The sequence below is a fragment of the Streptomyces violaceusniger Tu 4113 genome, assembly GCF_000147815.2.
Classification (GTDB): domain Bacteria; phylum Actinomycetota; class Actinomycetes; order Streptomycetales; family Streptomycetaceae; genus Streptomyces; species Streptomyces violaceusniger_A.
The window spans coordinates 6125899-6183569 of sequence record NC_015957.1 but is presented as its reverse complement, the minus strand read 5'-3'; the positions used below and the strand labels follow the sequence as shown (position 1 = coordinate 6183569).

At 69.7% G+C, this 57671-nt stretch carries 2 protein-coding genes and 1 pseudogene (2 of these 3 only partly in view); all 3 read left to right on the top strand.

Features of this window, described 5'->3' with window-relative positions; translation table 11 throughout:
* On the top strand, positions 1-9454 hold the 3' portion of the coding sequence (locus STRVI_RS55635; protein WP_014058439.1) for a type I polyketide synthase. Its footprint begins 7577 nt before the window's first position; 9454 of the gene's 17031 nt are visible here — the last part of the coding sequence; its start codon lies beyond the left edge, outside the window; the stop codon is at positions 9452-9454.
* 57 nt (positions 9455-9511) lie between these two features.
* Positions 9512-30823, top strand: coding sequence for a type I polyketide synthase (locus STRVI_RS54775; protein ID WP_014058438.1), 21312 nt, complete (start codon positions 9512-9514; stop codon positions 30821-30823).
* 44 nt (positions 30824-30867) lie between these two features.
* Positions 30868-57671 (top strand): annotated as a pseudogene (locus tag STRVI_RS54770) (type I polyketide synthase); its annotated part runs 4483 nt beyond the window's last position; the annotation flags it as partial.

Below are 57671 nucleotides of genomic sequence, written 5' to 3'. Positions count from 1 at the left end.
CGCGGACGCGCTGTACGACCCGGATCCGGACCGGTCCGGCACCAGCTATGCGCGTACCGGCGGATTCCTCTACGACGCCGCGGAGTTCGACCCGGAGCTCTTCGGTATCTCGCCGCGTGAGGCGCTGGCGATGGACCCTCAGCAGCGACTGCTGCTGGAGTCGGCGTGGCAGGTCCTCGAGCGCGCCAGGATGGCGCCGACCTCCCTGCGATCCAGCAGGACCGGTGTGTTCATCGGCGGCTGGGCGCAGGGCTATCCATCGGCATCGGACGAGGGGTATGCCCTGACCGGTGCCGCGACCAGCGTGATGTCCGGTCGTATCGCCTACGCGCTGGGTCTGGAGGGCCCCGCTCTGACAGTGGACACGGCGTGTTCATCCTCGCTGGTGGCATTGCATCTGGCGAGTGAGGCGCTGCGGCGGGGCGAGTGTTCGCTGGCGCTCGCGGGTGGCGTGACGGTGATGGCGACGCCCAGCACTTTTGTGGAGTTCTCGCGCCAGCGTGGGCTGGCGCCGGACGGGCGGTGCAAGGCGTTCGCCGGGGCGGCGGACGGCACGGGGTGGGGCGAGGGCGTGGGCATGCTGCTGATGGAGCGGCTGTCTGATGCTGAGCGCAATGGGCATCGGGTGTTGGCGGTGGTGCGGGGTTCGGCGGTGAATCAGGATGGTGCGTCGAATGGGTTGACGGCGCCGAATGGTCCGTCGCAGCAGCGGGTGATTCGGCAGGCGTTGGCGAATGCTCGTTTGTCGGCGGTGGATGTGGATGCGGTGGAGGCGCACGGTACGGGAACGACGCTGGGTGATCCGATCGAGGCGCAGGCGTTGCTGGCCGCCTACGGTCAGGATCGGGATCCGGGTCGGCCGTTGTGGTTGGGTTCGGTGAAGTCGAATATCGGTCATACGCAGGCGGCTGCTGGTGTGGCCGGTGTGATCAAGATGGTGATGGCGCTGCGGCACGGGGTGCTGCCGCGGACGTTGCATGTGGATGAGCCGACCCCGCATGTGGATTGGTCCACCGGCGCGGTGGAGTTGCTCACGGAGTCGGCCGAGTGGCCGTGGGAAGACCGACCGCGTCGCGCCGGGGTGTCGGCGTTCGGAGTGAGCGGCACCAACGCCCACGTCATCCTGGAGCAGGCACCGGAGGCGCCTGCCGAGAGCGGCCAGGATCGCGTGGCGCCGGTGGCGGTGCCCTGGGTGCTCTCGGGCGCGAGCGAGGCGGGTCTGCGGGCGCAGATCGAACAATTGCGGACCTTCGTCGACGACAATCCCGCCCTCGACTTGGCCGACGTGGGCTGGTCGCTGGCGTCTACGCGTGCGCTGCTGCCATATCGCACCGTCGTCGTGGGCACGGACCTCGCCGCACTGCGACGTGGGTTGGACGCGGTGGAGGTCACGGGCGCGGTCGGGGCCGACCGTGGCGTGGTGTTCGTCTTCCCGGGTCAGGGGTCGCAGTGGGTCGGGATGGCGTTGGAGTTGGCTGAGTCTTCGGCGGTGTTCGCGGGGCGGTTGGGTGAGTGCGCCGATGTGCTGGCTCCGTTGGTGGAGTGGTCGCTGTGGGATGTGCTGAGCGATGAGGCGGCGCTGGGTCGGGTGGATGTGGTGCAGCCGGTGTTGTGGGCGGTGATGGTGTCGTTGGCGGAGTTGTGGCGGTCGTTTGGTGTGGTGCCGTCGGCGGTGGTGGGTCATTCGCAGGGTGAGATTGCGGCGGCGTGTGTGGCGGGTGGTCTGTCGCTGGAGGATGGGGCGCGGGTGGTGGTGCTGCGGAGTAAGGCGCTGCTCGCCTTGTCGGGCCGGGGTGGGATGGTGTCGGTTCCGGTGTCGGCTGATCGGTTGCGGGATCGTCCGGGGTTGTCGGTGGCGGCGGTGAATGGTCCGGCGTCCACAGTGGTGTCCGGTGCGGTCGACGTGCTGGACGCGGTGCTGGCGGAGTTTCCGGATGCCAAGCGGATTCCGGTGGATTACGCCTCGCATTCGGTGCAGGTGGAGGAGATCCGGGAAGAGCTGGCCGAGGCTCTGGCGGGTGTGGAGCCGTGTAGTGGGCGGGTGCCGTTCTATTCGGCGGTGACCGGGCGGCTGATGGACACCACGGAGTTGGATGCCAGGTATTGGTACCGGAATCTGCGCGAGACCGTGGAGTTCCAGTCCACGGTCGAGGGGCTGCTGGAGCTTGGGCACACGGTGTTCGTCGAGGCCAGTCCGCATCCGGTGCTGACCATCGGCATCCAGGACACCGCCGACGCCGTCGACACCGACATCGTGTTGACCGGATCGCTGCGCCGCGACGACGGCGGCCTGGTCTCCTTCCTCACCGCGCTGGCCCGGTTGCATGTCAGGGGCGTCGCGGTGGAGTGGCGGGCGGCGTTCGCCGGGCTGGACGCGCACGCCATCGACCTGCCGACCTACGCCTTCCAGCGTCGGCGCTTCTGGGCCGCTCCCCTCCGGTCGACACCCGGTTCGGCCGAGGTCGACCACCCGCTCGTGGGTGCGGTGGTTCCGTTGCCCGATTCCGGAGGTGCTCTGCTCACCGGCGTGCTCTCGCTGGCCGGTCAGCCGTGGCTGGCCGAACACTCGGTATCCGGTGTGGTCCTGTTCCCGGGGACGGGGTTTGTGGAGTTGGTGTTGCAGGCGGGGTTGGGTCTGGGGTGTGGGGTGGTTGAGGAGTTGACGTTGGAGGGGCCGTTGGTGCTTCCGGAGCGGGGTGAGGTCGAGGTTCAGGTTTCGGTGGGCGGTGCCGGTGAGGGTGGTCGTCGGTCGGTGTCGGTGTTTTCGTGTCGGGAGGGTGAGTGGGTCCGGCATGCGGTGGGTGTGTTGGGGGTGGCGGATGGTGAGGTGTCGGGTGTGGAGGTGTGGCCGCCGGTGGGTGCGGAGCGGGTTGGGGTGGAGGGGGTTTATGCGGCGTTGGCGGAGCGGGGGTATGCGTATGGGCCGGTGTTCCGGGGGCTGCGGGATGCCTGGCGCCGGGGAGACGAGGTCTTCGTCGAGGCGGTGGTACCGGAGGAGGCGAGAGGTGATGCGGCTCGCTGCGCGATACATCCGGCTCTGCTCGACGCCGGGCTGCACGGCGTCGGACTGGGCGGCCTGATCACCGACGACGGCGGGGCGTATCTCCCGTTCTCCTGGAGCGGAGTCAGGCTGCACGCGGTCGGCGCGTCCGCCGTCCGGATGGCGCTGGCGCCCGTCGGGCCGGACGCGGTGTCGCTGAGGGTGACCGATGAGGCGGGTGAGGCGGTCCTGTCGGTGGACTCCCTGGTACTCCGACCCGTTCCGGAGGCACAGCTCGCTGACGCCGGGGTCGGCAGCCGCGATGCGTTGTATCGGGTGGAGTGGGTGGATGTGGGTGTGTGTGGGGTGGGGTCGTTTGTGGAGTGGGGTGAGGTTGCTTTGGGTGGGGTGGTGCCGGGGTGTGTGGTGTTGTCGGGGGTTGATGTGGTGGGTGTGTTGGAGGTTTTGCGGTTGTGGGTGGGGGATGAGCGGTTTGGGGGTTCGCGGTTGGTGGTGGTGACGCGGGGTGCGGTGTCTGTGGGTGGGGAGGGTGTGGTGGATGTGGGTGGTGGTGCGGTGTGGGGGTTGGTGCGGTCGGCGCAGTCGGAGCATCCGGGTCGGTTTGTGCTGGTGGATGTGGGTGAGGGTGTGGGTGTTGGTGGGGTTGGGGGTGTGGTTCCGGATGTGGTGGGGCTGGGGGAGTCGGAGGTTGCGGTGCGTGGGGGTCGGGTGTGGGTGCCGCGTTTGGTGGGTGTGGGTGGTGGTGTTGTGGGCGGTGGCGCTGTGTTGGGTGGTGTGGCGTTGGTGACGGGTGGGACGGGGTTGTTGGGTGGTTTGGTGGCGCGTCATTTGGTGTCGGTGTATGGGGTGGGTGAGGTGGTGTTGGTGGGTCGTCGGGGGTGGGGTGCGCCGGGTGTTGGGGGTTTGGTTGGGGAGTTGGAGGGGTTGGGTGCGCGGGTTCGGGTGGTGGCGTGTGATGTGGGGGATCGGGGTGCGGTGGCGGAGTTGGTGGGGTCGGTTGAGGGGTTGAGTGTGGTGGTGCATGCGGCGGGTGTGGTGGATGACGGGGTGGTTGGTTCTTTGGATGGGGGGCGGTTGGTTGGGGTGTTGGGGCCGAAGGCGTTGGGGGCTTGGTATTTGCATGAGTTGACGTGTGGGTTGGATCTGTCGGCGTTTGTGTTGTTCTCGTCGGCGGCGGGTGTGTTGGGGAATGCGGGTCAGGGGAGTTATGCGGCGGCGAATGGGTTCCTGGATGCGTTGGCTGCTCATCGGCGGGCACAGGGGTTGCCGGGGGTGTCGATCGCGTGGGGGTTCTGGGAAGAACGCAGCGAACTGACCATCGATCTGGCCGAGGTGCAACTGTCGAGGATCTCCCGGTCCGTGGGGACGAGCATCAGCAGCGAACAAGGACTGGCCCTGTTCGACGCGGCGCTCGTCGCCGATGAGGCGATGGTGCTGGCCACGCCTCTGAACATGCCGGCGTTGCGGGAACAGGCTGCCGCGGGCACATTGCCGTCGATCCTGAGCGGCCTGGTCACCGCCCCCGTCCGTAGGGCAGCCGGGACCGGAGGTACCCCGGCCGGACTGCGGCACCAACTCGCCGGAGCAACGGAGGCCGAAAGGGAACACCGGGTCGTCGGCCTGGTGCAGGAACACGTGGCCGGTGTCCTCGGCCACGTCTCCGCGGAATCCATCGACACCTCGAGGACCTTCCAGGAAATCGGCTTCGACTCGCTCACCGCGGTGGAATTGCGCAACCGGATCAGCGCGGCCACCGGCGTACGGCTGCCGGCCACCGCCGTCTTCGATCACCCCACCCCCCGGCTGCTGGCCGAGCGTGTGCTGGCGGAGGTATGGGGCTCTCTGCCCGCCGTCGCCCCGACCGCGCCGCTGCCGGTCGTCGACGACGACGATCCGATTGTGATCGTGGGTATGAGCTGCCGCTTCCCCGGGGGTGTCGAGTCTCCTGAGGATCTGTGGCGCCTGGTCGACTCGGCCACTGACGCGGTCTCCGCGCTGCCCACGGACCGGGGTTGGGATCTGGCGACCTTGGCCGCCGGAGCCAAGGACGGCGCCGGTGCCTCGTACGCCCGAGACGGCGGATTTCTCTATGACGCCGCTGAGTTCGACGCCGGGTTCTTCGGTATCTCGCCGCGTGAGGCGCTGGCGATGGATCCCCAGCAGCGGCTGCTGCTGGAGGCGGCCTGGGAGGTGTTCGAGCGGGCCGGAATCGCCCCCGACACGCTCAAAGGCAGCCGGACCGGGGTCTTCACGGGCGTGATGTACCACGACTACGGCTCGTGGCTCGCCGATGTCCCGGAGGACATCGAGGGCTATCGGGGCACGGGCATCGCGGGCAGCGTGGCGTCGGGGCGGCTGGCCTACACGTTCGGTCTGGAGGGGCCTGCCCTGACGGTGGACACGGCGTGTTCGTCGTCGCTGGTGGCGCTGCATCTGGCAAGCGAGTCGCTACGGCGCGGGGAGTGCTCGCTGGCGCTCGCGGGCGGAGTCACCGTACTGGCGACTCCGCAGGTTTTTGTGGAGTTCTCGCGCCAGGGCGGGCTGGCTGCCGATGGCCGGTGCAAGTCCTTCGCTGCTGGTGCGGATGGGACGGGTTGGTCCGAGGGTGTGGGGCTGTTGTTGGTGGAGCGGTTGTCTGATGCTGAGCGCAATGGGCATCGGGTGTTGGCTGTGGTGCGGGGTTCGGCGGTGAATCAGGATGGTGCGTCGAATGGGTTGACGGCGCCGAATGGTCCGTCGCAGCAGCGGGTGATCCGGCAGGCGTTGGCGAATGCCCGTTTGTCGGCGGTGGATGTGGATGCGGTGGAGGCGCACGGTACGGGGACGACGCTGGGTGATCCGATTGAGGCGCAGGCTCTGTTGGCCACGTACGGTCAGGATCGGGATCCGGGTCGGCCGTTGTGGTTGGGTTCGGTGAAGTCGAACATTGGTCATACGCAGGCGGCGGCGGGTGTGGCCGGTGTGATCAAGATGGTGATGGCGATGCGCCACGGTGTGCTGCCGCAGAGCCTCCACATCGATGAGCCCACTCCCCATGTGGACTGGTCCATCGGCGCGGTCCGGCTCCTGGGCGAGCAGACGGCGTGGCCGGAGGCCGGACGGCCCCGCCGCGCCGGAGTCTCATCCTTTGGGGCGAGCGGTACCAACGCCCATGTGATTTTGGAGCAGGCCTCCGACCCGACGGGCGAACCTGAGCCAGGGCCGGAGCGGATCGAACTCCCGGCGATTCCTTGGGTGTTGTCGGCCCGGGACGAGGCGGGTGTGCAGGCGCAGGCCGTACGGCTATGGGCCTTCGCGGAGCGGAATCCCGATCTGGATCCGGTGGATGTGGGGTGGTCATTGGCCTCTGCTCGTTCTGCGTTGTCGCATCGTGCGGTGGTGGTGGGTGCGGATCGTGCGGGGTTGCTCGGGGCTTTGGAGGGTTCGGTGGTTGTGGGGGTTCCGGTTGGTGGTGGGTTGGGTGTGGTGTTTGCGGGTCAGGGGTCGCAGCGGTTGGGGATGGGGCGTGGGTTGTATGAGGCGTATCCGGTGTTCGCGGGGGTGTGGGATGAGGTGTGTGGGGAGCTGGACCGGTATTTGGAGCGGCCTTTGGGTGAGGTGGTGTGGGGTGATGACGCGGGGTTGATCGGGGAGACGGCGTATACGCAGGCGGGTTTGTTTGCGCTTGAGGTGTCGTTGTTCGCGTTGGTGTCGTCCTGGGGTGTGAAGCCGGATTACCTGTTGGGTCATTCGATTGGTGAGTTGGCTGCGGCGTGTGTGGCGGGTGTGTGGTCGTTGGAGGATGCGGCGCGGGTGGTGGCTGCTCGGGGTCGTTTGATGCAGGCGTTGCCGTCGGGTGGGGCGATGGTTTCGGTGGCGGCTTCGGAGGGTGAGGTGCGGCCGCTGTTGACCGGGGGTGTGGCTGTTGCGGCGGTGAATGGTCCTGAGTCGGTGGTGATCTCGGGGGATAAGGATGAGGTCGCTGAGATCGCGGGTGTGTTGGCTGGCCGGGGGGTGCGGACGCGGTGGTTGCGGGTGAGTCATGCGTTTCATTCGTCGTGTATGGACGGGATGCTGGCGGAGTTCGGCGAGGTGCTTGGGTCGGTGGAGTTCCGGACCCCGAACTTGCCGGTGGTGTCGAACGTATCCGGTGTGGTGGCGGGCGAGGAGCTGTGCTCCCCGGAGTACTGGGTGCGTCATGTGCGGGAGACCGTCCGGTTCGCTGACGGGCTCGACACACTCCGTGCGCTGGGCGTCGGTTCCTTCCTGGAGCTGGGGCCCGATGGCACGCTGACCGCACTGGCCGATGGCGACGGACTGCCCGTACTCCGTCCGGATCGTCCGGAGCCCCTTACCGCGATGGCCGCTTTGGGTGGGCTGTATGTCCGGGGCGTCCAGATCGATTGGGCGGCGGTGTTTCCGGGTGCTCGGCGTGTTGATTTGCCGACGTATGCGTTCCAGCGTGAGCGGTTCTGGCTGGAGCCGTCCTCGGCTGAGCCTGCGACGAGCGCGGTGGACGCGGCGTTCTGGGATGCCGTCGAGCGCGGGGATCTCGGTTCGTTCGGTATCGACGCCGGGCAGCCGCTCAGCGCGGCTCTGCCCGCTCTGGCGGCATGGCGAAGGGTGCGGCAGGAGCAATCGGTCATCGACGGCTGGCGGTATCGGCTCGGGTGGGCGCCGATTCCGGGGGTCTCCGAGGAGTCCGTCCTCACCGGCACATGGCTGCTGGTGGTCGAGCCGGGCGGCGGCGCCGATGACCTGATGGGTGCGATGCGCGCGGCGGGGGCCGAGGCACGGATGGTGACGGTGGCAGAGGCCGCGGAACTCGCAGAGGTCGCGGCGCCGGACACCGTCCCGGCCGCGGCGGGTGTGGTGTCGCTGCTGCCTGTCGAGGAGACCGTCCTCTTGTTGCAGACGCTGCGTACGACTGCGCCGCTGTGGTGTGTCACTCGGGGTGCGGTCTCGGTGGTCGACGGGGATGTGGTCGATTCGGATCAGGCGGGCGTGTGGGGGCTTGGTCGGGTGATCGGCTTGGAGCATCCGGATCGTTGGGGTGGGTTGATCGATCTGCCGCCGGTCGTGGATGAGGGTGTCGGGTCCTGGTTGTGTCGGGTCCTGAGTGGAGGGACAGGGGAGGACCAGGTGGCGGTCCGTGCCGCTGGGGCGTGGGGTGCCCGGCTGACCCGGCTGGCACCGGCGGCGGACACGTCCGCCGAGTGGCGTGGTCGTGGGGCTGCTTTGGTCACCGGGGGCACGGGTGCGCTGGGCGGTCATGTGGCGCGTTGGCTGGCGGGAGCTGGCGTGCAGCGGATTGTGTTGGCGAGTCGTCGGGGGGCCGAGGCGCCCGGCGTCGCGGAGTTGGTGGCGGGGTTGGAGGAGCTGGGTGCGGTGGTGTCGGTGGTGGGGTGTGATGTGGCTGATCGGGGCGAGGTCGCGGCGTTGGTGGCGGGGATTGCGGATTTGCGTGTGGTGGTTCATACGGCGGGTGTGCTGGACGACGGCGTGTTGGAGTCGTTGACGTCTGAGCGGATCCGGGAGGTGATGCGGGTCAAGGTCGCGGGGGCGCGGTATCTGGATGAGCTGACGCGGGGTCGGGACCTGGATGCCTTTGTGTTGTTCTCGTCGGCTGCGGGGACGATGGGTAACGCGGGCCAGGGGAGCTATGCGGCGGCCAACGCCGTTCTGGACGGACTGGCCCAGCGGCGCCGGGCTGAGGGGCTGGTGGCCACGTCTCTGGCCTGGGGAGCCTGGGCCGACAGCGGCATGGGGGCGGCTCAGCGACAGCTCCCCGGAATGCCCCCGGATCTGGCGATCGCCGCGCTGCAGCAGTCACTGGTCGCGGACGAGACCACGATGATGATCGCGGATGTGGAGTGGTCGAGCTTTGGCTCCCGGTTCACCGCCGTACGGCCGAGCCCGCTGCTGAGCGAACTGCTGACGATCGCCACTCCTCCCATGGAACCGGTCGAGGAATTCGCCACCCGGCTGCGGGGCATGTCGCGGATCGAGCGCGATCGGGCGGTGCTGGAACTGGTCCGTACCCACGTGGCGGTTGTGCTGGGACATGCGAAGCCCGCCTCTGTCGACCCCTCGCGGACCTTCCAGGAGGTGGGCTTCGACTCGCTCACCGCGGTGGAGCTGCGGAACCGGCTGGCCACCGCCACCGGCGTCCCGTTCCCGGCGTCGGTCATCTTCGACTATCCGACCACCGCGGCGCTCGCCGGCCATGTCCGGGCCCAACTCGTCCAGGGCGAGACCGAGGACGACACGACGCCCGCGCTCGACGAGCTGAACAGGCTCGAAGCGGTGTTGTCCGACCTGTCCCCGAGCGACGTGGCCGGCGCCGAGGTCGCCGCGAAGATCAAGAGCCTGCTGGCCCACTGGGGCGCGGCCACCGACCGTGACATTGAACTGGATTCCGCGACGGACGAGGAGATGTTCGATCTCCTCGGCAAGGAATTCGGTATCTCGTGAACCTGCCGTCGAGTTCGACTCCGAGTGAGTCCAGCACCGCGTTGAGAGGGCTGTCCTGTGGAGAATGAAGAGAAACTTCGTCATTACCTCAAAGAGGTCACGAAGGATCTGCGGCAGACCCGCCAGCGCCTGCAGGACATCGAGGCGAAGAGCCACGAACCCATTGCGATCATCGGCATGAGCTGCCGTTTCCCCGGTGGCATCGCAACGCCGGAAGCGTTGTGGGACCTGGTGCGCGACGGTGGCGACGCGGTGTCGGAATTCCCGGTCGACCGTGGCTGGGACACGGAAGGTCTCTACGACCCCGAGGGCGGGGCCGGGAAGTCGGTCACCCGCTACGGCGGATTCCTCCACGGCATCGCCGATTTCGACGCGGCGCTCTTCGGGATATCCCCCCGGGAGGCCATCGCGATGGACCCGCAGCAGCGGTTGATGCTGGAGACTTCCTGGGAAGCGTTCGAAGGGGCCGGCGTCAACCGCGACGCCGTGCGGGGCAGCCTGACCGGAGTGTTCATCGGCACCAACGGCCAGGACTACGCGACGCTGCTCAGCGCGGCGCGGGACGATGTGCAAGGGCACCTCGGCACCGGCAGCGCGGCGAGCGTCCTCTCGGGACGGGTGGCCTACGCCTTCGGTCTCGAAGGACCGACGGTCACCGTGGACACCGCCTGCTCGTCCTCTCTGATCGCCCTGCATCTGGCCGTCCGGGCGCTGCGCAACGGGGAGTGCGAGCTCGCGCTGGCGGGCGGCGTCACGGTGATGACGACGACGAACACCTTCGTCGAGCTGTCCAAGCAGGGCGGGCTGGCGCCGGACGGCCGGTCCAAGGCGTTCGCCGCTGGCGCGGACGGCACCGGCTGGGGTGAGGGCGCCGGGATGCTGCTGGTGGAGCGGCTGTCCGACGCTGAACGGCACGGCCACCCGGTGCTGGCGGTGGTACGTGGTACCGCCGCCAACCAGGACGGCGCGTCGAACGGGCTGACCGCTCCCAACGGGCCCTCCCAGCGCCGGGTCATCCGCGCGGCACTGTCCGACGCCCAGTTGTCCACGGGCGATGTCGACGTGGTGGAGGCGCACGGCACCGGCACCAGGCTCGGGGACCCCATCGAGGCACAGGCCCTGCTGGACACCTACGGTCAGGATCGGGACCTGCCGTTGTGGCTCGGATCGGTCAAGTCGAACCTGGGCCACACCCAGGCCGCCGCGGGCGTCGCCGGGGTCATCAAGATGGTGCTCGCCATGCGCCACGGTGTGCTGCCGCGCACCCTGCACGTGGACGAGCCGACCCCGCATGTGGACTGGTCCGCCGGAGCGGTGCGCCTGCTCACGGAGCGCACTCCCTGGCCGGAGAACGACCGGCCGCGCAGGGCGGGAGTCTCCGCCTTCGGCGTGAGCGGCACCAACGCCCACGCGATCCTGGAGCAGGCGCCGGAAGCCGAGCTCACTGATCCGCCCCGGACCGAACCGGTGGCGGTGCCCTGGGTGCTCTCGGGCCAGGGCGAGGCCGGTCTGCGCGCGTTCGCGGCCCGGCTCGCCACCGTGGCCACGGAAGCGGACCCCACCGACCTCGGGTGGACCCTTGCCACCACCCGCTCGGCGCTGTCACACCGCGCGGTGGTGATCGGATCCACCCCGCGGGAACTGCTCAACGGTCTTGCCGCGGTGGCCGCCGGAGAGCCGGCCCCGAACGTGGTGGAGGGAGCGGCCGGTCCCGACACCGGCGTGGTGTTCGTCTTTCCGGGACAGGGCTCGCAGTGGGCCGGTATGGCCGTGGAACTGCTGGACTCCTCCCCGGCCTTCGCCCGCCCGTTCGCCCAGTGCGCCCGTGCACTGGAGACGCATCTCGACTGGTCCATCGAGGACGTGGTGCGATCCGCGCCCGGTGCGCCCTCGCTCGACCTCATCGAGGTCGTCCAGCCGGTTCTGTTCACCGTGATGGTGTCCCTCGCCGAGCTGTGGTCCTCCTACGGGGTCACCCCCTCCGCCGTGGTCGGCCACTCCCAGGGCGAGATCGCGGCCGCCTGCGTGGCCGGGGCGCTGTCGCTGGAGGACGCGGCCAAGGTGGTGGTGTTGCGCAGCCGCCTTTTCGCCGAAACGCTGGTGGGCAACGGCGCGATCGCCTCGGTCGCCCTGCCGGCGGAACAACTGGCCACCCGGATCGAGCCGTGGGGCGAACGCCTCGCGGTGGCCGGGGTGAACGGGCCCGCGGCGGCCACGGTGGCGGGCGACCCGCAAAGTCTCCAGGAGTTCGTGGCCGCATGCGAGACGGACGGCGTACGCGCCCGTATCGTGCCGGCCACCGTGGCGTCGCACGGCCCTCAGGTGGAACCGCTGCGCGAACGACTGCTCGACCTGCTGGCCGACGTGGCGCCCCGCCAGTCCACCGTGCCGTTCTACTCCACGGTGACCGGCGGACTCTTGGACACCACCGAACTCGACGCGGATTACTGGTTCTGGAACGCCCGCAAGCCCATCGACTTCCTGGGCGCGCTCCAGGCGCTGTTCTCCGACGGCCACCGCGTCTTCGTGGAATCGAGCACCCACCCCGCCCTGACCATGGGCATCCAGGACACGGCGGACGCCTCCGGCGAGTCCGTGGTGGTCACCGGCTCGCTGCGCCGTGGCCAGGGCGGGCTCGCCCAGTTCTTCTCGGCCATGGCGCGGCTGCAGGTGCACGGCATACGGGTGGACTGGCCCGCGGCCTTCGGCGAGGCGCGACGGGTGGAACTGCCGACCTACCCGTTCCAGCGGGAGCGTTACTGGCTGACGCCCAGGCCCGGCCACGGTGACGCCTCCGCGCTGGGACTGGGCGCGCTCGACCACCCCCTCCTCGGGGCCACGGTCGCGCTGCCCGAGTCCGGCGGCTGCCTGCTCACCGGTCGGCTGTCCCTGGCCACCCACTCCTGGCTGGCTGATCACGCCCTCTCCGGTGTGGTGTTGCTGCCGGGGACGGGGTTTGTGGAGTTGGTGTTGCAGGCGGGGTTGGGTCTGGGGTGTGGGGTGGTTGAGGAGTTGACGTTGGAGGGGCCGTTGGTGCTTCCGGAGCGGGGTGAGGTCGAGGTTCAGGTTTCGGTGGGCGGTGCCGGTGAGGGTGGTCGTCGGTCGGTGTCGGTGTTTTCGTGTCGGGAGGGTGAGTGGGTCCGGCATGCGGTGGGTGTGTTGGGGGTGGCGGATGGTGAGGTGTCGGGTGTGGAGGTGTGGCCGCCGGTGGGTGCGGAGCGGGTTGGGGTGGAGGGGGTTTATGCGGCGTTGGCGGAGCGGGGGTATGCGTATGGGCCGGTGTTCCGGGGGTTGCGGGATGCCTGGCGGCGGGGAGACGAGGTCTTCGTCGAGGCGGTGGTACCGGAGGAGGCGAGAGGTGATGCGGCTCGCTGCGCGATACATCCGGCACTGCTCGATGCCGCGCTCCACGGGGTGCGATTCGGCGACTTCGTCACCGACGACGGCCAGGCTTATGTGCCGTTCTCCTGGAGTGGCGTCACGTTGCACGCGGTCGGTGCGACGGTCCTGCGCGTCACCCTGACCCCGGCCGGCCGCGACGCGATCGCCCTCCGGGCCACGGACGTCACCGGTGCGCCCGTCCTGTCGGCACGCTCACTGGCTCTGCGGCCGGTCTCCGCCCAGCAGTTGAACGACGGGCGGGGGAACAGGACCGATGCGTTGTATCGGGTGGAGTGGGTGGATGTGGGTGTGTGTGGGGTGGGGTCGTTTGTGGAGTGGGGTGAGGTTGCTTTGGGTGGGGTGGTGCCGGGGTGTGTGGTGTTGTCGGGGGTTGATGTGGTGGGTGTGTTGGAGGTTTTGCGGTTGTGGGTGGGGGATGAGCGGTTTGGGGGTTCGCGGTTGGTGGTGGTGACGCGGGGTGCGGTGTCTGTGGGTGGGGAGGGTGTGGTGGATGTGGGTGGTGGTGCGGTGTGGGGGTTGGTGCGGTCGGCGCAGTCGGAGCATCCGGGTCGGTTTGTGCTGGTGGATGTGGGTGAGGGCGAGGGTGAGGGTGAGGGTGTGGGTGTTGGTGGGGTTGGGGGTGTGGGTGTGGTTCCGGATGTGGTGGGGCTGGGGGAGTCGGAGGTTGCGGTGCGTGGGGGTCGGGTGTGGGTGCCGCGTTTGGTGGGTGTGGGTGGTGGGGTTGTGAGCGGTGGCGCTGTGTTGGGTGGTGTGGCGTTGGTGACGGGTGGGACGGGGTTGTTGGGTGGTTTGGTGGCGCGTCATTTGGTGTCGGTGTATGGGGTGGGTGAGGTGGTGTTGGTGGGTCGTCGGGGGCGGGGTGCGCCGGGTGTTGGGGGTTTGGTTGGGGAGTTGGAGGGGTTGGGTGCGCGGGTTCGGGTGGTGGCGTGTGATGTGGGGGATCGGGGTGCGGTGGCGGAGTTGGTGGGGTCGGTTGAGGGGTTGAGTGTGGTGGTGCATGCGGCGGGTGTGGTGGATGACGGGGTGGTTGGTTCTTTGGATGGGGGGCGGTTGGTTGGGGTGTTGGGGCCGAAGGCGTTGGGGGCTTGGTATTTGCATGAGTTGACGTGTGGGTTGGATCTGTCGGCGTTTGTGTTGTTCTCGTCGGCGGCGGGTGTGTTGGGGAATGCGGGTCAGGGGAGTTATGCGGCGGCGAATGGGTTCCTGGATGCGTTGGCTGCTCATCGGCGGGCACAGGGGTTGCCGGGGGTGTCGATCGCGTGGGGGTTCTGGGAAGAACGCAGCGAGCAGACCGAGCACCTGTCGGTCGACGATCTGGCGCGTTCCCACGCGGTGCCGATGCCCACCTCTCAGGCACTGGAACTGTTCGACGCGGCGCTCGTCGCCGATGAGGCGATGGTGCTGGCCGCACCGCTGGACCCCCAGGCATGGGCGGGCACCGACAACCTGCCCGCCGTCCTGCGCGACCTGGTCCGCCCGCGGATCCGGCGCGCTGCCCAGGCAGTCGACGCCCCTGACTCGGCCTCCGCGCTCGGACACCGGCTGGCCGCCATGGACCGCGCCGAGTGGGATCAGGCCGTACTCGACCTCGTGCGCAATCACATAGCGGCCGTACTGCGCCACGCGTCCACGGAATCGGTCGACACCGCGCGGACCTTCCAGGAAATCGGCTTCGACTCGCTGACCGCGGTGGAACTGCGCAACCGGATCAGTGCGGCCACCGGCGTACGGCTGCCCGCCACCGCCGTGTTCGACTATCCGACACCGCGTGCGCTCGCCGAGCATCTGCTGGCCGAAGTCCTCGGCACGGACAGCGGCACCGCCGTCACACCGGCCGGGGGCTCGCTCGTCGCCGACGATCCGATCGTGATCGTCGGAATGAGCTGCCGCTACCCCGGCGGGATCGCTTCACCGGAAGCGCTGTGGGACCTGGTGCGCTCGGGCGGCGACGCGATATCGGTCCTGCCGACCGACCGCGGCTGGGACCTGGACGGTCTCTACGATCCGGACCCGGATCGCCCCGGTACGTCGTACGCCCGCAGTGGTGGATTCGTCTACGACGCGGCCGAGTTCGACGCCGGGTTCTTCGGGATCTCGCCGCGCGAGGCCGCGGCCATGGACCCGCAGCAGCGGCTGCTCCTGGAGACATCATGGGAGGTATTCGAGCGCGCGGGTATCCCCGCCACCTCCGTCAAGGGTGAGCGGATCGGCGTGTTCACCGGCGTGATGCACCACGACTACCTCACCCGCCTGTCGACCACTCCGGATGGCGTCGAGGGATATCTGGGCACGGGTGCGGCGGCCGGTGTCGCCTCGGGTCGCGTGGCCTACACCTTCGGGCTCGAGGGCCCGGCGGTCACCGTGGACACCGCCTGCTCGTCGTCGCTGGTGGCACTGCACCTCGCCATACAGGCGCTGCGCCTCGGTGAATGCTCGCTCGCGCTGGCCGGTGGCGTGACGGTGATGTCCACCCCCACCGTCTTCGTGGAATTCTCCCGTCAGCGCGGCCTCGCACCGGACGGCACCTGCAAGGCGTTCGCGGGAGCGGCGGACGGCACCGGCTTCGCAGAAGGCATCGGCATGCTGCTGGTGGAACGGCTGTCGGACGCGCGGCGCAACGGGCACCCCATCCTGGCGGTGGTGCGGGGGTCGGCGGTGAATCAGGACGGCGCGTCGAATGGGTTGACTGCGCCGAATGGTCCGTCGCAGCAGCGGGTGATCCGGCAGGCGTTGGCGAATGCCCGTTTGTCGGCGGTGGATGTTGATGCGGTGGAGGCGCACGGTACGGGGACGACGCTGGGTGATCCGATTGAGGCGCAGGCGCTGTTGGCCACGTACGGTCAGGATCGGGATCCGGAGCGGCCGTTGTGGTTGGGTTCGGTGAAGTCGAACATTGGTCATACGCAGGCGGCGGCGGGTGTGGCCGGTGTGATCAAGATGGTGATGGCGATGCGCCACGGTGTGCTGCCGCAGAGCCTCCACATCGATGAGCCCACTCCCCATGTGGACTGGTCCATCGGCGCGGTCCGGCTCCTGGGCGAGCAGACGGCGTGGCCCGAGGCCGGACGGCCCCGCCGCGCCGGAGTGTCCTCGTTCGGCATCAGCGGAACGAACGCACACCTGATTATCGAACAGGCGCCGATGCCGACGCCCGTGGAGCGGCCCGACGACGCCGAACCAGGCGCGGCGGTCCCGTGGATCATCTCGGGCCGGGACCGGCGCGCCATTCGGGCACAGGCGGAACGACTGCGCGCACACCTGATGAGCCACCCCGACGGGAGCGTGGCGGACATCGGCTTCTCGCTGTTCACCAGCCGCGCGATGCTGGAACATCGGGCGGTGGTGCTCGGCGGCGATCACACCGCACTGCTGGCCGGGCTGACGGCCCTGGCACAGGACGAACCGGCACCGGGCGTGGTGGAGGCAGCGGATGCGGCCGAGCCGGGACGCTCGGTGGTGTTCGTCTTCCCGGGGCAGGGGTCGCAGTGGGCCGGGATGGCGTTGGAGCTGATGGAGTCCTCTCCGGTGTTCGCGCGGCGGATGGGCGAGTGCGCCGATGCGTTGGCTCCGTTGGTGGAGTGGTCGCTGTCGGATGTCTTGGCGGATGAGCGGGCGCTGGCTCGTGTCGACGTGGTGCAGCCGGTGTTGTGGGCGGTGATGGTGTCGTTGGCCGAGTTGTGGCGTTCGTTTGGTGTGGTGCCGTCGGCGGTGGTGGGTCATTCGCAGGGTGAGATCGCGGCGGCGTGTGTGGCGGGTGGTCTGTCGCTGGCGGATGGGGCGCGGGTGGTGGTGCTGCGCAGCAAGGCGCTGCTCGCCTTGTCGGGCTGCGGCGGAATGGTGTCCGTCCCGATGCCCGCCGACCAGTTGCGGGACCGCCCGGGGTTGTCGGTGGCAGCGGTGAACGGCCCGGCGACGACGGTGGTGTCCGGCGCGGATGAGGTGCTGGACGCGGTGCTCGCGGAGTTCCCGGAGGCCAAGCGGATCCCGGTGGACTACGCCTCCCACTCGCCCCAGATCGACGGGATCCGTGATGAACTGCTGAAGGCGCTGGCGTCCATCGAGCCGCGCACCGGAACGACCCCCTTCCACTCCACGGTGACCGGGCGGCCCATCGACACCGCGCAATTGGACGCGGACTACTGGTATCGCAATCTGCGCGAAACCGTGGAGCTCGAGCAGGTCACCCGTGCGGCGCTGGAGGGTGGCCAGCACACGTTCATCGAGATCAGCCCCCACCCGGTCCTGGCGACGGGCCTGCGCGAAACGCTCGACGACGCGGGCGCGAGCAGCGGACTCGTACTGGCCTCACTGCGCCGGGACGACGGTGGCCTCGTCCGCTTCCTCAGCGCGTTGGCCGAGGCGTACGCACATGGCGTCGAGGTCGACTGGCGGCCGCTGTTCCCCGGCGCCCGCCGGGTGGACCTGCCGACGTACGCCTTCCAGCGGGCGCGCTACTGGCTGGACGCCACGCCGCCCGAGCCCTCCACCGGCACGGTCGACACCGACTTCTGGGACACCGTCGAGCGTGAGGACCTCGAGTCGCTCGCCGGGGCGCTGCGCGTCGACGGGCAGTCGCTGCGCGAAGTGGTGCCCGCCCTGTCCCAGTGGCGGCGCGAACGCCGTGACGTCTCCACGATCGACTCATGGCGGTACAAGATCCGCTGGAAGCCGCTCACCGCGCCCGCCACGTCGCCGACCGGCACCTGGCTCGTGGTGGTCTCCCATGCGGAGGCCGAGCACGAGTGGGTCGCCGGGGTGACCGGTGCGCTGATCCGGCACGGTGCCGAGCCCCTCATGGTCGTTCTCGGCGAGCCCGAACTGGACCGTGCCACGCTGGCCGACCGGCTGGCCGCCGTCCTGGCCGACAGCCCCCGGATCAGCGGTGTGGTGTCGCTGACCGCGTTGGACGAAAGCCCGCACTCCGCGTACCCCTCGGTCCCCCAGGGATACGCGATGACGCTGTTGCTTACGCAGGCGCTCGGAGACGCCGGTCTGGAGGCGCCGATGTGGTGCCTCACCCAGCGTGGCGTCTCGCTCGGCCACGGCGACGGCTACGGCGTCGGTGGCGATGCCAATACCGGTGGCGAAGGAGACCTGACCGTCCGCCGAAAGCAGGCCCTGACGTGGGGTCTCGGCAAGGTGATCGCCCTGGAACAGCCGCTCCGCTGGGGCGGTTTGATCGACCTGCCGGAGGGCGTGGACCCGCGTACTCAGGACTACCTGGCCGGTGTGCTGACCGGCACCTCGGGCGAGGATCAGGTGGCGATCCGCCCGAGTGGGCTCTTCGGCCGGAGGCTGGCGCATGCGCCGGCCCGCGAACGCGGCGGGGCCTGGAAACCTCGCGGCACCGTACTGGTCACCGGCGGCACCGGAGCGTTGGGTGGCCATGTCGCCCGGTGGCTGGCCGGCCGGGGTGCCGAACATGTGGTGCTGACCAGTCGCCGGGGCATGGCCGCGCCGGGCGCCGAGCGGCTGGCCGGAGAACTGGAGGCGCTCGGCGCCCGGGTGACGGTGGCGGCGTGTGACGTCGGGGACCGGGAAGCCCTGGCCGCGTTGCTGGCCGACGTCGGACCGCTGACCGCGGTGGTGCACACCGCGGCGGTGCTCGATGACGGCACCCTGAACTCGCTCACCACCGAGCAACTGCAACGAGTGCTGCGCGTCAAGACCGACGGCGCGGTGCATCTGCACGAACTGACCCGCGACATGGACCTGTCCGCCTTCGTCCTCTTCTCCTCGCTTTCGGGCACGCTGGGCGCACCCGGACAGGGCAACTACGCACCCGGCCACGTCTTCGTCGACACGCTGGCCGAGCAGCGCCGGGCCGAGGGCCTGGTCGCCACCTCCATCGCCTGGGGTCTGTGGGCCGGTGACGGCATGGGCGAGGGCGGGGTCGGCGAGGTGGCCCGCCGCCACGGCGTACCGGAGATGGCGCCGGAGATGGCGGTCGCGGCCATGGCACGCGCCGTCGAGCAGGACGACACCGTCGTCACGGTCGCCGAGATCGACTGGGACCGGCACTATGTCGCCTTCACCGCGACCCGCCCCAGCCCGCTGCTGTCCGAACTCCCCGAGGCGCGGGCGCTGATCGACGCCGGCGTCGGTCAGGAGAGCGCCGAGCCGGGCCACGAGCGCTCGGAATTCGCGGAGCGGATCGCCGGGATGGCCGACGCCGACCGGGGTCGCGCGGTGCTGGATCTCGTACGGCGTCATGTCGCGGTCGTACTCGGGCACACCGGCCCGGACGCGATCGACCCCGGCCGGGCCTTCCAGGAGAGCGGCTTCGACTCGGTCACCGCGGTCGAACTGCGCAACCGGCTCAACCGGGCCACCGGCCTCCGGCTGCCGGCCACCCTGACGTATGACCAGCCCACCCCGCTGGCGATGGCGGAGTACCTCCGCGGCGAACTGCTGGACGGTGGCCAGGACCGCTCGGCCCCGGCCGTCCCGGTCCAGGCGGTCGGCGCGGTGGACGACGAGCCCATCGCGATCGTGGGGATGAGCTGCCGCTTCCCGGGGGACGTCATGTCTCCCGAGGATCTGTGGCGCCTGCTCGCCGACGGCTCCGACGCCATCGGCCCGTTCCCCGAGAACCGGGGCTGGGACACCGCGAACCTGTTCCATCCGGACCCCGACCACCGGGGCACCTCCTCCACCCGAGCGGCCGCGTTCGTCGCCGGAGCCGGTGAGTTCGATGCCGGATTCTTCGGGATCTCCCCGCGTGAAGCGGTGGCGATGGACCCGCAACAGCGGCTGCTGCTCGAGGTGTCGTGGGAGGCGCTGGAGCGGGCAGGCATCGACCCCACGGCGCTGCGGGGCAGCGAGACCGGCGTGTTCACGGGAACGAACGGCCAGGACTACGCGGCCCTGCTGAAGGCGGACGAGACGGGCGACTTCGAGGGCCGGGTGGGCACGGGCAACTCGGCATCGGTCATGTCCGGCCGGGTCTCCTACGTCCTCGGTCTCGAAGGCCCCGCGCTGACCGTGGATACGGCGTGTTCGTCGGCGCTGGTGGCCTTGCACCTGGCGGTACGGGCCCTGCGGTCCGGAGAGTGCTCGCTGGCCCTGGCGGGTGGCGCGAGCGTCATGACGACCGCCGGTATCTTCGTGGAATTCTCCCGCCAGCGTGCGCTGGCGGCCGATGGACGCTGCAAGGCGTTCGCGGCGGCGGCGGACGGCACCGGCTGGGGTGAGGGTGCCGGAATGCTGGTGGTGGAGCGGCTGTCCGATGCCGAACGCCATGGGCATCCCATCCTTGCGGTGGTGCGGGGTTCGGCGGTGAATCAGGACGGTGCGTCGAATGGGTTGACGGCGCCGAATGGTCCGTCGCAGCAGCGGGTGATCCGGCAGGCGTTGGCGAACGCCGGTTTGTCCACGGTGGATGTGGACGCGGTGGAGGCTCACGGTACGGGGACGACGCTGGGCGATCCGATCGAGGCGCAGGCCCTGTTGGCCACCTACGGTCAGGGCCGGGATCCGGAGCGGCCGGTGCTCCTGGGGTCGATCAAGTCGAACATCGGTCATACGCAGGCGGCGGCCGGTGTGGCCGGTGTGATCAAGATGGTGATGGCGATGCGCCACGGCGTGCTGCCGCAGAGCCTCCATATCGATGAGCCGACGCCCCATGTGGACTGGTCCACCGGCGCGGTGGAACTCCTGAGCGCGCGGACGGCATGGCCGGAGACCGCACGGCCCCGCCGCGCCGGAGTGTCCGCCTTCGGAGTGAGCGGCACGAACGCGCATGTGATTCTGGAGCAGGCCCCCGAGCCGGTCGCCGAGCCGGTCGCCGAGCCGGTCGCCGAGCCCGAGCTCTCGCCGGAACGCGACGACTCTGGGGTCGTGCCGTGGGTAGTGTCGGGTGCCGGCGAGTCCGGTGTCCGCGCACAAGCAGAGCGCCTCATGGCCTTTGTCGGCGACCGGCCGGACCTGAGTCCGGTGGATGTCGGCTGGTCGCTGACGTCGACCCGCGCCGCCCTGCCACACCGTGCCGTGGTCGTCGGCGCTGACCGCGATGACCTCCTCCGTGAGCTGGCGGCCGTGGCCAATGGCAGCTCCGCGATCGGCGAGGCCCGAACGCACTCCGGAGTGGTGTTCGTCTTCCCGGGGCAGGGGTCGCAGTGGGCCGGGATGGCGTTGGAGCTGATGGAGTCCTCGCCGGTGTTCGCGCGGCGGATGGGCGAATGCGCCGATGCGTTGGCTCCGTTGGTGGAGTGGTCGCTTTCGGATGTGTTGGCGGATGAGCGGGCGCTGGCTCGTGTCGATGTGGTGCAGCCGGTGTTGTGGGCGGTGATGGTGTCGTTGGCGGAGTTGTGGCGTTCGTTTGGTGTGGTGCCGTCGGCGGTGGTGGGTCATTCGCAGGGTGAGATCGCGGCGGCGTGTGTGGCGGGTGGTCTGTCGCTGGTGGATGGGGCGCGGGTGGTGGTGCTGCGGAGCAAGGCGTTGCTGGTCTTGTCGGGTCGGGGTGGGATGGTGTCGGTCCCGGTGCCTGCCGACCGGCTGCGGGACCGTCCGGGGTTGTCGGTGGCGGCGGTGAATGGTCCGGCGTCCACAGTGGTGTCCGGTGCTGTCGAGGTGCTGGACGCGGTGCTCGCGGAGTTTCCAGAGGCCAAGCGGATTCCGGTGGATTACGCGTCGCATTCGGTGCAGGTGGAGGAGATCCGGGAAGAGCTGGCGGAGGCTCTGGCGGGTGTGGAGCCGCGGGGCGGGCAGGTTCCGTTCTATTCGACGGTGACCGGGCGGCTCATGGACACCGCGGAGCTGGACGCCGGGTACTGGTACCGGAACCTGCGCGAGACCGTGGAGTTCCAGTCCACGATCGAGGGACTGCTGGAGCTCGGACATACGGCGTTCGTGGAGGCCAGCCCGCATCCGGTGCTGACCGTCGGCATCCACGACACCGCCGACGCCACCGACACCCCCATCATCACCACCGGATCGCTGCGCCGCGACGACGGTGGCCTGGTCTCCTTCCTCAGCACCGTCGGTCGGCTGTTCACCGAGGGTGTGCCGGTGGACTGGCAGCCGCTGTTCGCCGAGGCCGGGGCGCGGAGGGTCGATCTGCCGACCTATGCATTCCAGCATGAGTGGTTCTGGCTGGATCCGGTGCGCGGCGCGAGCGATGTCGGAGGCGCGGGCCTCGTCGGTCTCGATCACCCCTTGCTGAGCGCGGTGTTGCCACTTCCCGAATCCGGCGGCTGTGTGCTGACCGGCTCGCTCTCCACGGCCACCCACCCCTGGCTGCGCGATCACGCCGTGCTGGGCAAGGTGTTGCTGCCGGGCACCGGATTCGTTGAACTGGCCGTGCAAGCGGGGCTGCACGTGGACTGTCGCACGCTGGACGAGCTGACCCTGCAGGCGCCGCTCGTGCTGCCCGCACACGGAGACGTACAGACCCAGGTGGCGGTCGGCGGACCGGACGAGAGCGGTCGCCGGTCGGTCGCGGTGTACTCCAGGCCGGGCCGGGACCGGGCCTGGATACGGCACGCCACCGGCAGCGTCAGCCCCGGTGGCGACACGGCCACCGTGGACCGGACGGTGTGGCCGCCGGAGGGCGCCACACGGGTCGACCTCACCGATGTCTACGCCGAGATGAGCGCCCGCGGTTACGCGTACGGGCCCGTCTTCCAGGGGCTGCATACCGCATGGCGGCGCGGCGACGAGGTGTTCGCCGAGGTGGCCTTGGACGAGATGGCCGCGCGCGACGCGGGCCGCTTCGGTGTTCATCCCGCCCTGCTGGACGCCGCCCTGCACGGCGCCGGACTGGGCGCGTTCGTGACCGAACCAGGCCGACCGCACCTTCCGTTCGCCTGGACCGGCGTCACCCTGCACGCTGTCGGTGCCACCACCTTGCGGGTCGCACTGTCACCGGCCGGCCCGGACGCCATCTCGCTCCTGGCCATGGACGGCACGGGGGCACCGGTGCTGTCGGCCGAGTCTCTGGTCCTGCGCCCGGTATCCGAGGGCGGGCTCGGCGATGCCCACCACGATTCGCTGTTCCGGGTCGACTGGACCGAACTCACCCTGCCCGGCTCGCCCGACGCCTCGGCTGAAGAGGACTTCCCCGTCATCGAGTCCGCGGCCCAACTGGCCGAACCGGCGGCGGTCCAGCCGGAAGCCGGGGCGGTGGTGTTCAGGCTTTCTCCCGCCGAGGAGAGCCCGGAGGGCGTGTACGCGCTCAGCAGCCGCGTCCTCGAGGTCGCGCAGGCGTGGCTGGCGGACGACCGGTTCGGGGACGCCCGCCTCGTCGTGATGACGCGGGGCGCGGTCGCGACCATGGCCGGTGAGAATCCGGAGAGCCTCGCCGCTGCCGCGGTCTGGGGCCTCATACGTACCGCGCAGACCGAGAACCCCGGCCGTTTCGTGCTCGTGGACACGGCGGACGAGGATCCGTCCACATGGTCCGCGCTCCCGGCATTGCTCACCACCGACGAACCGCAGGTGGCCATCCGGGCCGGGAAGGCGCTGGTGCCCAGGCTGGTACGGGCCACCTCGCCGGCGTTGCCGATCCCGGCGGAAACGGACACCTGGCGGCTGGCGGCCGCCGGCGAGGGCACATTGGAGCAGCTTGTCCTCGCGCCCTGCGCGGAGGTGTCCAGGCCACTGGGAGCGGGCGAGGTCCGGGTGGCCGTGCACGCGGCCGGGGTCAACTTCCGTGACGTCCTCCTGGCCTTGGGGATGTACCCGGACAAGGCCGGTCTGCTGGGCAGCGAAGGCGCCGGAACGGTGCTGGAGATCGGCTCCGGAGTAGCCGGAATGGCACCCGGAGACCGGGTGATGGGTCTGTTCTCCGGAGCCTTCGGACCGGTGGCGATCACCGATCACCGGCTGGTGGCCCCGATCCCGGCCGGCTGGTCCTTCCCGCAGGCCGCCGCCACCCCGATCGCCTTCCTCACCGCGATGTACGCGTTGGTCGACCTGGCCGATGTGCGCAGCGGCGAGTCGGTGCTGGTGCACGCGGCGGCCGGTGGCGTCGGGATGGCGGCAGTGCAGGTGGCCCAGTGGCTGGGCGCCGAGGTGTTCGCCACCGCGAGCCCGGCCAAATGGGATGCGGTGCGCGAATGCGGTGTCGCCCCGCAGCGGATCGCGTCCTCCCGCTCGACGGAGTTCGCGGAACGCTTCCGCGCGGGCGCACCGGACGGGTTGGATGTCGTACTCAATTCGCTGACCGGCGAACTCCTCGACTGCTCACTCGGACTGCTGCGCCCCGGCGGGCGGCTGATCGAGATGGGCAGGACCGATCTCCGCGACGCCGAGGAAGTGATGGCGCGCCACGGCGTGTCGTACCGGGCCTTTGAACTCCTCGACGCCGGCCCCGACCGGATCCACCGACTACTCACCGAACTGCTCTCCCTGTTCCACCAGGGCGTGTTCACCCCGCTGCCGCTGCGGATCCAGGACGTACGTCAGGCCGATGACGCCTTCCGCCATCTCTCCCAGGCGCGGCACATCGGCAAGCTGGCCCTCACCATCCCGCGACCGCTCTCCGGCGGCACCGTACTGATCACCGGCGGCACCGGGACTCTGGGCGGGCTGGTGGCTCGCCATCTGGTGCGCGAGCACGGAGTGACGGAGCTGGTGCTGGCCGGCCGTCGGGGGAACACCGCTCCGGACGTGGCGGAGCTGGTCGCCGAGCTGGAGGCCGCCGGGGCGCGCGTACGCGTGGCCGCATGCGATGTGTCGGACCGGGACGCCACCGCCGCGTTGGTCGACTCGCTACCGAATCTGCGGGGCGTGGTGCACACGGCCGGTGTCCTCGACGACGCCGTGATCGGGTCGCTCACCCCGGAGCGGCTGCGGACGGTGCTGCGCCCCAAGGCGGACGCCGCATGGCATCTGCACGAACTGACCCGGGACCGGGACCTGGCCGAGTTCGTGTTGTTCTCGTCCGCGGCCGGGGTGCTCGGTGGCCCCGGACAGGGCAATTACGCGGCGGCCAACGCCTTCCTGGACGCGCTGGCCGCGCGCCGCCGGGCACAGGGACTGCCCGCGACCTCTCTGGCCTGGGGCTTCTGGGAGCAGCGCAGCGGGCTGACCGAACACCTGACCTCCGACCGGCTCGCCCGGTCCGGCGTCCGCCCGCTGTCCACTGATGAGGGGCTGGCCCTCTTCGACGCCGCCCGGGCGACCGGCGACACCCTGCTGGTGCCGATGCGGTACGAACCGTCCTCACCGGCCGCTGAACCGGTGCCCGCCCTGCTGCGCGGCCTCGTACGCGCTCCGCTCGCAGCTTCCCTCGCCCGCGCCCTTCCGGGCCCGGCCGACGCGGTGGACAACGGTGGGTACGACGGTCTCGCGGGGCTGGCGGAGGACGAACGCCTCGGCGCTCTGCTCGACCTGGTCCGCCGACAGTCGGCGGCCGTGCTCGGCCACGGCGGTCCGGAATCGGTGACCCCGCAACGGCCGTTCAAGGAACTCGGCTTCGACTCGCTCTCTGCCGTGGAACTGCGCAACAGGCTGCGCACGGCGACCGGGCGGCGGTTGCAGGCCACCTTGATCTTCGACCATCCCACTCCGGCCGCGCTCGCCCGCCATCTCGACATTGAGCTGTTCGGCTCCACTGATGTGTCGGTGTCCGTACCGGCACCCGTGGTTGCGCACCCGGCGGACGAACCGATCGCCATCGTCGGCATGAGCTGTCGGCTCCCGGGCGGTGTCGACTCCCCGGAGTCGCTGTGGCGGCTGCTGGAGAACGGCGCGGACGCGATATCCGAGCTCCCGACCGACCGCGGCTGGGACCTTGACGCGCTCTACGACCAGGACCGGAGCCGACCCGGCACGACATACGCCAGGACCGGCGGCTTCCTTCAGAACGCGGCGGACTTCGACGCGGGATTCTTCACCATCTCCCCCCGAGAGGCGCTGGCCGCCGATCCCCAGCAACGGCTGTGGCTCGAGGCGTGCTGGGAAGCCTTCGAACGCGCCGGTATCGATCCCCTCGCCCTGAAGGGCACCCGCACCGGGGTGTTCGCGGGCGCCGCTTCGACGACGTACGGCGCGGGCCAGGCCGCCACTCCGGACGGCTCCGAAGGGTACCTGCTCACCGGGAACTCCACCTCCGTGATCTCCGGCCGCGTGGCCTACACCCTCGGACTCGAGGGCCCCGCCGTCACCGTGGACACCGCGTGCTCCTCCTCGCTGGTCAGCGTGCACTGGGCCTGCGAATCCCTGCGCCGGGGCGAAAGCACACTGGCGCTGGCGGGTGGCGTGGCGGTGATGACGACACCGGACCTGCTGGTCGAGTTCTCCCGCCAGCGCGGGCTCGCACCGGACGGGCGGTGCAAGGCATTCGCCGCCGCCGCGGACGGCACCGGGTTCTCCGAAGGCGCCGGGGTGCTCGTCCTGGAGCGGCTGTCCGATGCCGAGCGGAATGGCCACCGGGTGCTGGCGGTGGTGCGGGGATCGGCCGTCAACCAGGACGGTGCCTCCAACGGCCTGACGGCGCCGAACGGCCCGTCGCAGCAGCGTGTGATCCGGCAGGCGTTGGCGAGCGCCGGGCTTGCTGCTCGTGATGTGGATGCGGTCGAGGCGCACGGCACGGGCACCACGCTGGGTGATCCGATCGAGGCGCAGGCCCTGTTGGCCACCTACGGTCAGGATCGTGATCCGGAGCGGCCGCTGCTGCTGGGCTCGGTGAAGTCCAACATCGGACACACCCAGGCGGCCGCGGGTGCCGCCGGACTCATCAAGATGGTTCTGGCCCTGAGCAACGGGGTGCTGCCACGAACCCTGCACGTCGATGAGCCCTCCCCGCACGTCGACTGGAATGCCGGGGCCATCGAGCTGCTGACCGAGCAGACCATGTGGCCTGACCAGGGCCGACCACGCCGCGCCGGGGTGTCCGCGTTCGGAGTGAGCGGCACCAACGCCCATGTGATTCTCGAACAGGTACCGGAGCTGGACGCGAGCGGTGAGCCGGACACCGGCCGGGCGGGGCTGCCCGTGGTGCCATGGGTGCTGTCGGGTGCTGGGGCGGCCGGGCTACGGGCGCAGGCCCAGCGGTTGGCATCGTTCGTGCGGCAGAACCCCGAGCTCCACCCCGTGGATGTGGGATGGTCCCTGGTCGCGACCCGCGCGGCCCTGTCGCACCGGGCCGTCGTCGTGGGCGCGAACCGCGCGGAACTGCTGCGCGAGCTGGACGCCATCGAGACGGGCGGTGCTGCCCAGTCCGGTCGCGAGGTGGTGTTGGTCTTCCCAGGGCAGGGGTCGCAGTGGGTCGGGATGGCGTTGGAGTTGATGGAGTCCTCGTCGGTGTTCGCGGGGCGGATGCGTGAGTGTGCTGATGTGTTGGCTCCGTTCGCTGAGTGGTCGCTGTTCGATGTGCTGGGCGATGAGGCGGCACTGGGCCGGGTGGATGTGGTGCAGCCGGTGTTGTGGGCGGTGATGGTGTCGCTGGCCGAGCTGTGGCGTTCGTACGGTGTCCTGCCGTCGGCGGTGGTGGGTCACTCACAAGGTGAGATTGCGGCGGCGTGTGTGGCGGGTGGTTTGTCGCTGTCGGATGGGGCGCGGGTGGTGGCCTTGCGCAGCAAGGCGCTGCTGGCTCTCTCGGGTCGGGGTGGGATGGTGTCGGTCCCGGTGCCTGCCGACCGGCTGCGGGACCGTCCGGGGTTGTCGGTGGCGGCGGTGAACGGTCCGGCGTCCACGGTGGTGTCCGGTGCGGATGAGGTCCTGGATGCGGTGCTTGTGGAGTTCCCGGAGGCCAAGCGGATCCCGGTGGATTACGCCTCGCATTCGGTGCAGGTGGAGGAGATCCGGGAAGAGCTGGCGGAGGCTCTGGCGGGCGTGGAGCCTCGGGGTGGTCAGGTGCCGTTCTATTCGACGGTGACCGGACGGCTCATGGACACCACGGAGCTGGATGCCGGGTACTGGTATCGGAACCTGCGCGAGACCGTGGAGTTCCAGGGAACCGTTGAGACCCTCATACGCCAGGGTCACACGATGTTCGTCGAGGCCAGCCCGCACCCGGTGCTGACCATCGGCATCCAGGACACCGCAGACGCGATGGGCACTCCCATCGTGGCCGCCGGTTCCCTCCGCCGTGACGAGGGAGGCGTGGAACGGTTCCTGACGTCACTGGCCGAGGTGTCCGTCCACGGTGCCGAGGTCAACTGGCAGACGGTCTTCGCCGGAAGCGGTGCTCGATGCGTCGACTTGCCCACGTATGCCTTCCAGCGTGAGCGGTTCTGGCTGACGCCATCCACGCGCACCGGCGACGCATCCGGATTGGGCCTGGGAGCCGTTGACCATCCGCTGCTGGGCGCGGCGGTGCCGCTCCCGGACGCGGACGGCTGTGTGCTGACCGGAGCGCTGTCGTCGGCCGGGCAGCCGTGGCTGGCCGACCATGCCGTCCTGGGCATGGTGCTTCTTCCGGGCACCGCGTTCGTAGAGCTCGCGCTCCAGGCGGGGGCGCGGCTCGGCTGCGACACACTGGAAGAGCTGACGCTGCACGAACCGCTCGTCGTGCCCGACCAGGAGACCGTGCAGCTCCAGGTGTCGGTCGGAGGCCCGGACCACCTCGGAAACCGCCCCCTGACGGTGTTCTCCCGCCGCGAGGGCGACTGGATACGCCACGCCGGCGGCACGCTGCGCGCGGGCGAGCATGGCGATCCGCCCGCGAACCTGTCGGCCTGGCCACCTGCCGGTGCTCAGCCGGTCGACGTCACCGAGCTGTACTCGGCGATGGCCGAGCGGGGATATCAGTACGGCCCCGCCTTCCACGGTCTGCGGGCGGCATGGATCCATGACAGCGAGGTGTTCCTGGACGTCGCGTTGCCCGAGCAGGTAGCGGGCGACGCCGCCCGATGCGGAGTGCATCCCGCGTTGCTGGACGCGGCCCTGCAGGGCATCGGCCTGGGCGCCTTCGTGAGCGAGCCGGGTCAGGCCCATCTGCCCTTCTCCTGGAGCGGGGTGACCCTGCACGCGGTGGGTGCGACCACCCTCCGGGTGGCGATCAGCCCGGCGGGTCCGGATACGGTGGCCATTCGGATGGCGGACACCACCGGGGCTCCCGTGCTGTCCATCGACACGCTGGCGATGCGTCCGGTGGCGGAGAGCCGGCTGCTCGAAGTGGCCGGTGGCAGCCGGAGCGATGCGCTGTTCCGGCTGGACTGGAAGGAGCTTCCCCTCCCCACGGGGACCGTCGGCTCGCAGCCTCTGTCCTGGGCACTGCTGGGCGGCCACGACGAGCCGCGGCTGACCGCCGCGCTGACCGCGGCCGGTGTCCCGCCACAACGCCATCGGGACCTCGCCTCCGTCGGCCAGGTGCCGGATGTGCTGGTCCTGCCGTGTCTGCCCGAGGCGGATGACGGTCCGGCCCCGGAAGCGATCTCGTCCACCCTGCGCCGAGTGCTGGAGGTGGTGCGGGATTGGCTCGCGGACGCGCGATTCACCGAGACCCGCCTGATGGTGCTCACCCGCCGCGCGGTGGCCACATCCAGCGGAGACGACGTGGAGGATCTGGCGGCAGCCTCCGTACGAGGGCTCCTGCGCACCGCACAGCAGGAGAACCCCGACCGGCTCGTCGTGATCGACCACGACGATTCGGACCTCGGGGTGCTGCCCGCCGTGCTCGCGACAGGGGAACCCGAAGCGGCCATCCGGACGGGGACGCTACTGGTGCCCAGGCTGGTCAAGGCGCCCGTACCGGACGGGAAGGCCCCCGCCTGGGACACCGGCACCGTACTGATCACCGGCGGGACGGGGACCCTCGGCGGTCTGGTCGCACGCCACCTGGTGACCGCCCATGGCGCGACTGACCTGGTGTTGGCGGGCCGCGGCGGTGCCACCGCGGCCGGTGCCGCGGACCTGGCCGCAGAACTGGAGGCCCTCGGCGCCCGAATCCGCATCGCCGCCTGTGATGTGGCCGATCGCGCCCAGCTGACCGCGCTGCTTGCCACCATTCCGGCGTTGCGCGCCGTCATTCACACCGCCGGGGTGCTGGACGACGGTGTCATCGGCTCGATGACCGCCGAACGCGTGGACACCGTCCTACGGCCGAAGGCGAACGCGGCCTGGCACCTGCACGAGCTGACACGTCGGCTGGACCTGGACGCGTTCGTGCTGTTCTCCTCCGCCACCGGAGTGCTGGGCAGCGCCGGACAGGGCAACTACGCCGCGGCCAACGCCTTCCTCGATGCGCTGGCCACTCACCGGCGGGCCCACGGACTCGCCGCGGTGTCGGTGGCGTGGGGCCTGTGGCAGCAGCGCAGCGGCCTGACCGCACACCTGTCGGAGGAGGATGTGGCCCGCATGGCCCGCACGGGCGCCGTTCCCTTGTCCGACGAGCGTGGTCTCGAGCTGTTCGACGCCGCGTGCCGGAGCGGCGAAGCCACGCTCGTGGCCACCCCGCTGCACCTGCGGGCGGTGGTGGCCACCGGAACGGTGCCGCCCGTGCTGAGCGCGCTGGCACCGATCCCGCCGCGCCGGGCCGCCGAGGCCGGTGACGGTGGGGTGGCACTGCGGCAGAGCCTGGCCGAGATGGCGGACGCGGAACGGAGCCAGACCGTAGTGGAGCTGGTACGCGGGCAGGTCGCCGCGGTGCTGCGGCACCCGGACGCGTCGGCGATCGATCCGGCGCGGACCTTCCAGGAGATCGGCTTCGACTCGCTGACCGCGGTGGAGCTGCGCAACCGGCTGGGTGCCACCACCGGAATCGGGCTGGCCGCGACCGCGATCTTCGACTATCCGACCCCGGTGGCGCTGGCGAAGCATGTGCTCGCCGAGATTGCGCCGGAGACCGCCGACCCGGTCGCGGCCCGGCTCAGGGAGCTGGACAAGGTCGCCGCCATGATTTCGGTGATGGCGGAGGACGACACCATGCGCGAGCAGTTGTCCTCGCGGATGGAGACCATCGTTTCGATGTGGGCTGACCTGCACCGTTCGGAGCGGTCGAGCAACGTTGAGGGAGACCTGGAATCGGCCTCGCTCGACGACATGTTCGGAATCATCGACCAGGAACTCGATGGGTCATGAGCAGCGAGAACGTCCGACCGGGGATCGAGGGGACTGGCACGGGGATGTCGAACGACGAAAAGGTACTCGAGTACCTCAAGAAGCTCACCGCCGACCTGCGCCAGACGCGTCAGCGTCTGGCAGATGTCGAGGCCAAGAGCCGTGAGCCGATCGCGATCGTTGGCATGAGCTGTCGTTTTCCGGGTGGAGTCAGCTCGCCGGAAGACTTGTGGCGGCTGACGGAGTCGGCGGTGGACGCGGTCTCCGGTTTCCCCACCGACCGCGGCTGGGATCCGGACGGCCTGTACGATCCGGATCCGGACCGCGCGGGCCGGTCGTACGCCCGAGAGGGTGCGTTTCTCCCCGACGCCGGCCACTTCGACCCCGGCCTGTTCGGTATCTCGCCGCGTGAGGCGCTGGCGATGGATCCCCAGCAGCGGCTGCTGCTGGAGGCATCGTGGGAGGCTCTGGAGCGGGCGGGTATTCCGACCGACTCCCTGAAGGGCAGCCGGACCGGGGTGTTCGCCGGACTGATGTCTTCCGACTATGTATCGCGGCTGTCGGCCGTCCCGGACGAGCTCGAGGGATACGTCGGAATCGGCAGCGCGGCGAGCGTCGCGTCCGGCCGGGTGTCATACACCCTGGGGCTCGAGGGGCCGGCGGTGACGGTGGATACGGCGTGTTCGTCGTCGCTGGTGGCGTTGCATCTGGCGGTACAGGCGCTGCGGAACGGTGAGTGTTCGCTGGCGCTTGCGGGCGGTGTCACGGTGATGGCGACACCCGGCACCTTTGTCCAGTTCTCCCGTCAGCGCGGCCTGGCCGCCGATGGTCGGTGCAAGGCGTTCGCGGCGGCGGCGGACGGCACCGGCTGGGGCGAGGGCGTGGGGATGCTGGTGGTGGAGCGGTTGTCTGATGCTGAGCGTCTTGGGCATCGGGTGTTGGCGGTGGTGCGGGGTTCGGCGGTGAATCAGGATGGTGCGTCGAATGGGTTGACGGCGCCGAATGGTCCGTCGCAGCAGCGGGTGATTCGGCAGGCGTTGGCGAATGCTCGTTTGTCGGCGGTGGATGTGGATGCGGTGGAGGCGCACGGTACGGGAACGACGCTGGGTGATCCGATTGAGGCGCAGGCGTTGTTGGCCACGTATGGCCAGGATCGGGATCCGGGTCGGCCGTTGTGGTTGGGTTCGGTGAAGTCGAATATCGGTCATACGCAGGCGGCGGCGGGTGTGGCCGGTGTGATCAAGATGGTGATGGCGCTGCGGCACGGTGTGTTGCCGCGAACGCTGCATGTGGATGAGCCGTCGCCGCATGTGGATTGGTCGGTTGGTGGGGTGGAGTTGCTGACTGAGCAGGTGGTGTGGCCGGATGTGGATCGGCCGCGTCGGGTGGGTGTGTCGGCGTTCGGGGTGAGCGGGACGAATGCGCACGTGATTGTGGAGCAGGCGTCTCTCGTGGTGGAGGAGGCTGGGGGCGAGCGTGTGGGGCTGCCTGCTGTGCCGTGGGTGGTTTCGGGTGTGGGTGAGGCGGCGGTGCGGGCGCAGGCGGAGCGGTTGCGGGAGTTTGTGGCGGGCGATCCTGGGTTGGATCCGGTGGATGTGGGGTGGTCGTTGGTGGCTGCTCGTTCTGCGTTGTCGCATCGTGCGGTGGTGGTGGGTGCGGGTCGTGATGAGTTGTTGGGTGGGTTGGGTTCGGTGGTTGTGGGGGTTCCGGTTGGTGGTGGGTTGGGTGTGGTGTTTGCGGGTCAGGGGTCGCAGCGGTTGGGGATGGGGCGTGGGTTGTATGAGGCGTATCCGGTGTTCGCGGGGGTGTGGGATGAGGTGTGTGGGGAGCTGGACCGGTATTTGGAGCGGCCTTTGGGTGAGGTGGTGTGGGGTGATGACGCGGGGTTGATCGGGGAGACGGCGTATACGCAGGCGGGTTTGTTCGCGCTTGAGGTGTCGCTGTATCGGCTGATCGTCTCTTGGGGTGTGAAGCCGGATTACCTGTTGGGTCATTCGATTGGTGAGTTGGCTGCGGCGTGTGTGGCGGGTGTGTGGTCGTTGGAGGATGCGGCGCGGGTGGTGGCTGCTCGGGGTCGTTTGATGCAGGCGTTGCCGTCTGGTGGGGCGATGGTTTCGGTGGCGGTGTCGGAGGGTGAGGTGCGGCCGCTGTTGACCGGGGGTGTGGCTGTTGCGGCGGTGAATGGTCCTGAGTCGGTGGTGATCTCGGGGGATAAGGATGAGGTCGCTGAGATCGCGGGTGTGTTGGCTGGCCGGGGGGTGCGGACGCGGTGGTTGCGGGTGAGTCATGCGTTTCATTCGTCGCGTATGGACGGGATGCTGGCGGAGTTCGGTGAGGTGCTTGGGTCGGTGGAGTTCCGGACCCCGAACTTGCCGGTGGTGTCGAACGTATCCGGTGTGGTGGCGGGCGAGGAGCTGTGCTCGCCGGAGTACTGGGTGCGTCATGTGCGGGAGACGGTGCGGTTCGCCGATGGGCTGGAGACGCTTCGTGGGCTGGGTGTCGGTTCCTTCCTGGAGCTGGGGCCCGATGGCACGCTGACCGGACTGGCCGATGGCGACGGTCTGCCCGTACTCCGTCCGGATCGTCCGGAGCCCCTTACCGTGATGGCCGCTTTGGGTGGGCTGTTTGTCCGGGGTGTGGAGGTGGATTGGGCGGCGGTGTTTCCGGGTGCTCGGCGTGTTGATTTGCCGACGTATGCGTTCCAGCGTGAGCGGTTCTGGCTGGAGTCGGCGGCGGTTGAGCCCGCGTCCAGCGCCGTTGACGCGGCGTTCTGGGACGCCGTCGAGCGCGGTGATGCGGAGATTCTGGGGGTCGATGCTGACCAGCCGTTGAGTGCCGCGTTGCCTGCCTTGGCGTCCTGGCGGCGGGCGCGCCGGGAAGAGTCGGTGGTCGACGCCTGGCGGTATCGGGTGACCTGGACCCCCGTTGTGCGTCCCTCTTCGCAACTCTCTGGGCTGTGGTTGGTGGTCATCGAGCCCGACGCAGCGGAGACGGACGTTGTCGCCGCGCTGCGGGCCGCCGGCGCCGAGGTGCGTGTTGTCACGGTCGAGGAGCTGGACGCGGCCCCGGTCGCGGGTGTGGTGTCGCTCCTGTCGGTCGAGGCGACGGTGTCGCTGGTGCAGGCCCTCGGGGTGGCTGGGATCGATGCGCCGTTGTGGTGTGTCACCCGGGGCGCGGTCTCCGTGGCGGACGGGGATGTCGTGGATCCGTACGCGTCGGCGGTCTGGGGGCTGGGGCGTGTCATCGGTCTGGAGCATCCGGAGCGTTGGGGCGGGCTGGTCGACCTGCCCGCCTCATGGGATGAGCGGACCTCCGGTCTGTTGTGCTCGGTGCTTTCAGGCGCCACGCGCGAGGATCACACAGCGATCCGTGGCAGCGACGTCTTCGGCAGTCGCCTGAGCCGTGTGACGGTGTCGGGTCGGGGACAGTCCGCTGTCTGGGAAGCGTCGGGGGCCGCACTGATCACCGGTGGAACGGGGGCCCTGGGGAGCCATGCCGCCCGATGGCTCGCAGGTACCGGCGTCGCGGAGATCGTGCTGACGAGTCGGCGAGGCTCGGACGCTCCCGGAGCCGGGGAACTGGTCGCCGAACTATCGGCCATGGGTGTGTCGGCCCGGATCGTGGCGTGTGATGTGGCCGATCGGGACGCGGTTGCGGAACTGCTCGGGACAATCCCGGACCTTCGCGTGGTCGTCCATGCTGCGGGAGTACCAAGCTGGGGCCCGTTGAGAGCCCTTACCGCCGAGGACCTTGAGGCCGGGATGCGGCCGAAGGTCATGGGAGCCATCCACCTGGATGAGCTGACGCGCCACATGTCCTTGGATGCCTTTGTTCTGTTCTCGTCGGTTGCGGGGGTGTGGGGGAGCGGTCGGCAGGGGGCGTATGCGGCGGCGAATGCGTTTTTGGATGGGTTGGCGTGGCGGCGTCGTGGTGTTGGGTTGGTGGCGACGTCGGTGGCGTGGGGTATGTGGGATGGGGGTGGTATGGCTGTTGGGGGTGAGGAGTTTCTGGTTGAGCGTGGTGTGTCGGGGATGGCGCCGGGGGCGGCGGTGGTGGCGTTGCGGCGGGCGTTGTGTGATGACGAGACGGCCATCGTGGTGGCGGATGTGGACTGGGAGCGGTTCGGGGCGAGGTTCACGGCCCTGCGTCCGAGTCCACTGCTGAGCGAGCTGATAGCCGACACCGTCGAATCAAGGACTGGAGCGGGCGAATTCGCGGCCCGCCTGCACACCATGTCCGAGGGCGAGCGTATGCGCGCGGCCGTCGAGTTGGTGCGGGTCTCTGCCGCGGCGGTGCTGGGGCACCCGGGCCCAGAGGCGATCAACCCCGGCAGGACGTTCCAGGAGATCGGCTTCGACTCGTTGACCGCGGTGGAGCTGCGCGATCGGATTGCCACGGCCACCGGCATCCGACCGCCGGCCACGATGATCTTCGACTATCCGACTCCCGCGGCCCTCGCCGAATATCTGAACGTGGAATTGCTCGGCGCGCCGCAGGAAAGTGTGCCACCGATGCCGGTGGTCGCACCGGATGACCAAGATCCCATCGTCATTGTCGGCATGAGTTGCCGCTTCCCCGGGGATGTGGAGTCTCCGGAGGACCTGTGGCGGCTGGTCGATTCCGACGGCGATGCCATAACGGCCTTCCCGGCGGACCGTGGGTGGGATCTGACCGGCCTCTTCGACGCGGCTGCGGGGGAGTCGGGTACGTCGTATGCGCGTGCCGGTGGGTTCGTTCACGATGCGGGCGAGTTCGATCCGGGCCTCTTCGGTATCTCGCCGCGTGAGGCGCTGGCGATGGACCCCCAGCAGCGGCTGCTGCTGCACGCGGCATGGGAGGCGTTCGAACGGGCAGGTGTCCCGGTCGACTCGGTCCGAGGCAGTCGGACGGGAGTGTTCGTGGGAGCCTCCCCGCAGGGCTATGGCGCCGCCGACGCATCCGGAGGCTACTTCCTCACCGGCAGTTCGGGCAGCGTGATTTCGGGTCGGGTGTCGTACACGCTGGGGCTCGAGGGGCCGGCGGTGACGGTGGATACGGCGTGTTCGTCGTCGCTGGTGGCGTTGCATCTGGCGGTGCAGGCGCTGCGGAACGGTGAGTGTTCGCTGGCGCTTGCGGGCGGTGTCACGGTGATGGCGACCCCCACTGCTTTCGTGGAGTTCTCGCGTCAGCGCGGGCTGGCTGCCGATGGGCGGTGTAAGTCCTTCGCCGCTGGTGCGGATGGGACGGGTTGGTCGGAGGGGGTGGGGCTGCTGTTGGTGGAGCGGCTGTCTGATGCTGAGCGCAATGGGCATCGGGTGTTGGCTGTGGTGCGGGGTTCGGCGGTGAATCAGGATGGTGCGTCGAATGGGTTGACGGCGCCGAATGGTCCGTCGCAGCAGCGGGTGATCCGGCAGGCGCTGGCGAGCGCCGGGCTCGCTGCTCGGGATGTTGATGCGGTGGAGGCGCATGGTACGGGGACGACGCTGGGTGATCCGATCGAGGCGCAGGCCCTGTTGGCCGCCTACGGTCAGGATCGGGATCCGGGTCGGCCGTTGTGGTTGGGTTCGGTGAAGTCGAATATCGGTCATACGCAGGCGGCGGCGGGTGTGGCCGGTGTGATCAAGATGGTGATGGCGATGCGCCACGGCGTGCTGCCCCGGACCCTGCACCTGGACGAGCCGTCTACTCATGTGGATTGGTCGGCCGGTGCGGTGGAGCTGCTGACTGAGCAGGTGGTGTGGCCGGATGTGGATCGGCCGCGTCGGGTGGGTGTGTCGGCGTTCGGGGTGAGCGGGACGAATGCCCATGTGATTGTCGAGCAGGCGCCCAGGGTGGTGGAGGCTGAGGACGAGCGCGTGGGGCTGCCCGCCGTGCCGTGGGTGGTGTCCGGTCAGAGCGAGGCCGCGGTGTACGCGCAGGTGCAGCGGTTGCGCGGGGCTGTGGCGGACAACCTCGAATGGGATCTGGCGGATGTGGGGTGGTCGTTGGTGGCTGCTCGTTCTGCGTTGTCGCATCGTGCGGTGGTGGTGGGTGCGGGTCGTGATGAGTTGTTGGGTGGGTTGGGTTCGGTGGTTGTGGGGGTTCCGGTTGGTGGTGGGTTGGGTGTGGTGTTTGCGGGTCAGGGGTCGCAGCGGTTGGGGATGGGGCGTGGGTTGTATGAGGCGTATCCGGTGTTCGCGGGGGTGTGGGATGAGGTGTGTGGGGAGCTGGACCGGTATTTGGAGCGGCCTTTGGGTGAGGTGGTGTGGGGTGATGACGCGGGGTTGATCGGGGAGACGGCGTATACGCAGGCGGGCTTGTTTGCGCTTGAGGTGTCGCTGTATCGGCTGATCGTCTCTTGGGGTGTGAAGCCGGATTACCTGTTGGGTCATTCGATTGGTGAGTTGGCTGCGGCGTGTGTGGCGGGTGTGTGGTCGTTGGAGGATGCGGCGCGGGTGGTGGCTGCTCGGGGTCGTTTGATGCAGGCGTTGCCGTCGGGTGGGGCGATGGTTTCGGTGGCGGCTTCGGAGGGTGAGGTGCGGCCGCTGTTGACCGGGGGTGTGGCTGTTGCGGCGGTGAATGGTCCTGAGTCGGTGGTGATCTCGGGCGATAAGGATGAGGTCGCTGAGATCGCGGGTGTATTGGCTGGTCGGGAGGTGCGGACCCGGTGGTTGCGGGTGAGTCATGCGTTTCATTCGTCGCGTATGGACGGGATGCTGGCGGAGTTTGGTGAGGTGCTGCGAGGGGTGGAGTTCCGGGCCCCGAGCTTGCCAGTGGTGTCGAACGTGTCGGGTGTGGTGGCGGGTGAGGAGTTGTGCTCGCCGGAGTACTGGGTGCGTCATGTGCGGGAGACCGTGCGCTTTGCTGACGGGCTGGAGACGCTTCGTGGATTGGATGTCGGTTCTTTCCTGGAGCTGGGACCTGACGGCACGCTGACCGCATTGGCCGGTGGCGATGGTGTGTCGGTGCTGCGTCCGGATCGTCTGGAGCCGACCGTAGCCATGGAGGCTCTGGGCGGGCTGTTTGCCCGGGGTGTGGAGGTGGATTGGCGGGCGGTGTTTCCGGGTGCTCGGCCTGTTGATTTGCCGACGTATGCGTTCCAGCGTGAGCGGTTCTGGCTGGAGCCGTCCTCGGCCCAGCCCGCGACCAGCGCCGTTGACGCGGCGTTCTGGGATGCGGTCGAGCGTGGAGATTTCGGTTCGTTCGGTATCGACGCCGGGCAGCCGCTCAGTGCGGCTCTGCCCGCCCTGGCGGCATGGCGCCACCGTCACCAGGAGAGGTCACTCGTCGAATCGTGGCGGTACCGCCTCGACTGGTCCCCGATCGGGGATGTTCCTGAGCAGCCGCGTCTGCGTGGCACGTGGCTGGTGGTGGGCGCTGCTGGAGACGAGGTGGCCGCCGTGCTGCGGGCCGCTGGGGCTGATACGCGGGTCGTGACGGCGGTGGACCTGGGCGAGGTCCCCGTCGCGGGTGTGGTGTCGACGCTGTCGGTCGAGGCGACGGTGTCGCTGCTGCAGGACCTCGTGGCCGCCGGGGTCGACGCGCCGTTGTGGTGCGTCACCCGGGGCGCGGTCTCCGTGGCGGACGGAGACGTGGTGGATCCTGACCAGGCCGGAGTCTGGGGGCTGGGCCGCGTGATCGGCCTGGAGCATCCGGAGCGTTGGGGCGGGCTGATCGATCTGCCGGCGGTCATGGACGATCATGCGGGGGCAGCACTGGTCGGCGTCCTCGCGGGTGACACCGGTGAGGATCAGATCGCGATCCGTGTCACCGGTACGTGGGCTGCCCGTCTGACGCGGGCGGAACCCTCCGGTGTGGCGTCTGCCGCATGGCGCGGTCGTGGTACCGCGCTGGTGACGGGCGGTACGGGAGCGCTGGGCCGTCATGTGGCGCGCTGGTTGGCGGATACCGGCCTGGAGCAAATCGTGCTGACGAGCCGCCGTGGGGCCGAGGCGCCCGGCGTCGCGGAGTTGGTGGCCGAGCTGGGCGACCGGGTGCGCGTGGTGGCGTGCGACGTCGCCGATCGCGAGGCGCTCGCCGCTCTCCTGGGGACGATTCCGGATCTGCGTACCGTGGTGCATGCGGCGGGTGTCCTCGACGACGGTGTGCTCGAATCGCTGACCCCGGAGCGGATCCGCGAGGTGATGCGGGCCAAGGTGGCAGGGGCGCGGTATCTGGATGAGCTGACGCGAGGCCGGGATCTGGATGCCTTTGTGTTGTTCTCGTCGGCCGCGGCGACGGTGGGCAATGCGGGTCAGGGAAGTTATGCGGCGGCCAATGCGGTGTTGGACGGGTTGGCTTGGCGGCGTCGGGCGGAGGGGTTGGTAGCCACGTCCGTGGCCTGGGGTGCCTGGGCCGACAGCGGCATGGGGGCCGGGCACGCACGGGCCATGGCGCCACCACTGGCGCTGGCCGCCCTTCAGGGGGCTTTGGACGACGACGAGACCGCACTGATGGTCGCGGACATCGATTGGGAGCACTTCGCCTCGCGGCTCGTCGGGGCGCGGCCCAACCCGCTGCTTGGTGCGTTGCTGGGTGGCGCCGGTCGCCGCGCGCTTGCGGCGGACGAGTTCGCCGACCGACTGCGGGGCCTCCCCCCGGTCGAGCGGGAACGGGCGGTCCTTGAGCTCGTACGTGGCCAGGTGGCCGCCGTTCTGGGGCATGCCACCCCGGTGGCAATCGACCCTACGGCCACATTCCAGTCAGCCGGTTTCGACTCTCTGACCGCGATTGAACTCCGCAATCGGCTCATGGCGGCCACCGGCGTACAGACACCTGCCTCGGTCGTGTTCGACTACCCGACGCCGGAACTCCTCGCCGGCCACCTGCGGGAGCAGTTGCTGGGGGTGGGATCGGCAGCTCTCTCGGCGACAGTCGCCACCGCTCTGGTGGATGACGACCCGATTGCGATCATCGGCATGAGCTGCCGGTTCCCCGGTGGGGTCGACTCGCCCGAAGGACTGTGGCGGCTCCTGGAATCGGGGACCGACGCCATATCCGCCTTTCCGCTGGATCGGGGCTGGGACCTCGTCGGCGGAACCGATGGTGTCCCGGTCGGGGCGGGCGGTTTCCTCTACACGGCTGCCGACTTCGATCCCGCCTTCTTCGGGATCTCGCCGCGTGAGGCCGTCGCGATGGATCCGCAGCAGCGGCTGTTGCTGGAGGTCTCGTGGGAGGTCTTCGAGCGGGCCGGGATCGCTGTGGACGCGTTGCGGGGGAGCTCCACCGGAGTGTTTGTCGGCACCAACGGTCAGGACTACGCCGCCCTCGTCGGTAACGCGCCACAGCGTACGGACGGCCATCTGGCCACCGGCAGCGCGGCGAGCGTGGCGTCCGGCCGGCTGTCCTACACCTTCGGGCTCGAGGGCCCGGCCGTCACCGTGGACACCGCGTGTTCGTCGTCGTTGGTCGCCATGCACCTGGCCGCGCAGGCGCTGCGCGCGGGCGAATGCGGTATGGCACTCGCGGGCGGCGCGACGGTGATGGCCACGTCCACCGCGTTCGCCGAGTTCTCCCGCCAGGGGGCGTTGGCTTCCGATGGCCGGTGCAAGGCGTTCGCGGCGGCGGCGGACGGCACCGGCTGGGGCGAAGGCGTGGGCATCCTTCTGCTGGAGCGGCTGTCCGACGCCGAGCGGAACGGCCACCGGGTGCTGGCAGTCATGCGTGGTTCCGCCGTCAACCAGGACGGTGCCTCCAACGGGCTGACTGCGCCGAATGGTCCGTCGCAGCAGCGGGTGATCCGGCAGGCGTTGGCGAATGCCCGATTGTCGGCGGTGGATGTTGATGCGGTGGAGGCGCACGGTACGGGGACGACGCTGGGTGATCCGATTGAGGCGCAGGCGCTGTTGGCCACGTACGGTCAGGATCGGGATCCGGAGCGGCCGCTGTTGCTGGGTTCGGTGAAGTCGAACATTGGTCATACGCAGGCGGCGGCGGGTGTGGCCGGTGTGATCAAGATGGTGATGGCGATGCGCCACGGTGTGCTGCCGCAAAGCCTCCACATCGACGAGCCCACTCCCCACGTGGACTGGACGGCCGGACGGATCGCACTGCTCACGGAACCTTCCATCTGGCCTCAGAGGGGAGTGCCGCGACGGGCCGGGGTCTCCTCCTTCGGCGTAAGTGGCACCAACGCGCATGTCATCCTCGAACAGGCATCCGTGGCGGCCGAACCCGAGACGGTGCGAACGACCGAACCGTCAGCCGTTCCGTGGGTGCTGTCGGCGCGGAGCGAGGCCGGGTTGCGGGCCCATGCTGCCAGGCTTCGGTCCTTCGTGAGCGCCGATGGTGCAGTGCATCCGGCCGATGCGGGCTGGTCGCTGGCATCGACCCGAGCGATGCTGTCTCACCGTGCGGTGGTTGTGGGGGCCGACCGCGCTGAGCTGCTGCGTGGTCTGGAGGCGGTGGCGAACGGAACTCCCGACCAAGGAGTGGTGACCGGCGAGGCCGGATCGCCTACCGGAGTGGTGTTCGTCTTCCCGGGTCAGGGGTCGCAGTGGGTCGGGATGGCGTTGGAGTTGTTGGAGTCCTCGTCGGTGTTCGCGGGGCGGATGGCTGAGTGCGCCGATGTGCTGGCTCCGTTGGTGGACTGGTCGCTGTTCGATGTGCTGGCGGATGAGCGGGCGCTGGGCCGTGTCGATGTGGTGCAGCCGGTGTTGTGGGCGGTGATGGTGTCGTTGGCGGAGTTGTGGCGTTCGTTTGGTGTGGTGCCGTCGGCGGTGGTGGGTCATTCGCAGGGTGAGATTGCGGCGGCGTGTGTGGCGGGTGGTTTGTCGCTGGTGGATGGGGCGCGGGTGGTGGTGCTGCGGAGTAAGGCGTTGCTGGTCTTGTCGGGTCGGGGTGGGATGGTGTCGGTCCCGGTGCCTGCCGACCGGCTGCGGGACCGTCCGGGGTTGTCGGTGGCGGCGGTGAACGGTCCGGCGTCGACGGTGGTGTCCGGTGCGGATGAGGTCCTGGATGCGGTGCTTGTGGAGTTCCCGGAGGCCAAGCGGATTCCGGTGGATTACGCCTCGCATTCGGTGCAGGTGGAGGAGATCCGGGAAGAGCTGGCCGAGGCTCTGGCGGGTGTGGAGCCGCGGGGTGGTCAGGTGCCGTTCTATTCGACGGTGACCGGGCGGCTCATGGACACCGCGGAGCTGGACGCCGGGTACTGGTACCGCAATCTGCGCGAGACCGTGGAATTCCAGTCCACGATCGAGGGGCTGTTGGAGCTTGGGCACACGGTGTTCGTCGAGGCCAGCCCGCATCCGGTGCTGACCGTCGGCATCCACGACACCGCCGACGCCACCGACACACCCATCATCACCACCGGATCGCTGCGCCGCGACGACGGCGGACCTGCCCGCTTCCTGACCGCGCTGGCCGAACTGTCCGTACGAGGGGTGACGGCGGACTGGCGGCAGGCGTTCGGAGGGACCGTTGCCCGGCATGTCGACTTGCCGACGTACCCATTCCAGCGGGAGCGGTTCTGGGTCGAGCCCACCGCCCCGGGCGTGGTCCGAGACGGGGACACCATCGCGGACAGCGAGTTCTGGGCAGCCATCGAGCGCGAAGACGCCGCATCGCTGGCGACCGTTCTGCAGGTCGATGACGCGTCGCTGGGTGACCTGCTGCCGGCCTTGTCGGCCTGGCGTCGGCGGCGGCACGAGAGGTCGGCGCTTGAGGCAATTCGGTACCAGGTCAACTGGAAGCCGCTCGCCGGCGACCAGGCCGCGATGTTGTCGGGCTCTTGGCTGGTCGTGGTTTCCCAGGCCGATGCCCAGCATGAGTGGGTCTCCGGCGTCTGCGAGGCACTCGCTCAGCACGGGGCCGCACCAGTGGTGTGTCCGGTGGACGAGCGACACATGGATCGCGCCGTGCTGTCCGCCCACCTGGCGAGCATGACGACTGCGACCAGCACGACCGGCACAAGCAGCACGACGAGTGTCACGGGCGTGGTGTCGCTGGTCGCCTTGGACCAGCGACCGCACCCGGACTTCGCCTCCGTTCCCGTCGGTTTCGCGATGACGGTGCTGTTGACTCAGGCTTTGGGCGACGCGGGTGTGGAGGCCCCGCTGTGGAGCCTGACCCAACGAGCCGTGTCGACTGGACCCGGGGACACCATCGTCGAGCCCGCACCGGCATCGGCGCTGGTGTGGGGCGTCGGCCGAGTGATCGCGCTCGAGCAACCACTGCGCTGGGGTGGTCTGATCGACCTCCCGACCGGGGTGAACGCGAGGGCATGCGCGCAGCTGGCAAGGGTCCTGTCAGGCGATTCGGGCGAGGATCAGGTCGCCATCCGGGCGGTGGGGACCTTCGGGCGCAGGCTCGCCCACGCCCCCGCGTTGCGGACCGACCTGCCGTCCTGGAATCCGAGCGGGACCGTACTGGTCACCGGAGGCACCGGAGCACTGGGCGGCCATATCGCGCGGTGGCTGGCGGAGCAGGGCGCGGAGCACCTCGTGCTGACCAGTCGGCGCGGCATGGCCGCGCCCGGGGCGTCCGAGCTCGTCGCGGACCTGGAGGTGGCCGGAGCGGCGGTGACGGTGGCCGAGTGCGATGTGGCCGAGCGTGCCCAACTGGCCGCGCTGATAGCCGAGGTCGGCCCGCTGACGGCCGTGGTGCACACGGCCGCCCTGCTGGACGACGCGACGGTCGAGTCTCTGACCGCCGAGCAACTGCACCGGGTACTGCGCGTCAAGGCCGACGGTGCGATGCATCTGCACGAGCTGACCCGCGACATGGAGCTGTCCGCGTTCGTGCTCTTCTCCTCCTTGTCCGGGACCGTCGGCACACCGGGGCAGGGCAACTACGCACCGGGCAACGCCTTTCTCGACGCGCTGGCCGAGTGCCGCAGGGCCCAGGGCCTGGTGGCGACCTCCGTGGCCTGGGGCCTGTGGGCCGGTGGCGGTATGGGGGAAACCGAAGCCGGCGAGGTGGCCCGGCGGCATGGTGTTCCGGCACTCTCCCCCGAACTGGCCGTGGCCGCTCTCCGTACGGCCGTCGAGCAGGGCGACACGGTGGTCACCGTCGCCGACATCGAGTGGGAACGCCATTACGCCGCCTTCACCGCGACCAGGCCCAGTCCCCTGCTCGCCGACCTTCCGGAAGTACGGCGACTCGTCGACGCGGGAGCCGCTTCCGTCGTCGAGGAGACGGGCATTGGCCGGTCCGGACTCGGCGAGCGTTTGGCCGGGCTCGACGGGGCCGGGCAGCGGCGACTGCTGCTCGACTTGGTGCGCCGTAACGCCGCGGTGGTGCTCGGGCATACCGACCCGGAGAGCGTGCCGTCCCATCGCGCCTTCAAAGAACTCGGCTTCGACTCCGTGACAGCGGTCGAATTCCGCAACCGGCTGGGTGCCGCGACCGGTCTGCGGCTTCCGGCCACTGCCGTATTCGACTACCCGACCCCACTCGCCCTGGCGGAATACGCGTGCTCCGAAGCGCTGGGGACGGCCGCAAAGCCCCTGCGCACCGAGCCGAGCAGGACCCTCGTGGACGACGATCCGATCGTGATCGTAGGAATGAGCTGCCGCTTCCCCGGCGGGGTGAGCTCGCCGGAGGATCTGTGGCGTCTTCTCACCGAGGGCGGGGACGCGATGTCGGCCTTCCCCGCGGACCGTGGCTGGGACCTGGCCGGACTCTTCCACAGCGACCCTGGCCACCCGGGGACCTCGTACACGCGGACAGGTGGCTTCATACATGACGCGACCACGTTCGACGCCGGGTTCTTCGGTATCTCCCCACGTGAGGCGACCGCGATGGATCCGCAGCAGCGGCTGCTGCTGGAGGCGTCGTGGGAGGCGTTCGAGCGGGCGGGGATCGATCCTCGGTCGCTGCGGGGCAGCACGACGGGAGTGTTCGCCGGTACCAATGGCCAGGACTACGTCAGCCTTTTGGGCGGAGATCAGCCTCAGGAGTTCGAGGGCCACGTCGGAACGGGCAATTCGGCGTCGGTGATGTCCGGCCGGATCGCCTATGTCCTGGGCCTCGAGGGACCAGCACTGACGGTGGATACGGCATGTTCGTCGTCACTGGTGGCATTGCATCTGGCGGTGCAGGCGCTGCGGTCGGGTGAGTGTTCGCTGGCGCTTGCGGGCGGTGTCACGGTGATGGCGACACCGAGTCTGTTCGTGGAGTTCTCCCGTCAGCGCGGCCTCGCCGCGGACGGTCGGTGCAAGGCGTTCGCGGGGGCGGCGGACGGGACCGGTTTCTCCGAGGGTGTGGGGATGCTGGTGGTGGAGCGGTTGTCCGATGCCGAGCGTCTTGGGCATCGGGTGTTGGCGGTGGTGCGGGGTTCGGCGGTGAATCAGGATGGTGCGTCGAATGGGTTGACGGCGCCGAATGGTCCGTCGCAGCAGCGGGTGATCCGGCAGGCGCTGGCGAGCGCCGGGCTTGCTGCTCGGGATGTTGATGCGGTGGAGGCGCATGGTACGGGGACGACGCTGGGTGATCCGATCGAGGCGCAGGCCCTGTTGGCCACCTATGGTCAGGACCGGGACCCGGGGCGGCCGTTGCTGCTGGGCTCGGTGAAGTCCAACATCGGACACACCCAGGCGGCCGCGGGTGTCGCCGGACTCATCAAGATGGTTCTGGCCCTGGGCAACGGTGTGTTGCCGCGAACGCTGCATGTGGATGAGCCGTCGCCGCATGTGGATTGGTCGGTTGGTGGGGTGGAGTTGCTGACTGAGCAGGTGGTGTGGCCGGATGTGGATCGGCCGCGTCGGGTGGGTGTGTCGGCGTTCGGGGTGAGCGGGACGAATGCGCATGTGCTTGTGGAGCAGGCGCCTGTGGTGGTGGGGGAGGAGGCTGGGGGCGAGCGTGTGGGGCTGCCTGCTGTGCCGTGGGTGGTTTCGGGTGTGGGTGAGGCGGCGGTGCGGGCGCAGGCGGAGCGGTTGCGGGAGTTTGTGGCGGGCGATCCTGGGTTGGATCTGGTGGATGTGGGGTGGTCGTTGGTGGCTGCTCGTTCTGCGTTGTCGCATCGTGCGGTGGTGGTGGGTGCGGGTCGTGGTGAGTTGTTGGGTGGGTTGGGTTCGGTGGTTGTGGGGGTTCCGGTTGGTGGTGGGTTGGGTGTGGTGTTTGCGGGTCAGGGGTCGCAGCGGTTGGGGATGGGGCGTGGGTTGTATGAGGCGTATCCGGTGTTCGCGGGGGTGTGGGATGAGGTGTGTGGGGAGCTGGACCGGTATTTGGAGCGGCCTTTGGGTGAGGTGGTGTGGGGTGATGACGCGGGGTTGATCGGGGAGACGGCGTATACGCAGGCGGGTTTGTTTGCGCTTGAGGTGTCGTTGTTCGCGTTGGTGTCGTCCTGGGGTGTGAAGCCGGATTACCTGCTGGGTCATTCGATTGGTGAGTTGGCTGCGGCGTATGTGGCGGGTGTGTGGTCGTTGGAGGATGCGGCGCGGGTGGTGGCTGCTCGGGGTCGTTTGATGCAGGCGTTGCCGTCTGGTGGGGCGATGGTTTCGGTGGCGGTGTCGGAAGATGAGGTACGGCCGTTGCTGACGGGGGGCGTGGCGGTTGCGGCGGTGAATGGTCCCGAGTCGGTGGTGTTGTCCGGTGATGAGGAGGCCGTTCGTGCCGTCGAGGAGGTGTTCCTCGGTCGGGGGGTGCGGACGCGGTGGTTGCGGGTGAGTTATGCGTTTCATTCGTCGCGTATGGACGGGATGCTGGCGGAGTTTGGTGAGGTGCTACGAGGGGTGGAGTTCCGGACCCCGAGTGTGCCGGTGGTGTCGAATGTGTCGGGTGTGGTGGCGGGTGAGGAATTGTGCTCCCCGGAGTACTGGGTGCGCCATGTGCGGGAGACCGTCCGGTTCGCCGATGGGCTGGAGACGCTTCGTGGGCTGGGTGTCGGTTCCTTCCTGGAGCTGGGACCTGACGGCACGTTGACTGCTCTGGTCGATGGTGACGGACTGGCCGTACTGCGTCCGGATCGTCCGGAGCCCCTTACCGTGATGGCCGCTTTGGGTGGGCTGTTTGTCCGGGGTGTGGAGGTGGATTGGGCGGCGGTGTTTCCGGGTGCTCGGCGTGTTGATTTGCCGACGTATGCGTTCCAGCGTGAGCGGTTCTGGCTGGAGCCGTCGGCGGTTGAGCCCGCGTCCAGCGCCGTTGACGCGGCGTTCTGGGACGCCGTCGAGCGCGGTGATGCGGAGATTCTGGGGGTCGATGCTGACCAGCCGTTGAGTGCCGCGTTGCCTGCCTTGGCGTCCTGGCGGCGGGCGCGCCGGGAAGAGTCGGTGGTCGACGGTTGGCGTTACCGGCTCGGCTGGGTGCCGGTCACGGGTGTGCCGTCCGGGGAGGTGCTGACAGGGACCTGGCTGGTCGTGGTGGAGCCGGGTGCTGACGGTGGCGATGTGGCCGTCGCGCTGCGGTCGGCCGGGGCGGTTGTCCGGGTCGTGGCGGCGGTGGAGCCGGGCGATGTGGCGGTCGCGGGTGTGGTGTCGCTGCTGTCGGTCGAGGCGACGGTGTCGCTGCTGCAGGACCTCCTGGCCGCCGGGGTCGACGCACCGTTGTGGTGTGTCACCCGGGGGGCGGTCTCCGTGGCGGACAGGGACGTGCTGGATCCGTACGCGTCGGCGGTCTGGGGGCTGGGCCGCGTGATCGGTTTGGAGCATCCGGATCGTTGGGGCGGGCTGATCGACCTGCCCACGGAGGTGGATGCGCGTACGGGCTCCTTGCTGGCCGGGGTTCTCGCCGGGCACACCGGGGAGGATCAGGTGGCAATCCGTGCCGCTGAGGCGTGGGGTGCCCGGCTGTCCCGGGTGACACCGGCCGCGGACACGTCCGCCGGGTGGCATGGCCGGGGAGCCGCTTTGATCACCGGGGGTACGGGTGCGCTGGGCGGTCATGTGGCGCGTTGGCTGGCCGGGACCGGTGTGGAACGCATCGTGCTGACGAGCCGCCGGGGGATCGAGGCCCCCGGTGCGACCGAGTTGGTGACCGAGCTGGAGGAGCTCGGGGCCCAGGTGGCTGTGGCCGCGTGTGATGTCGCCGATCGGGACGCGGTCGCGGCGCTGCTGGCCGGCATTCCCGATCTCCGGGTCGTCGTGCACGCCGCGGGGGTGCCGAGTTGGGGTGCGCTGGACAGCCTGACATCCGATGAGTTCGAGGAGAGCGTGCGATCGAAGGTTGCCGGAGCGGCGCACCTGGACGCACTACTGACGGACGCCGATCTGGATGCCTTTGTTCTGTTCTCGTCGGTTGCGGGGGTGTGGGGAAGTGGTCGGCAGGGGGCGTATGCGGCGGCGAATGCGTTTTTGGATGGGTTGGCGTGGCGGCGTCGTGGTGTTGGGTTGGTGGCGACTTCGGTGGCGTGGGGTATGTGGGATGGGGGTGGTATGGCTGTTGGGGGTGAGGAGTTTCTGGTTGAGCGTGGTGTGTCGGGGATGGCGCCGGGGGCGGCGGTGGTGGCGTTGCGGCGGGCGTTGTGTGATGACGAGACGGCCATCGTGGTGGCGGATGTGGACTGGGAGCGGTTCGGGGCGAGGTTCACGGCCCTGCGTCCGAGTCCACTGCTGAGCGAGCTGATAGCCGACACGTCCGAGCCGATCGCGTCGACGGCTGGTGAATTCGCCGCCACGCTCAGCGGGTTGTCGCGGCAGGAGCGGCATCGTGCGGTCGCGGAGCTCGTACGGACGCATGCCGCCAAGGTGTTGGGCCACCCGCACCCGACCGCGATCGACCTCGACCGGACGTTCCAGGAGCTGGGCTTCGACTCTCTGACTGCCGTGGAACTGCGGGACCGGCTCAGTACGGCTACCCAACTGCGGTTCCCGGCTTCCGTGATCTTCGACTACCCGACTCCGGGGGCGCTCGCCGAGCATGTGTGCGGCGAGGCGCTCGGGCTGGCCGAAGAGATACAGATACCGCACACGCCGAGTGCCGTGGACGACGATCCGATCGTGATCGTCGGGATGAGCTGCCGCTTCCCGGGTGGTGTGGACTCTCCGGAGGCACTGTGGCGGCTGGTCAGCGCCGGCGAAGACGCCGTATCGCCCTTCCCCTCCGACCGTGGCTGGGATCTGGCCGGTGTGTACGACGCCGATGCCACTCGCTCGGGCCGGTCGTACGTCCGCTCGGGTGGCTTCCTCCATGACGCGGCGGAGTTCGACGCCGGGTTCTTCGGTATCTCCCCGCGTGAGGCGCTGGCGATGGATCCGCAGCAGCGGCTGCTGCTGGAAGCGTCGTGGGAGGCATTCGAACGGGCCGGAATCCCGGCGTCGACACTCAAGGGCAGCCAGACCGGTGTCTTCGTGGGCGCGTCCGCGCAGGGCTATGGCGGCGGAGACGGCCAGGCCCCGGAAGGCTCCGAGGGATATCGGCTGACCGGCAACGCGAGCAGTGTGGTGTCCGGTCGGGTGGCTTACACGTTCGGGTTGGAGGGCCCAGCGGTCACGGTGGACACGGCGTGTTCTTCCTCGCTGGTGGCGTTGCACTGGGCGGTGCGGGCGCTGCGGTCGGGCGAGTGCTCCCTCGCCCTGGCAGGCGGGGTGACGGTGATGGCGACGCCCGCCACCTTTGTGGAATTCTCGCGTCAGCGCGGGCTGGCCGCCGATGGCCGCTGCAAGTCCTTCGCCGCCGGTGCGGATGGGACGGGCTGGTCCGAGGGCGTCGGCATGGTGCTGGTCGAGCGGCTGTCGGACGCCGAGCGGAACGGCCACCCGGTGCTGGCCATGGTGTCCGGTTCCGCGGTGAATCAGGATGGTGCGTCGAATGGGTTGACGGCGCCGAATGGTCCGTCGCAGCAGCGGGTGATCCGGCAGGCGCTGGCGAGCGCCGGGCTTGCTGCTCGGGATGTTGATGCGGTGGAGGCGCATGGTACGGGGACGACGCTGGGTGATCCGATCGAGGCGCAGGCCCTGTTGGCCGCCTACGGTCAGGATCGGGATCCGGGTCGGCCGTTGTGGTTGGGTTCGGTGAAGTCGAATATCGGTCATACGCAGGCGGCGGCGGGTGTGGCCGGTGTGATCAAGATGGTGATGGCGCTGCGGTCTGGGGTGTTGCCGCGGACGTTGCATGTGGATGAGCCGTCGCCGCATGTGGATTGGTCGGTTGGTGGGGTGGAGTTGCTGACTGAGCAGGTGGTGTGGCCGGATGTGGATCGGCCGCGTCGGGTGGGTGTGTCGGCGTTCGGGGTGAGCGGGACGAATGCCCATGTGATTGTCGAGCAGGCGCCCAGGGTGGTGGAGGCTGAGGACGAGCGCGTGGGGCTGCCCGCCGTGCCGTGGGTGGTGTCCGGTCAGAGCGAGGCCGCGGTGTACGCGCAGGTGAAGCGGTTGCGCGGGGCTGTGGCGGACAACCCCGAATGGGATCTGGTGGATGTGGGGTGGTCGTTGGTGGCTGCTCGTTCTGCGTTGTCGCATCGTGCGGTGGTGGTGGGTGCGGGTCGTGATGAGTTGTTGGGTGGGTTGGGTTCGGTGGTTGTGGGGGTTCCGGTTGGTGGTGGGTTGGGTGTGGTGTTTGCGGGTCAGGGGTCGCAGCGGTTGGGGATGGGGCGTGGGTTGTATGAGGCGTATCCGGTGTTCGCGGGGGTGTGGGATGAGGTGTGTGGGGAGCTGGACCGGTATTTGGAGCGGCCTTTGGGTGAGGTGGTGTGGGGTGATGACGCGGGGTTGATCGGGGAGACGGCGTATACGCAGGCGGGTTTGTTTGCGCTTGAGGTGTCGCTGTATCGGCTGATCATCTCGTGGGGTGTGAAGCCGGATTACCTGCTGGGTCATTCGATTGGTGAGTTGGCTGCGGCGTGTGTGGCGGGTGTGTGGTCGTTGGAGGATGCGGCGCGGGTGGTGGCTGCTCGGGGTCGTTTGATGCAGGCGTTGCCGTCGGGTGGGGCGATGGTTTCGGTGGCGGTGTCGGAGGATGAGGTGCGGCCGCTGTTGACCGGGGGTGTGGCTGTTGCGGCGGTGAATGGTCCTGAGTCGGTGGTGATCTCGGGGGATAAGGATGAGGTCGCTGAGATCGCGGGTGTGTTGGCTGGTCGGGGGGTGCGGACGCGGTGGTTGCGGGTGAGTCATGCGTTTCATTCGTCGCGTATGGACGGGATGCTGGCGGAGTTTGGTGAGGTGCTGCGAGGGGTGGAGTTCCGGGCCCCGAGCTTGCCAGTGGTGTCGAATGTGTCGGGTGTGGTGGCGGGTGAGGAGTTGTGCTCGCCGGAGTACTGGGTGCGTCATGTGCGGGAGACCGTCCGGTTCGCCGACGGACTCGACACACTCCGTGGGCTGGGTGTCGGTTCCTTCCTGGAGCTGGGACCCGACGGCACATTGACCGCACTGGCCGATGGCGACGGACTGGCCGTACTGCGTCCGGATCGTCCGGAGCCGACCGCGGCCATGGAAGCTTTGGGCGGGCTGTTTGTCCGGGGCATCCAGGTCGATTGGGCGGCGGTGTTCCCCGGTGGTCGGCGGGTCGATCTCCCCACCTATGCCTTCCAACGGCAGCGGTTCTGGCTGGAGTCGTCCTCGGTCCAGCCCGCGACCAGCGCCGTTGACGCGGCGTTCTGGGACGCGGTCGAGCGTGGTGATACGCAGGCGCTGGGCGTTGACGAGGAACAGCCGTTGAGCGCCGCGTTGCCTGCCTTGGCGTCGTGGCGGCGGGCACAGCAGGAACAGTCGGTGGTCGACGGTTGGCGTTACCGGCTTGGCTGGACGCCGGTCACGGGTGTGCCGTCCGGGGAGGTGCTGACGGGGACCTGGCTGGTCGTGGTCGAGCCGGGTGCTGACGGTACCGACCGTACTGACGGCGACGATGTGGCCATCGTGCTGCGGTCGGCCGGAGCGGATGTCCGGGTCGTGGCGGCGGTGGAGCCGGGCGATGTGGCGGTCGCGGGTGTGGTGTCGCTGCTGTCCGTCGAGGCGACGGTGTCGCTGCTGCAGAACCTCGTGGCCGCCGGGGTCGACGCGCCGTTGTGGTGCGTCACCCGGGGCGCGGTCTCCGTGGCGGACGGAGACGTGGTGGATCCTGACCAGGCCGGAGTCTGGGGGCTGGGCCGCGTGATCGGCCTGGAGCATCCGGATCGTTGGGGCGGCCTGATCGATCTGCCGATGGTCATGGACGATCACGCAGGGGAGGCGCTGGCCGCCATCCTCGCCGGGCACACCGGTGAGGATCAGATCGCCATCCGTGCCACCGGGACGTGGGCCGCCCGTCTGACGAGGGCGGAACCGACCGCCGCGGTGTCGGCCGCATGGCGCGGTCGGGGCACCGCACTGGTGACGGGCGGTACAGGGGCACTGGGCCGTCATGTGGCGCGCTGGTTGGCGGATACCGGCCTGGAGCGGATCGTGCTGACGAGCCGCCGGGGGTCCGAGGCAGCCGGCGTCGCGCAGTTGGTGGCCGAACTGGGGGACCGGGTGCGCGTGGTGGCGTGCGACGTCGCCGATCGCGAGGCGCTCGCCGCTCTCCTGGGGACGATTCCGGATCTGCGTACCGTGGTGCATGCGGCGGGTGTCCTCGACGACGGTGTGCTCGAATCGCTGACCCCGGAGCGGATCCGCGACGTGATGCGGGCCAAGGCCGACGGCGCACGCCATCTTCACGAATTGACCCGTGACACCGGCCTCGACGCCTTCGTGTTGTTCTCCTCGGCCGCCGGGACCGTGGGCAATCCGGGCCAGGGAAGCTATGCGGCGGCCAACGCGGCGTTGGACGGACTGGCCCAGCGGCGCCGGGCCGAGGGACTGGTGGCCACATCGGTGGCCTGGGGAGCCTGGGCCGATTCCGGTATGGCCGCGGGAGTGGCGCGGTCGCAGGGCATGGATCCACAGTCGGCGCTCTCCGCCCTGGGGCTGGTGCTGGCCGCTGACGAAACCACGGTGATGGTGGCCGATATCGACTGGGCGACCTTCGGGGCGCGGCTCACCGCCTCGCGGCCGAGCCCACTGCTGAGGGAGTTGCTCAGGGACGTATCTCTGCCGGCCGGGTCGGCCGGCAGCGGGGCGGCCGACGCGTTCGCCACCCGCCTGGAGGCCATGGCCGAGCGGGAACGGACGGCCACCGTGCTGGACCTCGTCCGCACGCATGTGGCCGCCGTACTGGGCCACGCGGCATCCGAGGCGATCGACCCGGCCCGGCCCTTCCAGGAAATCGGCTTCGATTCGCTCACCGCGGTCGAGCTGCGGAACCGGCTCACCGCGGCCACCGGGGCACGCTTCCCGGCTTCCGTGATCTACGACTACCCCACCCCGGTGGCGCTCGCCGAGCATGTGTGCCGGGAGGCGCTGGGCCTGGCCGACCGGACGCCGGTCCCGGTGGCGCCACGCCCGGTGGACGACGAACCGATCGCCATCATCGGGATGAGCTGTCGCTTCCCCGGCGGGGTGAGCTCGCCGGAGGACCTGTGGGGGCTGCTGGCCGACGGCCGCGACGCCGTGTCGGAGTTCCCGGCGGACCGTGGCTGGAACCTGGCCGAGCTGTACGACCCGGATCCCGGCCACCCTGGCTCCTCCTACGTCCGGGCGGGCGGCTTCCTCGATGACGCGGCCGCGTTCGACCCGGGGTTCTTCGGGATCTCGCCGCGTGAGGCGATCGCCATGGATCCGCAGCAGCGGCTGCTGCTGGAGGTCGCCTGGGAGGCGTTCGAGCGAGCCCATATGTCCCCGGCCACGCTCAAGGGCAGCCGGACCGGCGTGTTCATCGGGACCAACGGCCAGGACTACGCCGCCCTGGCGAGCGGGGCCCCGCAGAGCGCGGAGGGCTATCTGGGCACGGGCAGCGCCGCCAGCGTCGCCTCGGGCCGGCTGGCGTACACCTTCGGCCTCGAGGGCCCGGCGGTCACTGTGGACACCGCCTGCTCGTCGTCGCTGGTCGCACTGCATCTCGCCGCGCAGGCCCTGCGTTCCGGCGAATGCTCCTTGGCGTTGGCCGGTGGCGCGACGGTCATGGCCACCCCGGCGGCCTTCCTGGAATTCTCCCGCCAGCGCGCACTGGCGGCCGATGGCCGTTGCAAGGCGTTCGCGGCGGCGGCGGACGGCACCGGCTGGGGCGAAGGTGCCGGCATGCTCCTGGTGGAGCGGCTGTCCGACGCCGAGCGGAACGGCCACCGGGTGCTGGCAGTCATGCGTGGTTCCGCAGTCAACCAGGACGGTGCCTCCAACGGCCTGACGGCGCCGAACGGTCCGTCGCAGCAGCGGGTGATTCGCCAAGCGCTGGCGAACGCCCGCCTGTCCGCCACCGACATCGACGTAGTGGAGGCGCACGGTACCGGTACCAGCCTCGGCGACCCGATCGAGGCACACGCGCTGCTCGCCACATACGGTCAGGAACGGCCCGAGGACCAGCCACTGTGGCTCGGCTCGGTGAAGTCGAACATCGGGCACACGCAGGCGGCCGCCGGTGTGGCCGGTGTGATCAAGATGGTCATGGCCATGCGGCACGGTGTACTGCCGCGAACCCTGCATGTCGACGAGCCCTCGCCTCATGTGGACTGGACGGCGGGCCAGGTCGCGTTGCTCGTCGAAGCGAGGGAGTGGCCACGGGGCGGCGCTCCGCGCCGGGCGGGCGTGTCCTCGTTCGGGGTCAGCGGCACCAACGCCCATGTGATCGTCGAGCAGGGGCCGGTGGCGGTCCGGCCGGATGTGGTGGACGGGCCGGAGCCGGTGCCCGGGCCGTTGCCGGAGTCGGCGTCCGGGTCGTCGCCGGAGTCGGCCCCCGAGCGGCTGTCCGACCAGCACCGGACGGCGCTGCCCCTGCCGTGGGTGCTGTCAGGTGCCGGCGAAGCCGGGCTGAGGGGCCAGGTCGAGCGCCTCACGTCCTTCATCGATGCCCATCCGGAGCTGGATCCCGCCGATGTCGGATGGACGCTGGTGGCCGGCCGTTCGCTTCAGTTGCACCGTGCCGTGGTGGTGGGTACGGACCTCGCGGAGCTACGACGGGGGCTGGACGCCATCGAGACCGGCGGCGCCGCCCAGCCCGGGCGCGAGGTGGTGTTCGTCTTCCCGGGTCAGGGGTCGCAGTGGGTCGGCATGGCGTTGGAACTGATGGAGTCCTCGCCGGTGTTCGCGGGGCGGATGCGTGAATGTGCCGATGCGCTGGCCCCGTTCGCCGACTGGTCGCTGTTCGATGTGCTGGCGGATGAACGAGCACTGGGCCGTGTCGATGTGGTGCAGCCGGTGTTGTGGGCGGTGATGGTGTCGTTGGCCGAGCTGTGGCGTTCGTACGGTGTGGTGCCGTCGGCGGTGGTGGGTCACTCACAAGGTGAGATCGCGGCGGCGTGTGTGGCGGGCGGCCTGACCTTGGCAGACGGAGCGCGGGTGGTGGCCTTGCGGAGCAAGGCGCTGCTGGCCCTGTCGGGCCAGGGCGGGATGGTGTCGGTCCCCGTGCCCGCCGACCGGCTCCGCGACCGCCCCGGGCTGTCGGTCGCGGCGGTGAACGGTCCGGCGTCCACCGTGGTGTCCGGTGCGGTCGAGGTGCTGGACGCGGTGCTCGCGGAGTTCCCTGAGGCCAAGCGGATCCCGGTGGACTACGCCTCGCACTCCCCACAGGTGGAGGAGATCCGGGAGGAGCTGGCGGAGGCGCTGGCGCCGGTCCGGCCGGGCGCCGGGCAGATCGCGTTCCACTCGACGGTGACCGGACGGCTCACCGACCCCCGCGCACTCGACGCCGACTACTGGTACCGCAACCTTCGGCACACGGTGGAATTCCAGAGCACCCTCGAAACCCTGATGGGGCAGGGCCACACCGCGTTCGTCGAGGTGAGCCCGCACCCCGTGCTGACCGTCGGCATCCAGGACACCGCCGACGCCGTCGACACCGGCATCGTCGTGACCGGATCGCTGCGCCGCGACGACGGCGGTCCCGCCCGTTTCCTCACCGCCCTCGCAGACCTCCACACCCGCGGCGTCGACGTGGACTGGCGTCCGCTCTTCGCAGGCGCCCGGACGGTCGACCTCCCCACCTACGCCTTCCAGCGGGAACGCTTCTGGCTCGAACCCGTGCGGCCGGTGACCCAGGCGTCGGGTCTGGGGCTCGGCGATATCGAGCACCCCCTGCTGGGCGCGGTGCTGCCGCTGCCCGGGACCGAGGGCGGTGTGCTGACCGGACTGCTCTCCCTGGCCGGACAGCCCTGGCTGGCGGACCACAGGGTGCGGGGCACGGTGGTCTTCCCCGGCACGGGCTTCGTCGAGCTCGCGCTGCAGGCCGGTCAGCACTTCGGCCATCCGGTGGTGGAGGAGCTCACCCTCCAGGCCCCGCTGGTGGTGCCGGATCAGGGCGGCGTCCAGGTGCAGGTGGCCGTCTCCGCCGCGGACGAGTCGGGCCGCAGGCCGGTCACGGTGCACTCGTGCCGCGCCGGGGAGTGGCTGCTGCACGCTTCGGGGACCCTCGGCGGCACGGACGCCCCGGGCGCCACCGCGCCGTTCCGGTCCCTGGAGGTGTGGCCGCCCGAGGGCGCGCGGTCCGTCGACGTCTCGGGGATGTACCAGGCGATGGCGGAGCGCGGCCACGGATACGGCCCCGCTTTCCAAGGGCTGCGTGCCGCGTGGACACGTGACGACGAGATATACGCCGAGGTGACGCTGGAGCCGACGGCACAGGACGTGGCGGCCCGGTGCGGTGCGCATCCGGCCCTGCTCGACGCCGCCCTGCACGGAGTGGGGCTCGGCCGTTTCCTCACCGAACCCGGCCAGGCGTATCTGCCGTTCTCCTGGAGCAAAGTGGCGTTGCACGCGGTCGGCGCCTCCGCCATCCGCGTGGTGGTGTCCCCGGCCGGTCCGGACGCGGTGTCGCTGGAGGTGGCCGATCCGGCGGGCGCGCCGGTGCTGTCCGTGGCGTCGCTGGCGCTGCGTCCGCTGTCCGGTCGTCAGATCGCGGACCCCCGGGGCATGGACCAGGACGCGCTGTACCGCGTGGACTGGGGCGAGACGCCGCTGCCGACCACCATGGCCGCCGAGGCGCCGGTGGAGTTCGACGCCCTGGGATGCGCCCTGGGAGACGACCTGGGACCGGACACCCCCGTACCCGACGTCGTGGTGCTGCGCTGCGAGTCGGCCGGTGACGCGGTGTCCACCGTCGTCGCCCGGGCGCTGACGGCGATACGGCGGTGGCTCGCCGACGAGCGCTGCGCCCGGTCGCGGCTGGCCGTGCTGACACGTGGCGCGGTGTCGACCGCTCCCGGCGAGAACGTCGAAGACCTCGGCGCGGCGGCGGTCTGGGGCCTGCTGCGCAGCGCGCAGGCCGAGCATCCGGACCGCTTCGTCCTCGTCGACCACGACGGCCACCAGGATTCCGGTACGGTGCTGGCCGCCGCGGTGGCAGCCGGCCATCCGCATCTCGCGCTGCGCCGTGGCCGTGTCCTGACGCCTCGGCTGGCTCCGCTCACCCCGCCGGCCACCATCCCGGCCGACGGGGACGGGACGCCGTGGCGGATGGACGTCACCAGCCAGGGCACGCTGGAGAATCTGGCCGCCGTCCCCTGTCCGGAAGCCGCCGATGTCCTCGGCGCCGGACAGGTGCGGGTGGCGATGCACGCGGCCGGGGTGAACTTCCGGGACGTCGTGGTCGCCCTCGGCATGATCCCCGGCCAGGACGTCATCGGCAGCGAGGGCGCCGGGGTGGTGCTCGACATCGGTCCCGGCGTGTCCGGCCTGACCCCCGGTGACCGGGTGATGGGCCTGTTCTCCGGCGCGTTCGGCCCCGTGGCGCTGACCGATCACCGTTTGCTGGCGCGGCTGCCGGAAGGCTGGTCGTTCGCCGACGCGGCGGCGACGCCGGTGGTGTTCCTGACCGCCCTGTACGGCTTGATGGACCTGGCCGGTCTCCGGTCCGGTGAATCGGTGCTGGTGCACTCGGCCGCGGGCGGGGTGGGCATGGCCGCGACGCAGGTGGCCCGCTGGCTCGGCGCTGAGGTGTACGCCACCGCGAGCCCGGGGAAGTGGGACACGCTGCGCGCCGGCGGAGTGGCCGACGACCGGATCGCCTCCTCTCGTACTCTGGAGTTCGCCGAGCG